46 protein-coding genes and 1 pseudogene are annotated in these 57,671 nt (G+C 61.5%); 30 read left to right on the plus strand and 17 right to left on the minus strand.

All coding sequences use genetic code 11. The features are described 5' to 3' along the window. The first annotated feature begins 10 nt into the window (after window positions 1-10). The 13 genes and pseudogenes from rtcR (at window position 11) to BPNPMPFG_RS23205 (ending at window position 14,944) form a co-directional block, all read left to right on the plus strand. Complete coding sequence (gene rtcR / locus BPNPMPFG_RS23145; protein WP_258590962.1) at window positions 11-1,609, plus strand: RNA repair transcriptional activator RtcR; 1,599 nt, start codon at window positions 11-13, stop codon at window positions 1,607-1,609. Between the two features lie 180 nt (window positions 1,610-1,789). After that, window positions 1,790-2,884 carry a transporter substrate-binding protein gene (locus tag BPNPMPFG_RS23150; protein WP_258590963.1) on the plus strand — a complete coding sequence of 365 codons (1,095 nt, stop codon included), beginning with the start codon at window positions 1,790-1,792 and terminating at the stop codon, window positions 2,882-2,884. Further along, on the plus strand, window positions 2,881-3,483 hold the full coding sequence (locus tag BPNPMPFG_RS23155) for an ANTAR domain-containing response regulator (protein ID WP_258590964.1): 603 nt from the start codon (window positions 2,881-2,883) through the stop codon (window positions 3,481-3,483). Before BPNPMPFG_RS23150 ends, BPNPMPFG_RS23155 begins: the two co-directional genes overlap by 4 nt. A 19-nt stretch (window positions 3,484-3,502) precedes the next feature. Next, complete coding sequence (locus BPNPMPFG_RS23160) at window positions 3,503-4,369, plus strand: ABC transporter permease (protein ID WP_258596878.1); 867 nt, start codon at window positions 3,503-3,505, stop codon at window positions 4,367-4,369. Then, a complete protein-coding gene (locus BPNPMPFG_RS23165; protein WP_258590965.1) occupies window positions 4,366-5,286 on the plus strand; it encodes an ABC transporter permease in 921 nt (306 codons plus the stop codon). The genes BPNPMPFG_RS23160 and BPNPMPFG_RS23165 overlap by 4 nt, the downstream gene beginning before the upstream one ends. Before the next feature lie 45 nt (window positions 5,287-5,331). Then, entirely contained in the window at window positions 5,332-6,975 is a 1,644-nt protein-coding gene (locus tag BPNPMPFG_RS23170; protein ID WP_258590966.1) for an ABC transporter substrate-binding protein, read from the plus strand. Further along, window positions 6,965-7,909 carry an acetamidase/formamidase family protein gene (locus BPNPMPFG_RS23175; protein WP_258590967.1) on the plus strand — a complete coding sequence of 315 codons (945 nt, stop codon included), beginning with the start codon at window positions 6,965-6,967 and terminating at the stop codon, window positions 7,907-7,909. The genes BPNPMPFG_RS23170 and BPNPMPFG_RS23175 overlap by 11 nt, the downstream gene beginning before the upstream one ends. Window positions 7,910-8,278: 369 nt before the next feature. Beyond that, the gene (locus BPNPMPFG_RS23180; RefSeq protein WP_258590968.1) at window positions 8,279-10,042 is read left to right on the plus strand and encodes an ABC transporter ATP-binding protein; all 1,764 of its coding nucleotides are present in this window, start codon (window positions 8,279-8,281) and stop codon (window positions 10,040-10,042) included. Window positions 10,043-10,365: 323 nt separating this feature from the next. Continuing rightward, a pseudogene (locus BPNPMPFG_RS23185) lies at window positions 10,366-11,575 on the plus strand (ABC transporter substrate-binding protein). Between the two features lie 12 nt (window positions 11,576-11,587). Beyond that, window positions 11,588-12,367 carry an ABC transporter ATP-binding protein gene (locus BPNPMPFG_RS23190; protein ID WP_258590969.1) on the plus strand — a complete coding sequence of 260 codons (780 nt, stop codon included), beginning with the start codon at window positions 11,588-11,590 and terminating at the stop codon, window positions 12,365-12,367. After that, entirely contained in the window at window positions 12,360-13,070 is a 711-nt protein-coding gene (locus BPNPMPFG_RS23195; protein WP_258590970.1) for an ABC transporter ATP-binding protein, read from the plus strand. The genes BPNPMPFG_RS23190 and BPNPMPFG_RS23195 overlap by 8 nt, the downstream gene beginning before the upstream one ends. A 7-nt stretch (window positions 13,071-13,077) precedes the next feature. Beyond that, the gene (locus BPNPMPFG_RS23200) at window positions 13,078-13,965 is read left to right on the plus strand and encodes a branched-chain amino acid ABC transporter permease (RefSeq protein WP_258590971.1); all 888 of its coding nucleotides are present in this window, start codon (window positions 13,078-13,080) and stop codon (window positions 13,963-13,965) included. A gap of 1 nt (window position 13,966) precedes the next feature. Beyond that, window positions 13,967-14,944: a branched-chain amino acid ABC transporter permease gene (locus BPNPMPFG_RS23205; RefSeq protein ID WP_258590972.1), complete on the plus strand. Its 978-nt coding sequence runs from the start codon at window positions 13,967-13,969 to the stop codon at window positions 14,942-14,944. A gap of 10 nt (window positions 14,945-14,954) precedes the next feature. Here BPNPMPFG_RS23205 and BPNPMPFG_RS23210 read toward each other — a convergent pair whose 3' ends face one another. The 7 genes from BPNPMPFG_RS23210 to BPNPMPFG_RS23240 all read right to left on the minus strand — a co-directional run bounded on the left by BPNPMPFG_RS23210 (window position 14,955) and on the right by BPNPMPFG_RS23240 (window position 23,315). Then, window positions 14,955-15,935 (minus strand): 2-dehydropantoate 2-reductase, encoded by a 981-nt coding sequence (locus tag BPNPMPFG_RS23210; protein WP_258590973.1) that lies wholly within the window; start codon window positions 15,933-15,935, stop codon window positions 14,955-14,957. A gap of 2 nt (window positions 15,936-15,937) precedes the next feature. Next, window positions 15,938-17,464 carry an acyl--CoA ligase gene (locus tag BPNPMPFG_RS23215; RefSeq protein WP_258590974.1) on the minus strand — a complete coding sequence of 509 codons (1,527 nt, stop codon included), beginning with the start codon at window positions 17,462-17,464 and terminating at the stop codon, window positions 15,938-15,940. A gap of 321 nt (window positions 17,465-17,785) precedes the next feature. Continuing rightward, window positions 17,786-19,372 (minus strand): gamma-glutamyltransferase, encoded by a 1,587-nt coding sequence (gene ggt, locus BPNPMPFG_RS23220; protein WP_258590975.1) that lies wholly within the window; start codon window positions 19,370-19,372, stop codon window positions 17,786-17,788. A gap of 30 nt (window positions 19,373-19,402) precedes the next feature. Then, window positions 19,403-20,203, minus strand: coding sequence for an ABC transporter permease (locus tag BPNPMPFG_RS23225; RefSeq protein WP_258590976.1), 801 nt, complete (start codon window positions 20,201-20,203; stop codon window positions 19,403-19,405). Further along, window positions 20,200-21,114: an ABC transporter permease gene (locus BPNPMPFG_RS23230; protein ID WP_258590977.1), complete on the minus strand. Its 915-nt coding sequence runs from the start codon at window positions 21,112-21,114 to the stop codon at window positions 20,200-20,202. Before BPNPMPFG_RS23230 ends, BPNPMPFG_RS23225 begins: the two co-directional genes overlap by 4 nt. Beyond that, window positions 21,111-22,196 (minus strand): ABC transporter ATP-binding protein, encoded by a 1,086-nt coding sequence (locus tag BPNPMPFG_RS23235; protein ID WP_258596880.1) that lies wholly within the window; start codon window positions 22,194-22,196, stop codon window positions 21,111-21,113. The genes BPNPMPFG_RS23230 and BPNPMPFG_RS23235 overlap by 4 nt, the downstream gene beginning before the upstream one ends. 78 nt (window positions 22,197-22,274) lie before the next feature. Continuing rightward, window positions 22,275-23,315: an ABC transporter substrate-binding protein gene (locus tag BPNPMPFG_RS23240; RefSeq protein WP_258590978.1), complete on the minus strand. Its 1,041-nt coding sequence runs from the start codon at window positions 23,313-23,315 to the stop codon at window positions 22,275-22,277. A 226-nt stretch (window positions 23,316-23,541) separates the two neighbouring features. On the opposite strand from BPNPMPFG_RS23240, the gene BPNPMPFG_RS23245 reads away from it, so the two are divergent. Further along, window positions 23,542-24,252, plus strand: coding sequence for a GntR family transcriptional regulator (locus BPNPMPFG_RS23245; RefSeq protein WP_258590979.1), 711 nt, complete (start codon window positions 23,542-23,544; stop codon window positions 24,250-24,252). A 74-nt stretch (window positions 24,253-24,326) separates the two neighbouring features. Here BPNPMPFG_RS23245 and BPNPMPFG_RS23250 read toward each other — a convergent pair whose 3' ends face one another. From BPNPMPFG_RS23250 to BPNPMPFG_RS23270, 5 genes are all read right to left on the minus strand, one after another. Continuing rightward, window positions 24,327-25,085 carry an SDR family oxidoreductase gene (locus BPNPMPFG_RS23250; protein WP_258590980.1) on the minus strand — a complete coding sequence of 253 codons (759 nt, stop codon included), beginning with the start codon at window positions 25,083-25,085 and terminating at the stop codon, window positions 24,327-24,329. 148 nt (window positions 25,086-25,233) lie between these two features. Then, window positions 25,234-26,268, minus strand: coding sequence for an AI-2E family transporter (locus BPNPMPFG_RS23255; protein WP_258590981.1), 1,035 nt, complete (start codon window positions 26,266-26,268; stop codon window positions 25,234-25,236). Between the two features lie 301 nt (window positions 26,269-26,569). Next, entirely contained in the window at window positions 26,570-26,899 is a 330-nt protein-coding gene (locus tag BPNPMPFG_RS23260; protein WP_319945950.1) for a YMGG-like glycine zipper-containing protein, read from the minus strand. 265 nt (window positions 26,900-27,164) lie between these two features. Continuing rightward, a complete protein-coding gene (gene arcA, locus BPNPMPFG_RS23265) occupies window positions 27,165-28,409 on the minus strand; it encodes an arginine deiminase (protein ID WP_258590983.1) in 1,245 nt (414 codons plus the stop codon). 18 nt (window positions 28,410-28,427) lie between these two features. Further along, window positions 28,428-29,861, minus strand: coding sequence for a basic amino acid/polyamine antiporter (locus BPNPMPFG_RS23270; RefSeq protein WP_258590984.1), 1,434 nt, complete (start codon window positions 29,859-29,861; stop codon window positions 28,428-28,430). Window positions 29,862-30,126: 265 nt separating this feature from the next. Between BPNPMPFG_RS23270 and BPNPMPFG_RS23275 the strand changes: the two genes are divergently transcribed. Then, window positions 30,127-31,557 carry a basic amino acid/polyamine antiporter gene (locus BPNPMPFG_RS23275; RefSeq protein WP_258590985.1) on the plus strand — a complete coding sequence of 477 codons (1,431 nt, stop codon included), beginning with the start codon at window positions 30,127-30,129 and terminating at the stop codon, window positions 31,555-31,557. Here BPNPMPFG_RS23275 and BPNPMPFG_RS23280 read toward each other — a convergent pair. Further along, complete coding sequence (locus tag BPNPMPFG_RS23280; protein WP_258590986.1) at window positions 31,554-32,609, minus strand: helix-turn-helix domain-containing protein; 1,056 nt, start codon at window positions 32,607-32,609, stop codon at window positions 31,554-31,556. The two genes, BPNPMPFG_RS23275 and BPNPMPFG_RS23280, sit on opposite strands and share 4 nt — an antisense overlap. A gap of 464 nt (window positions 32,610-33,073) precedes the next feature. Between BPNPMPFG_RS23280 and BPNPMPFG_RS23285 the strand changes: the two genes are divergently transcribed. The 10 genes from BPNPMPFG_RS23285 to BPNPMPFG_RS23330 all read left to right on the plus strand — a co-directional run bounded on the left by BPNPMPFG_RS23285 (window position 33,074) and on the right by BPNPMPFG_RS23330 (window position 45,852). Further along, a complete protein-coding gene (locus BPNPMPFG_RS23285; RefSeq protein ID WP_258590987.1) occupies window positions 33,074-34,267 on the plus strand; it encodes a M14 family metallopeptidase in 1,194 nt (397 codons plus the stop codon). Between the two features lie 79 nt (window positions 34,268-34,346). Next, a complete protein-coding gene (locus tag BPNPMPFG_RS23290) occupies window positions 34,347-35,789 on the plus strand; it encodes a metal-dependent hydrolase family protein (RefSeq protein WP_258590988.1) in 1,443 nt (480 codons plus the stop codon). A gap of 138 nt (window positions 35,790-35,927) precedes the next feature. Next, window positions 35,928-36,626, plus strand: coding sequence for an MgtC/SapB family protein (locus BPNPMPFG_RS23295; protein WP_258590989.1), 699 nt, complete (start codon window positions 35,928-35,930; stop codon window positions 36,624-36,626). Between the two features lie 20 nt (window positions 36,627-36,646). Beyond that, on the plus strand, window positions 36,647-37,228 hold the full coding sequence (locus BPNPMPFG_RS23300) for an HdeD family acid-resistance protein (RefSeq protein WP_258590990.1): 582 nt from the start codon (window positions 36,647-36,649) through the stop codon (window positions 37,226-37,228). A 22-nt stretch (window positions 37,229-37,250) separates the two neighbouring features. Beyond that, window positions 37,251-38,387: an efflux RND transporter periplasmic adaptor subunit gene (locus BPNPMPFG_RS23305; RefSeq protein ID WP_258590991.1), complete on the plus strand. Its 1,137-nt coding sequence runs from the start codon at window positions 37,251-37,253 to the stop codon at window positions 38,385-38,387. After that, window positions 38,384-41,542, plus strand: coding sequence for an efflux RND transporter permease subunit (locus BPNPMPFG_RS23310; RefSeq protein ID WP_258590992.1), 3,159 nt, complete (start codon window positions 38,384-38,386; stop codon window positions 41,540-41,542). The genes BPNPMPFG_RS23305 and BPNPMPFG_RS23310 overlap by 4 nt, the downstream gene beginning before the upstream one ends. 807 nt (window positions 41,543-42,349) lie before the next feature. Continuing rightward, a complete protein-coding gene (locus BPNPMPFG_RS23315; protein ID WP_258590993.1) occupies window positions 42,350-42,892 on the plus strand; it encodes an HdeD family acid-resistance protein in 543 nt (180 codons plus the stop codon). Window positions 42,893-43,028: 136 nt separating this feature from the next. Then, the gene (locus BPNPMPFG_RS23320) at window positions 43,029-44,708 is read left to right on the plus strand and encodes an alpha/beta hydrolase (protein ID WP_258590994.1); all 1,680 of its coding nucleotides are present in this window, start codon (window positions 43,029-43,031) and stop codon (window positions 44,706-44,708) included. 204 nt (window positions 44,709-44,912) lie between these two features. Then, window positions 44,913-45,434 (plus strand): DUF1269 domain-containing protein, encoded by a 522-nt coding sequence (locus BPNPMPFG_RS23325; protein ID WP_258590995.1) that lies wholly within the window; start codon window positions 44,913-44,915, stop codon window positions 45,432-45,434. 73 nt (window positions 45,435-45,507) lie between these two features. Then, on the plus strand, window positions 45,508-45,852 hold the full coding sequence (locus BPNPMPFG_RS23330; protein ID WP_258590996.1) for a hypothetical protein: 345 nt from the start codon (window positions 45,508-45,510) through the stop codon (window positions 45,850-45,852). A gap of 557 nt (window positions 45,853-46,409) precedes the next feature. On the opposite strand, the gene BPNPMPFG_RS23335 is transcribed toward BPNPMPFG_RS23330, so the two are convergent. Together BPNPMPFG_RS23335 and BPNPMPFG_RS23340 are read right to left on the minus strand one after the other, a co-directional pair. Further along, window positions 46,410-47,612: an alpha/beta hydrolase gene (locus BPNPMPFG_RS23335; RefSeq protein ID WP_258590997.1), complete on the minus strand. Its 1,203-nt coding sequence runs from the start codon at window positions 47,610-47,612 to the stop codon at window positions 46,410-46,412. A 183-nt stretch (window positions 47,613-47,795) separates the two neighbouring features. After that, on the minus strand, window positions 47,796-48,407 hold the full coding sequence (locus tag BPNPMPFG_RS23340; RefSeq protein WP_258590998.1) for an META domain-containing protein: 612 nt from the start codon (window positions 48,405-48,407) through the stop codon (window positions 47,796-47,798). A 791-nt stretch (window positions 48,408-49,198) separates the two neighbouring features. Here BPNPMPFG_RS23340 and BPNPMPFG_RS23345 point away from each other — a divergent pair. The 3 genes from BPNPMPFG_RS23345 (at window position 49,199) to BPNPMPFG_RS23355 (ending at window position 51,999) form a co-directional block, all read left to right on the plus strand. Further along, window positions 49,199-50,380 carry a helix-turn-helix domain-containing protein gene (locus BPNPMPFG_RS23345; protein ID WP_258590999.1) on the plus strand — a complete coding sequence of 394 codons (1,182 nt, stop codon included), beginning with the start codon at window positions 49,199-49,201 and terminating at the stop codon, window positions 50,378-50,380. Next, window positions 50,277-51,335, plus strand: coding sequence for a helix-turn-helix domain-containing protein (locus BPNPMPFG_RS23350; protein WP_258591000.1), 1,059 nt, complete (start codon window positions 50,277-50,279; stop codon window positions 51,333-51,335). Before BPNPMPFG_RS23345 ends, BPNPMPFG_RS23350 begins: the two co-directional genes overlap by 104 nt. Window positions 51,336-51,564: 229 nt before the next feature. Continuing rightward, the gene (locus BPNPMPFG_RS23355) at window positions 51,565-51,999 is read left to right on the plus strand and encodes a L,D-transpeptidase (RefSeq protein ID WP_258596786.1); all 435 of its coding nucleotides are present in this window, start codon (window positions 51,565-51,567) and stop codon (window positions 51,997-51,999) included. Between the two features lie 265 nt (window positions 52,000-52,264). Here BPNPMPFG_RS23355 and BPNPMPFG_RS23360 read toward each other — a convergent pair whose 3' ends face one another. Both BPNPMPFG_RS23360 and BPNPMPFG_RS43215 read right to left on the minus strand, forming a co-directional pair. Next, on the minus strand, window positions 52,265-52,708 hold the full coding sequence (locus tag BPNPMPFG_RS23360) for a hypothetical protein (protein WP_258591001.1): 444 nt from the start codon (window positions 52,706-52,708) through the stop codon (window positions 52,265-52,267). A gap of 35 nt (window positions 52,709-52,743) precedes the next feature. Then, the gene (locus BPNPMPFG_RS43215) at window positions 52,744-53,166 is read right to left on the minus strand and encodes a BA14K family protein (protein WP_413776800.1); all 423 of its coding nucleotides are present in this window, start codon (window positions 53,164-53,166) and stop codon (window positions 52,744-52,746) included. A 781-nt stretch (window positions 53,167-53,947) separates the two neighbouring features. On the opposite strand from BPNPMPFG_RS43215, the gene BPNPMPFG_RS23365 reads away from it, so the two are divergent. Together BPNPMPFG_RS23365 and BPNPMPFG_RS23370 are read left to right on the plus strand one after the other, a co-directional pair. Further along, window positions 53,948-55,423, plus strand: coding sequence for a Do family serine endopeptidase (locus BPNPMPFG_RS23365; RefSeq protein WP_258591002.1), 1,476 nt, complete (start codon window positions 53,948-53,950; stop codon window positions 55,421-55,423). A gap of 716 nt (window positions 55,424-56,139) precedes the next feature. Beyond that, window positions 56,140-57,165, plus strand: a complete 1,026-nt coding sequence (locus BPNPMPFG_RS23370) for a helix-turn-helix domain-containing protein (RefSeq protein WP_258591003.1) — start codon at window positions 56,140-56,142, stop codon at window positions 57,163-57,165. The last annotated feature ends 506 nt before the right edge of the window (window positions 57,166-57,671 follow it).

Below are 57,671 nucleotides of genomic sequence, written 5' to 3' on the forward strand. Positions count from 1 at the left end.
TAGGATAAGAATGAGAAGACGCGTTGCAATCGGCATCCTCGGAACGACGCTCGATGCCAGCGGGCGCGACGACCGCTGGAAAAAGTGGCGGCCGACGGTGGCGCTGTGCCAGCAGCCGGGATTGTTTATCGATCGTCTGGAACTCATCCACGACGAGCGATCGCAGCGACTGGCCAGACAGGTCATTGCCGACATAGAACAGGTTTCGCCCGCCACCGAGGTGAGGCCTCATCTTATCAGCATGCGGGATCCCTGGGATTTCAGTGAGGTCTACACCGGCCTGCGTGACTTCGCCCGCGGCTATGCGTTCGATCCCGAGAAGGAAGACTATCTCGTCAATATCACCACGGGCACCCATGTCGCGCAGATATGCTGGTTCCTGCTCACCGAGGCCCACTTTATTCCCGCGCGGCTGCTTCAGCTATCGCCGCGCAAGCCCCAGGGCAACGGCGAGGTTTTCGGCAGCCATTCGATCATCGACCTCGACCTGTCCCGCTACGATGCGATCGCCACGCGTTTTGCAGCCGAGCGCGACGAGGCGACATCGTTTCTGAAATCGGGCATCGCCACCCGCAATCCGGCCTTCAACCAGATGATCGACCAGATCGAAAAGGTGACGATCCGCTCGCGCGCGCCGGTGCTGCTGACCGGCCCGACTGGAGCGGGCAAGTCGCAGCTGGCCAGGCGCATCTACGAACTCAAGAAGGCGCAGCGGCAGGTCTCGGGCGCCTTCATCGAGGTCAATTGCGCGACGCTGCGCGGCGATCAGGCGATGTCGACACTGTTCGGTCACATCAAGGGTGCCTTTACCGGCGCCCAGAACGAGCGTGCCGGGCTGATGAAATCGGCCAACAAGGGTGTTCTGTTCCTCGATGAGATCGGCGAGCTCGGCCTCGACGAACAGGCCATGTGCCTGCGCGCCATCGAGGAAAAGCGCTTCCTGCCGGTCGGCGCCGACCAGGACGTGGTATCGGATTTCCAGCTTCTCGCCGGCACCAATCGCGATCTTTCGATCGGTGTGAAGGAGGGCAAGTTCCGCGAGGATCTTTTCGCGCGGCTGAACCTGTGGACCTTCCAGCTGCCGGCGCTGCGTGACCGCAAGGAGGACATCGAGCCGAATCTCGAATTCGAGTTGCGTCGGTTCAGTGAGCGCGAGGGACAGAACGCCACCTTCAACAAGGAGGCGCGCGAGCTCTATCTCAGGTTCGCCGTGGCGCCGGAGGCGATGTGGCGGGCCAATTTCCGCGATCTCTCGGCATCGGTCACTCGCATGGCGACACTGGCGCCGCTCGGCCGCATCAACGAGGAGACGGTGCGCGACGAAATCGATCGGCTGACGGCCCTGTGGCGTGCTGGTGATGCCGATGACCGCGACGCCATTGTGCAGGAGATACTCGGCCCTGACCGGCAAAGCCGGATCGACATGTTCGACCGGACTCAGCTTGCCACCGTGCTGGAGGTTTGCCGCGACAGCAATTCGATCAGCGCCGCCGGGCGAAAACTGTTCGCCGTCTCGCGGCTGCAAAAGACCAGCGGCAACGACGCCGACCGCCTGCGCAAATATCTCCAGCGGTTCGATTTGAGCTTCGAGGATATCGCTCGGAGATGATCGAGGTCGTGCACGCCGGATCCTGCACCAGGAGGCATCACGCACTTTCCCGCTTGACTGACCCGCCGTACCGAATACGCTAGGACAAAATACCGGCTCTGATCGCCGGACGGCAAGAATGCCTCGTATGCCTCGCCCCTCCGGCGCCGGCTGCGGGGCATTGTCATTTTGGGGATCTGTTTGAAACGGCGCATCGAGATCGGTATCCTGTATTCCCGCTCGGGGAGCTATCAGCTCATCTCCGATGCGTGCCGGATGGGCGCCATGCGCGCCATCGCCGACATCAACGCCGACCGCGGCCATGGCATAGAGCTGGTGCCGGTCGAGCGCGACCCGCAAAGCAATGCGGATCGCTACGCGACGCTCTGCGAGGATATCTTCAAGACCAGCAGCGCGCGCCATGTCGTCGGCTGTGTCACCTCCTGGAGCCGCAAGGAGACGATCCCCGTGCTGGAAAAGGCGGGCGGCATGCTTTGGTACGCCTGCCCCTATGAGGGGTTCGAGGCCAACGAGCACGTCGTCTACATGCACGCTTGCCCCAACCAGCATCTGGTGCCGCTGATGGCTCATGTCGTGCCGCGCTTCGGCGCCAACGGCTTCCTGCTCGGGTCGAACTATATCTGGGGCTGGGAGATGAACCGCGTGGCGCGCGACCTGATCGCGGATGCCGGCGGCAAGGTCCTGGGCGAGCGTTATCTGCGCATCGGCGAGACCGACGTGTCGCGCCTGATCGCCGAAATCCGGGCGACGCGGCCGAATTTCATCCTCAACAATTTGATCGGCACCTCGTCCTACGCCTTCCTGGCGGCCTATCGCGACCTGGCGGGTGAGGATGCGGCCTTCAGCTCTGACGCCTGCCCCGTCATCTCCTGCAACCTCACCGAGGGCGAGCTGCCCGCGATCGGCGAATCCGGCAAAGGGCATTTGTCGGTCGGGCCGTATTTCGCGCCGCGTCCCGCCGCCTTCGCCTCGTCCTTCGAGGCATCCGCCTATGCTTCCGTACAAGTGATGGCCGACGTGCTCTCGCGCGATCCCGACGCCGGTCCGGCGGAATTTTCCAAGGCCTTCGCCGAACGGCGCTTCACCACCCGGCTCGGGCCGATTGCCATCGATGCGCACACCCAGCACGCCACGCTGCCGGTGATCATCGGGCGCATCGCGGACGGCTTCTTCGAGGTCGTCAGCCGCGAGGACGAGGTGGCGCCGGACCCCTATCTGTCGCGCTACGACCCCGCCAGGACCTTCGGTCGCCCGCGCCTGAGGGTGGTGTCGTGACCAGACCCCCGCGCATCCCCAATCTCGGCGGCGCCAGGGCCTTCGTCCTGCATCGCCCACATCCGACGGTGCAGGCGATCACAAGGCAATTGTCGGCCATCGGCCTGATCACGGTGGATTGCTGGCCGGAATTGCCGCCCGAGGCGCTCGCCGCCGATTTCGTCTTCTTCGACGCCGATCTCGGCTTTGACGAGCAATTTCCCTGGAAGCCGGGCGAGGCGCCGATGCCGCTGGTGGCGCTGATCGGCTCCGAGGCGCCCGGCCGCATCGAATGGGCGCTGTCGCACAAGGCCGACGCCCAACTGCTGAAGCCGGTCGGCAATGCCGGCGTCTACAGCGCGCTGCTGATCGCAAGGCAGAGTTTCGAGGCCCGCAAGCATTTAGCCAGCGAAATTGCCTCGCTTCGCCAGCGCGTCGCCGAGCGGCAGACCATCGTGCGCGCGGTGGCCGCGCTCTCGAAAGGTACTGACGATGGCCGCGCTTATGCACAGCTGCGCTCGCTGGCGATGAGCTGGCAGATCAGTGTGGAAGATGCCGCGCGACGGATCGTGGCAATGACGGATGAGGAAGGCGACGATGACCAGTCCCATCGCGCCTGACCTCCCGGCAGCCGGGCGCATGCCGGCCAAGCCGCGCGCCGGCGTCTGGCGCCGGCTGGTCAAACGCCGCCTGGCAATGCTCGGCTTGGTGATCGTCGCCATCGTCGTCGCCGGCGCCATCCTGGCGCCATGGCTGACCGGCCATGATCCCAACGAGCAGATGTTCGACGGCCTGACCATCGAAGGCTCGCCCCTGCCGCCGAACGCCCAGTTCTGGCTCGGCACCGACCTGCTCGGCCGCGACCTGCTGACCCGCATCCTCTATGGCGCCCGCACCTCGCTGATCATCGGCGTCGTCGCCAATGGCGTGGCGCTTTTCATCGGCACGCTGGTCGGCGTAACAGCAGGCTATTTCCGCGGCTGGATCGGCAGCGCGTTGATGCGCTTCACCGACCTGATGATGGCGTTTCCGGCGCTGCTGCTTGCAATTTGCCTAGCGGCGGTGTTCCAGCCCAGCCTGTGGATCGTCGCCATGGTCATCGCGCTGGTCAACTGGGTGCAGACCGCCCGCGTCATCTACACCGAGACCAGCTCGCTCGCCGAGCGCGAGTTCATCGACGCCGAGCGCACCATCGGCGCCAGCGCGCCGCGCATCCTGTTTCGCCACATCCTGCCGCATCTCCTGCCGACCATCATCGTCTGGGGCACGCTCGGCATCTCGACCACGGTGCTGCTGGAGGCGACGCTCTCCTTCCTCGGCATCGGCGTGCAGCCGCCGACCGCCTCCTGGGGCAACATCATCTTCGAGAACCAGACCTACTTCCAGGCCGCGCCCTGGCTGGTGTTCTTCCCCGGCGCCGCGATCCTGGCGCTGGCGCTGGCCTTCAACCTGATCGGCGATGCGCTGCGCGACATCCTCGATCCGACGCAAAGGGGCCGGGCATGATCGCCTATCTCGGCCGCCGCCTGATCCAGTCGCTGCTCATCCTGCTCGGCGTCTCGCTGATCACCTTCGCGCTGCTCTATCTCTTGCCGGCCGATCCTGTGCGCCAGATCGCTGGCCGCAGCGCCACGCCGCAGACGGTCGAGAACATCCGCCAGCAACTCGGCCTCGACCAGCCCTTCGTCGTCCAGTATTGGCGTTATCTGACCAAGCTCGTCAGCGGCGATCTCGGCCGTTCCTACATCCAGCGCTCCGAGGTCACCGAGCTGATCGTCTCGCGGCTGCCGGCAAGCCTGCTGCTGATGGTCGGCGCCATCTTCTGCGAGCTGCTGCTCGGCCTCAGCATGGGCCTGATCGCCGCCGTCAAGCGCGGCACCGCCACCGACCAGACGCTGATGGTCGCCTCCTTCGTCGGCGTCTCGGCGCCGCAATTCGTCGTCGGCCTGCTGCTGCTATACGTCTTTGCCGTGCGGCTGAGCTGGTTTCCGATCGGCGGCTACGGCACCTGGCGCCATCTCGTCCTGCCGTCGCTGACCATGGGCATCCTCGGCGCCGGCTGGTACGCGCGCATGATGCGCTCGTCGATGATCGACGTGCTGCGCCAGGATTATGTCCGCACCGCCCGCGCCAAGGGCCTGGCGCGTGGCGCCATCCTTTTCCGCCATGCTTTGCCCAACGCCATCCTGCCGGTCATCGCCATGATCGGCATCGACATCGGCATCTTCATGGGCGGCATCGTCGTCGTCGAAAGCGTGTTCGGCTGGCCCGGCATCGGCCAGCTGGCCTGGCAAGCCATCCAGCGCGTCGACATTCCGATCATCATGGGTGTCACGCTGGTGTCGGCCTTCGCCATCGTGCTCGGCAACCTCGCCGCCGACATCATCGCGCCCTTCATCGACCCCCGTATTAAACTCAGATGAAAATCAGGACATGACCGAAAACAAACAGAGAAAGGGAACATAACAATGAAAAAGTTTCTGGTATCTACAGTCGCGGCATCGGCGCTTGCGCTGATGCTCGGCATGACAAATGTTCGCGCCGAGGACACCATCGATCCGAACGCCAAGCAGGGCGGCGCCATCACCATCACCTACAAGGACGACGTCGCCACGCTCGATCCGGCGATCGGCTATGACTGGCAGAACTGGTCGATGATCAAGAGCCTGTTCGACGGGCTGATGGATTACGAGCCGGGCACCACCAATCTGAAGCCCGACCTCGCCGAAAGCTACGACATCTCGCCCGACGGCAAGACCTTCACCTTCAAGCTGCGTCACGGCGTCAAATTCCACAATGGCCGCGAGATGACGGCCGACGATGTGAAGTACTCGCTCGACCGCGTCACCAACCCGAAGACGCAGAGCCCCGGCGCCGGCTTCTTCGGCTCGATCAAGGGCTATGACGATGTCGCCGCCGGCAAGGCCGAAAGCCTCTCCGGCATCACGGTGGTCGATCCCTACACCGTCAAGTTCGAACTGACCCGTCCCGACGCCACCTTCCTGCATGTCATGGCCATCAACTTCTCGCATGTCGTGCCGAAGGAAGAGGTCGAGAAATATGGCGCCGATTTCGGCAAGCATCCGGTCGGCACCGGCGCTTTCAAGCTCGCCGAATGGACGCTCGGCCAGCGCATCGTCTTCGAGCGCAACCCGGATTACTGGCACAAGGGCCTGCCGCACCTGGACAAGATCACTTTCGAGATCGGCCAGGAACCGATCGTGGCGCTGCTGCGCCTGCAGAAAGGCGAGATCGACGTGCCAGGCGACGGCATTCCGCCGGCCAAGTTCCAGGAAGTGATGGCCGATCCCGAGCAGAAGGCGCGCGTCGTCGAAGGCGGCCAGCTGCACACCGGCTATGTCACCATGAACACCACCATGGCGCCGTTCGACAATGTGAAGGTGCGCCAGGCCGTCAACATGGCGCTCAACAAGGCGCGCATCGTCCAGATCATCAACAACCGCGCGGTGCCGGCCAACCAGCCGCTGCCGCCGTCGATGCCGGGCTACGACAAGGAATACAAGGGTTATCCCTATGACGTCGCCAAGGCCAAGGCGCTGCTCGCCGAGGCCGGTCATCCCGACGGTTTCGACACGCAATTGTTCGCCATGAACACCGATCCTAACCCGCGCATCGCCCAGGCGATCCAGCAGGACCTGGCGGCCATCGGCATCAAGGCCAGCATCCAGTCGCTCGCCCAGGCCAACGTCATTGCCGCCGGCGGCGACAAGGCCGGCGCGCCGATGATCTGGTCCGGCGGCATGGCCTGGATCGCCGACTTCCCGGATCCGTCCAACTTCTACGGCCCGATCCTCGGTTGCGCCGGCGCGGTTCCGGGCGGCTGGAACTGGTCGTGGTATTGCAACAAGGATCTCGATGCCAAGGCGGCCGAGGCCGACTCCGTGGTCGACCCGGCCAAGGCAGTCGAGCGCGACAAGATGTGGAGCGCCATCTACGACAAGGTGATGGAAGACGCGCCCTGGGCGCCGGTCTTCAACGAGCAGCGTTTCACCATGAAATCGGCCCGCATGGGCGGCGCCGACAACCTCTATGTCGACCCCGTCCATATCCCGATCAACTATGACAATGTGTACGTAAAAGATGTGCAATAACTGCGACTACACCATCCACGGGCGCCATCACCATTTCGGCTGGGACAATTCGTTTGTCCCAGCCGAGCGGGTGGCGCCCGGCTCGACCATCGAGTTCCAGTGCCTCGATTCCTCCGGCGGCCAGTTGACGGCCGGCAGCACGGTTGCCGACATCGCCAAGTTGGAATTTGCCAGGATCAATCCGGTCACCGGGCCGATCTTCGTCGAGGGCGCCGAGCCGGGTGATGCACTGAAGGTGACGATCGAGATGTTCAAACCGTCCGGCTTCGGCTGGACGGCAAACATTCCGGGCTTTGGCCTGCTCGCCGACGACTTCAAGGAGCCGGCGCTCAACATCTGGAAGTACGACGCCGCCTCGCTCGAGCCGGCGCTGTTCGGCAAGAATGCGCGGGTGCCGCTGAAACCATTCGCCGGGACCATCGGCAACGCACCGGCGGAAAAGGGCCATCACTCGGTGGTGCCGCCAAGGCGGGTCGGCGGCAACCTCGACATCCGCGATCTCGCCGCCGGCACCACGCTCTATCTGCCGGTGGAAGTGGCGGGCGCGCTGTTTTCGGTCGGCGACACCCATGCCGCGCAAGGCGATGGCGAGGTCTGCGGCACGGCGATCGAAAGCCCGATGGACGTCGTGCTCAAGCTCGACCTGGTCAAGGACGCCAGGCTGAAGACGCCGCGCTTCACCACCTCTGGTCCGGTGACCCGCCATCTCGACGCCAAGGGCTATGAGGTGACGACCGGCGTTGGGCCGGACCTGATGGCCGGCGCCAGGGAGGCCGTCGCGCAGATGGTCGACCTGCTTGCCGGCCGCTACAAGATCGATCCGGTAGAGGCCTACATGCTGGCCTCGGTCTGCGGCGATCTGCGCATCAGCGAGATCGTCGACATGCCGAACTGGGTGGTGTCGTTCTACTTCCCGCGCTGCGTGTTTGAATGAACGCAGCGCTCCGTCACACCTCCCTCTGGTCTGCCGACCATCTCCCCCGCAAGGGCAGGGCCATCGCATATGGATTCTTGCGAAGAAGGACCCCCACCCTAACCCTCCCCACAAGGGGGAGGGAATGCTGCCGCGCGCCTTCATCCATCATCCTCGGCGTCGAACTTGGGCAGTTTGCCGAGATCAGCGCCTACGAGAGTCTCCCTCCCCCTTGTGGGGAGGGGTTAGGGGTGGGGGTATTCGTAAGGCGAAAGCCTCGGCTTCCCATATGCGATTGCTCTCCCCCCTTGAGTCCCCCTTGAGGGGGAGATGTCCGGCAGGACAGAGGGGGGTGTGCAGAAATAAATCCCTCGCAGGGTCAGGCCTGCGATGACCGGCGAAACAAAACCCGTCCTCGACATCGCCAATCTCTCCGTCAGCGTGCGCGGCGAGGACGGCGAGCGCGAGGTGGTGTCTGACCTGTCGCTTACGCTTCAACGTGGCGAGACGCTGTGCATCGCCGGCGAATCCGGTTCCGGCAAGTCGATGACCGCGCTGGCGATCATGCAGCTCCTGCCGCAGCCTGCCGCGCGTATATCGTCGGGAAAAATCCATCTTGGTGATACCGATCTGGCAGCGCTCGACGAGCGCCAGATGCGGCGCATTCGCGGCGACCGCATCGCCATGATCTTCCAGGAGCCGATGACCTCGCTCAACCCGGTGCTGACGATCGGCCGGCAGCTGACCGAGTCCATCGAGGCGCATACCAGCCTGTCACAGGCGCAAGCCCGCCAGCGCGCCATCGAGGCGTTGAAGGCGGTGCGCATTTCGGAGGCCGAAAGCCGGCTAAAGCAGTTTCCGCATGAGCTCTCCGGCGGCATGCGCCAGCGGGTGATGATCGCCATGGCGCTGGCGCTCGAGCCCGACGTGCTGATCGCCGACGAGCCGACGACGGCGCTCGACGTCACCGTGCAAGGCGAAGTGCTGGAGTTGCTGCGCGACCTGCAGCGCCAGCATGGCACCAGCGTCATCCTCATCACCCACGACATGGGCGTGGTCGCCGAAATGGCCGACCGCGTCATCATCATGCGGCATGGCCGTATGGTCGAGGAGGGAAAGACATCAGACATCTTCGCTAGGCCGCAAGCCGACTACACGCGCGAGCTGCTTGCCGCCGTGCCGCGCATCGGCACAGGTGTTGGCCGCCAGAAATCCAGGGATGCCGAGACGGCAACGCCGGCCAACGTCGCCATGGTCAGCGATCTGCATGTCCGCTTCGACCTGCGCGGCGGCGTCTTCGGCCGGGTCAACCGGCGCGTCCACGCCGTCGAGGGCGTCAGTTTCTCCATCGCGCCGAACGAAACGCTGGCGCTGGTCGGCGAGTCCGGTTGCGGCAAGTCGACCACCGCCAAGGCGCTGGCCGGACTGGTGCCTTACAGCGGCGACATCGTCATTGGCGGGCGCAACCTGTCGGGCCTAGGCCGCGACGAGCGCAAGGCGGTGCGCCGCGATGTGCAGATGATCTTCCAGGATCCCTTCGCCTCGCTCGATCCACGCATGCTCGTCGGCGATCTGGTCGCCGAGCCACTCGTCATCCACGGCATCGCTTCGAAGGAAGAACGCAGCCAGCGTGTGGCTGCATTGTTCGAGCGTGTCGGCCTGTCGGCCGACCAGATGGAACTCTATCCGCACGAATTCTCCGGCGGCCAGCGCCAGCGGGTCTGCATTGCACGGGCACTGGCGCTGCGGCCGAAGCTGATCATCGCCGATGAGAGCGTCTCGGCCCTCGACGTCTCGGTGCAAGCACGCGTGCTCGACCTGTTGAAGGAATTGCAGCGCGAATTCGGTGTCGCCTATCTCTTCATCTCGCACGACATGGCGGTGGTCGAAAACATCTCCGACCGGGTCGCGGTCATGTATCTCGGTCAGATCGTCGAAATGGGCACACGCGACCAGGTGTTTTCCAACCCGCGCCATCCCTACACCAGACGCCTGATCGAAGCCGTGCCGGTGCCAGATCCCACCAGGCGCAGGCCGCGCTTCGCCCGCCTCGACCAGGAGATTCCGAGCGCGACGCGCAGGATCGGCGAGGCGCCGCTGAAGCTGGCGCTAAGGGATGTCGGCAACGGCCATCTCGTCGCCGCCGAGGCCTGAGGCATTTGCTGCCGGCGCAGTGCACCCCGTAGCCGCACCGAGACTCCAAGCTGCTCAAGGATGACCTCGCGATACCCGCAGGTCGCGGTTCACATGTTCGTGTTTCATCTCGGCTCACGACCGGCATCATGCCGCCGGTCGGCCTTGCCGCCCATGTGGCGGCGGCAGATTCAGGAGCCGGCCCGGCGAACAAGGATTGGCAGGCCTCGAATGTGAAATGCGCAATGGCCCTTGCCGTTCATCCTCATCTTCCGCATGTTCGATTTGCCGATGATCGATCGTGGAGGGCCGGTCGGCTTCATCGTAATGGGAGGAAGTAGACCATGAAGGTATGCTATTTCGTTTCTGCCGCGCTTCTTGCCGCGGCCGCAATCCCCGCTTCGGCCGCCGAAATTTCCGACGGCAAGGTCAAGATCGGCATCCTCAATGACCAATCGGGCGTCTATGCCGATTTTGGCGGCAAGTGGTCGGTCGAGGCAGCCAAGATGGCGGTCGAGGATTTCGGCGGCAAGGTGCAGGGAGCGCCGATCGAGATCATCAGCGCCGATCATCAGAACAAGCCGGATATCGCCTCCAACATCGCGCGGCAGTGGTACGACACCGAACAGGTCGATGCCATCATGGAACTGACGACCTCTTCGGTGGCGCTCGCCGTCCAGGGGATTTCCAAGGAAAAGAAGAAAATCGATATCGTTACCGGTGCGGCGACCACGGAGCTGACCGGCAAGCAGTGCTCGCCCTACGGTTTCCACTGGGCCTACGACACCCATTCGCAGGCAGTGGGAACCGGCGGCTCTCTCGTGCAGCAGGGCGGCGACAGCTGGTTTTTCGTCACCGTCGACTACGCGTTCGGCTACTCGCTCAAGGAGCAGACCACCAAGTTCGTCGAGAGCCACGGCGGCAAGGTGTTGGGCGAAGTGCGCTATCCGCTCGGCTCGACCGATTATTCATCCTTCCTGCTGCAGGCGCAGTCGTCGGGCGCCAAGGTCATCGGGCTGGCCAATGCCGGCCTCGATACCTCCAACTCCATCAAGCAGGCGGCCGAATTCGGCATCGTGCAGGGCGGCCAGCGTCTTGCCGCACTTCTTTTCACGCTGGCCGAGGTGCATGGACTGGGCCTTCAGGCAGCGCAAGGTGTTGTGCTGACCGAGGGCTTCTACTGGGATCGCGATGACAAGAGCCGCGAATTCGCGCAGCGGTTTTATCAAGCGCACCAATCGCATGCCGAACATGATCCAGGCCGCGACCTATTCGGCGGTGACGCAGTACCTGAAGGCGATCGACAAGGCCGGCACCGACGAGACCGAGGCCGTCGCCAAGCAGCTGCATTCCATGCCGGTGAACGACGTTTTTACGGCCAACGGCAAAGTGCAGTCCGATGGCAACATGGTCCACGACATGTATCTTTACCAGGTCAAGTCGCCCAGCGAGAGCACCAAGGATTGGGACTACTACAAATACCTCGCCACCATTCCAGGCAACGAGGCATTCCTGAGCGAGAAGGAAAGCGGCTGTCCAACGGCCGGCCAGTGATCGGCGCGGCCCATGGCGCCGCCTGATCCGAACGGGACTGAGCCGCGGGTGGTGCTTTCCGCCCGCGGGTTGCGGCGTGACTTCGCCGGCTTCGTCGCCGTCAAAAACGTCGATCTCGATGTCCGCCATGGCAACATCCATGCCCTGATCGGACCCAACGGCGCCGGCAAGACCACCGTTTTCAATCTGCTCACCAAGTTCCTGGCGCCGACCAGCGGCAGGATCGAACTGCTTGGCCACGACATCACCCGCACGTCGCCGGCCAAGGTCGCGCGGATGGGTCTGGTGCGCTCGTTCCAGATATCGGCGATTTTTCCGCATCTCAGCGTGCTCGACAATGTGCGCGTCGCGCTGCAGCGGCCGAGTGGGCTCGGCGTTCAGTTCTGGCGCTCGCTCGCGGCGCTCGATCGATTGACGCCGCGCGCCGTGGAACTGCTGCGGTCGGTCGGTCTTGACGATGCCACGAACAGGCTCGCCGGCGATCTTTCCTATGGCAGGAAACGCGTGCTCGAGATCGCCACCACCCTGGCGCTCGATCCAAAGGTGTTGCTGCTGGACGAGCCGATGGCCGGCATGGGGCATGAGGATGTGGCCACCGTTTCTGACCTCATCCGCTTGGTGGCCAGGGATCGCGCCGTGCTGATGGTCGAGCACAATCTGACTGTCGTGGCCGATCTTTGCGACTGGATAACGGTCATGCAGCGCGGCGAGATCCTTGCGGCCGGCGACTACGCCACCGTCAGCCGCGATGAACGCGTGAGGATCGCCTATATGGGCACCGCCGATGACTAGTGCAGCACCCCTGCTCGCGGTCAGCGGCTTCAACGCCTGGTATGGCGAGAGCCATGCGCTGCACGGCGTCGATCTGCAGGTGTTTGCCGGCGAGACGGTCACGCTGCTCGGCCGCAACGGCGTCGGCAAGACGACGACGCTGCGCGCCATCATGGGGCTGATCCGCAAGCGAACCGGCCAGCTTGTTTTCGACGGCAAGGATCTGATGCGGCTGCCGCTGCACCGGACCGCGCATCAAGGCATCGGCTTCGTGCCGGAGGAACGCGGCATCTTCGCGACACTGACCGTCGACGAGAATTTGATCCTGCCGCCGGTTGTCGCCGAGGGCGGCATGAGCGTCGAGGAAATATTCGATCTGTTTCCCAATCTCAAGGAGCGACGCAACAGTCCCGGCACAAGGCTCTCGGGCGGCGAACAGCAGATGCTGGCGATCGCGCGCATGCTGAGAACCGGCGTCAAAATGCTGCTTCTCGACGAGCCGGCGGAAGGTCTGGCTCCCGTCATCGTGCAGCGTATCGGCGAATTGCTGGCGACGTTGAAAAAGCGCGGCATGACGATCCTGCTGGTCGAACAGAATTTCCGTTTCGCCAGCCGCGTCGCCGACCGTTTCTATCTGATGGAGCACGGCAAGGTCGTGGCAGGGTTTCCGGTCGGCGAACTGGCGGACCGCATGACGCTGCTCCACGACGTTCTGGGTGTATGATGGTGCCATGATGATGATCTTCGGCATCCCCCTTCAGGCTTTCCTCGGCCAGTTGCTGGTCGGGCTGATCAACGGCTCCTTCTACGCCATGCTGAGCCTGGGTCTGGCCGTTATATTCGGCCTGCTGCGCGTCATCAATTTCGCCCATGGTGCCCAGTATATGCTCGGCGCCTTCGTCGGCTATCTGCTTCTCACGCATTTCGGCATTGGTTACTGGCCCGCCTTGATCCTTTCGCCGCTGATCGTCGGTCTCTTCGGCATCGTGGTCGAGCGCCTGGCGCTGTCGAGGCTGTACGATCTCGATCCGCTCTACGGCCTGCTCTTCACCTTCGGCCTCGCGCTCGTGCTCGAGGGCGTGTTCCGTTATTATTACGGCGTGTCGGGAAATCCTTACGCGGTGCCGCCGCTGCTTTCCGGAGGCACCAATCTCGGCTTCATGTTTCTGCCCAACTACCGTGGCTGGGTGGTGGTCGCCTCGCTGATCGTCTGCTTCGGCACCTGGGCGCTGATCGAGAAGACCAGGCTTGGTTCCTATCTGCGCGCGGCAACCGAGAATCCCCGTCTCGTTCAGGCTTTCGGCGTCAACGTGCCATTGCTGCTGACCCTTACCTACGGCCTCGGCTCCGCCCTTGCCGGGCTTGCCGGAATTCTGGCCGCGCCGATCTATCAGGTGAGCCCGCTGATGGGATCGGATCTCATCATCGTCGTCTTCGCGGTCGTCGTGGTCGGCGGCATGGGATCGATCCTCGGCGCGATCGTCACCGGCTACATGCTCGGCCTTGCTGAAGGCCTGACCAAGGTCTTCTACCCCGAGGCTTCCAACCTCGTGGTCTTCGTCATCATGGCCATCGTGCTGCTGGTCCGGCCGGCCGGCCTGTTTGGAAGGGACGCCTGACATGGCCGAACTGACGACGCTTCGCGAGGCGCCCGCCAGAACCTCGGCACGGTTCGAATGGACGTTGGTCGGGCTTGGCATCCTGGCGCTGCTGGTGGCGCCTTTCCTGGTCTATCCGATCTTCCTGATGAAGATGCTGTGTTTCGCGCTGTTTGCCTGCGCGTTCAATCTTCTGCTCGGCTATACCGGGCTCCTGTCGTTCGGCCACGCCACCTTCTTCGGCGGCGCCGCCTACTTCACCGCGCATGCCGTCAAGGTCTGGGGCTGGCCGCCGGAAGCGGGTATCCTGCTCGGCATGGCAGGCGCGGCACTGCTCGGCCTTGTCATGGGCTTTTTCGCCATTCGCCGGCAAGGCATCTATTTCGCCATGATCACGCTGGCGCTGTCGCAGATGTTCTTCTTCTTCTGCGTGCAGGCCCCCTTCACCGAAGGCGAGGATGGCATTCAAGGTGTGCCGCGCGGCGTCCTGCTTGGCTTCCTCGACCTGAACGTCTCGATGAACATGTATTATTTCGTGCTGGCAGTGTTCCTGCTCGGCGTCTTCGCCATCTGGCGCATCGTCAATTCGCCCTTCGGCATGATCCTGCGCTCGATCCGGGAAAACGAGAATCGCGCCATTTCGCTGGGCTATTCCGTCGCCAACTATAAGCTGGGGGCCTTCGTCATGTCGGCGACACTCGCCGGGCTGGCCGGCGCGCTCAAGGCGATCGTTTTCCAGTTTGCCACGCTCACCGACGTCACCTGGCAGATGTCGGGCGAGGTGATCCTGATGACGCTTCTCGGCGGCATCGGCACCATGGTCGGACCGATCATCGGCGCCAGCCTGGTCGTCGGGCTGGAAAACACGCTTGCCACCTCCGGTTTTCCGGTGACCATCGCCACCGGCCTGATCTTCATGGTGTGCGTGCTGGTTTTCCGGCGTGGCATAGTCGGCGAATTTTACGCGCGGCTTCTCAAGCCGGCGGCGAAGGGCCGATAGAAGGTCCGGCTCAGGAATAGCACCCGCGCTCCACTGCCAGCCGCCGCACCAGCGCCAGCACGGCATCGATGGTGGGCGTCGGTTTGTCGGTTAGCCGGCCAAGTTCCTGGACTGCCGTCACCAGCGCGTCGATCTCCATCGGCCGGCCGCGCTCCAGATCCTGCAGCATCGAGGTCTTGTGCTCGCCGACATCGCCGGCGCCCTTGATGCGCCGGTCGACGGCTATGGGAAAACGCACGCCGAGGCTTTCGCCGATCGCCTGCGCCTCCAGCATCATGGTGCGGGCAAGCGTGCGGGTGCCCTCGTCGGCGACGATCGCCGCCAGCGTGCTGCCGGTCAGCGCCGAGATCGGGTTGAAGGAGAGATTGCCCCACAGCTTGACCCAGATCTCGCCGCGGATGTCGTCGCGGACCGGCACCTGCAGCCCGGCCTTGACCATCTCCTCGGCCAGCCGGGTCACCCGTTCGCTGCGCTCGCCCGAGGGTTCGCCAAGCGAAAAGCGTTTGCCCTCGACATGGCGGATGAGGCCGGGTGCGTCGACCTCGACCGCGGGATAGACGACCGAGCCGATGACGCGCTGCGGCCCGATCCGCTGCCAGATCGCGCCGCCGGGATCCACTGCGTTCAACCTGGCGCCTTCGAGCGGCCCGCCGACGCCGTGGAAATACCACCAGGGAACACCGTTCTGCATGGTGACGACGGCGGTGTCCGGCCCAAGCAGCGGCGCGACCTGGTCGAGCGCGGGGGTCAGGGAATGGGCTTTTAGCGCCAGCACGACATAGTCCTGGGCGCCAAGCTCCTCGGCCTTCGCGGTGGCCCGGACAGCGACCGAAATTTCCTGGCCGTCCTCGATCAGGCGCAGCCCGCTTGCCTTGATCGCTTCCAGATGCGCGCCGCGCGCGACGATCGACAGTTCGGTCCTGCCGGCCATGGCAAGCTTGGCGGCGAGATAGCCGCCGATCGCGCCGGCGCCAAAGATGGTGATCTTCATCGTCAAAGTCCGAGTTTGGCGGCAAGCCCGATGCGCTGCAGCTTGCCGGTGGCGCCCTTGGGGATCTCGTCCAGGATCAGGACCTTGCGCGGCACCTTGAAGTCGGCGAGCCGCGTCGCTGCATAGACGCGGATATCGGCCTCATTGGCGGTCATGCCCTCGCGCAGCACCACCGCCGCCGCCACCTCCTCGCCAAGCTTGTCATGCGGCATGGCGAAGGTGACGACCTGCGCCACCGCCGGGTGATCCATCAGCACGTCGTCGACCTCGAGCGGCGAGACTTTTTCACCGCCGCGATTGATGATCTCCTTGAGCCGGCCGGTGACACGCAAATAGAAATCCTCGTCCAGCACGCCCTGGTCGCCGGTGTGGAACCAGCCATGCGCGAAAGCCGTGGCGTTGGCGTCAGGGTTCTTCTCGTAGCCTGCCGTCACATTGGGTCCGCGAATGACGATCTCGCCGGTTTCGCCGGCTTTCAGCAGCCGACCGTCCGGCGCCATCACCGCCACCTCAGGTCCGGCGGCCGCACCGACGCTGCCCGGCTTGCGCTGGCCCGGCGGCAGCCGGTTCGATGCCATCTGGTGCGCCGCTTCGGTCATCCCGTAGGATTCGATCACCGGGCAGCCGAAAGTCGTCTCCAGCTCGGCCATCACTTGCGCCGGCAGCGACGCAGACGACGAGCGGATGAAGCGCAGACGCGCTGCCGCCAGCGCCTCGGCATTGCGCGCCGCCCGCGGCAGGATTGCCTGATGCATGGTCGGCACCGCCGTATACCAGCTCGGCCGCGCCTCGCTCAGCCACTGGAAGAAGCGCAGCGCGTTGAAGCCCGGCGTGCAGTAGATGCTGCCGCCCGATGCAAGCGAGGACAGCACTGCCGCGATCAGGCCGTGAATGTGGAACAGCGGCATGATGTTGAGGCAGCGGTCATCGGCCGTCAGGCCAAGCGTCGCGCCGATATGGGCAGCCGACGCCGCGATGTTGGCATGGCTTAGCGGCACCAGCTTGGGCCGCGACGTGGTGCCGGAGGTGTGCAGCAAAAGCGCGATGTCGCCGTCCTGCGCCATATCGGGCGCTGCCGGCGGACCGATTGCAGCGCCCTCGATGGTAAAGCTTCCGGCCGGCGCATCTGGCAATGCGACAAGCCTGAGCACGCCGATGCCGAGCCGCTCGGCTACGGTCACCGCCGGTCCGGTCTCGTCTTCCGCGACGAGGATCGCCTTGGCGCCGATATCGGTCAGGTAGAAATCGAGCTCGTCGGCCCGGTAGGCGGGATTGAGCGGCGCCGTCGAGGCGGTTGCGGCCACCGCGACGAAGGCGGTGGCCATCTCCGGCCCGTTCGGCAGCACGATTGCCACCCTGTCGCCCCGACCGATGCCGCGCGCATGCAGCGCGGCGGCCGTGGCGGCGATCAGGCTGCGCAATCCGCCATGCGTCAGCGTCGTCCTGTCGGGCGCCGAAATCGCCGGTGCATCGTCGGTGCCGGCGGCGAGACGGTGGGAAAGGTCGGCCTGGGTTTCAGTTTGGGTCATGGTCACCAGCTATGTTTCAAGTGTAGAAGTCCCAGCATACGATTTCGGCCCCAAGGTAGTCGCATCGGACCATTTGTCGACGTGGCACCGCCCCTCATCCGCCTGCCGGCACCTTCTCCCCGTATAGTGACGGGGAGAAGGGGTAACCGATCCGCCGGCGCTTTTCTTGCAGCGTTGATTATTGGCGAAGTCATTGATGAGAGCGTCTTTCTCCCCGTCACTATACGGGGAGAAATGCCCGGCAGGGCAATGAGGGGCGGCGCCAACGCCGGTAAGGTAATCGCCCGACTCTGGGCCGCGCCATGATTGTACCGACCCACTTCAATAACCTAGCGCCAAGCCATCCTTGCGTGGATCGGAGGCGCCGGTCAGGGTCCCCTTCTCCCAATCGATCAGCACCACTTGCCCGCCGCCCAGCGGGTGATGCGGCTCAGTAATGCGATGGCCGCGCCGGCGCAGGCCTTCGACTGCCTCGCTGGGCACATTGCGTTCGGCCTCCACAATATCATCATTGTAGAACACGCGTGGCGCATCCAGCGCCTGCTGCGGGTCCATGCCGAAATCGATCATGTTGGTCAGCAGATGGACATGTCCGAACGGCTGGTAGCCGCCGCCCATGACGCCGAACGGCATCACCACGCGGCCGTTCTTCGTCGCCATGCCGGGCATGATCGTGTGCATCGGCCGCTTGCCGGGTCCGATCGCGTTCGGGTGCGCCGGGTCGAGGCGGAAGCTCGAACCGCGATTCTGCAGCACGACGCCGGTCTTCGGGCCGACGACGCCGCTGCCGAACGAATAGTAGGTCGAGTTGATGAAGGAGACCGAATTGCGGTCGCGGTCGACGATGGAGATGTAGACCGTGTCGCTGCCGGGCAGGTCGATGCGCGGCAGATGCGTCATGGCGCGGTCGCGGTCGATCTCGGCGCGCAGCCGGTCGGCGTAGGCGCTGGACAGGAGCTGCTTCACCGGCACCGGAACGTGGTCCTGGTCGCCGACAAAGCGGTCGCGGTCGCGATAGGCCAGCCGTCCCGCCTCGATCTCCAGATGCAGGCGCTCGGCGCCATTGGGGTCGAGCCCGCCGAGCTTGAAACCGGACAGCACATTGAGCATCAGCAGCGCCGTCAGCCCCTGATTGTTCGGCGGCATCTGGTGAATGTCGTAACCGCCATAGGAGGTGCTGACCGGGGCCACATAGTCGCCCTTGGTGGCGGCGAAATCCTCGGCCGAATGAAGCCCGCCCAATTCATTGAGCCGGCTGACGATATCGTCGGCGACAGCGCCTTCGTAGAATCCGGCGCGGCCCTGCCTGGCGATTGTCCGCAAGGTAGCGGCCAGTTCCGGCTGGCGGTGGACATCGCCGGCCTTCGGCGCCTTGCCATCAGGCAGGAAGATACGCGCGGCATGCTCGTCGACCGAAAGGTCCGTCTCCGGCTCGGCCCAGTCGAAGGCGACACGGTCATGCACGACATAGCCGTTCTCGGCATAGTGGATGGCGGGCGCCAGCGCATCGGCAAGGCCCTTGCGGCCATGGTCCTCCAGCAACCGGCACCAGGCGTCGACGGCGCCCGGCACGGTGACCGCATGCGGCCCCTGCAGCGGGATGCGGTCGAAGCCTTTTTCGAGATACCAGTCGACATTTGCCGCCGCAGGCGCGCGGCCGGAGCCATTGAAGGCCAGCACCTCGGCCTGTCCCGCAGGGCAATAGAGCACGAAACAATCGCCGCCGATGCCGGTCGATTGCGGCTCGACCACCGCTTGCACGGCGGCGGCGCAGACGGCGGCATCCATGGCGTTGCCGCCGGAGCGCAGCATGTCGATCGCGGCAAGGGTCGAAAGCGGGTGCGACGTCGCGGCAACCGCCTCGGTGGCACGAACCGGCGAGCGGCCGGGGAACTGGAAATCACGCATTCTGTCTGGATATCCCATGGTCACTTGAAATCAATGCCGCCGCCCGAACATCTGCGCAACCGACAGGAGGACGACCGACAGCACGATCAGGCAGGTCGAGATGGCGGCGATCGTCGGGTCGATCTGGTCGCGCAGCGCATTGAACATGCGGCGCGTCAGCGTCGTCGTCTCGCCGCCCGATATGAACAGCGAAACCACCACTTCGTCGAAGGAGGTGATGAAGGCGAACAGCGCGCCCGAGACGATCGAGAAACGGATCTGCGGCATGGTCACCTGCCAGAACGCGGCGACGCGTCCGGCACCCAGGCTGCGCGCCACCCGTTCCTGGTTCATGTCGTAGGAGCGCAGCCCCGACAGCACGGTCAACACCACCAGCGGCAGCGCCTGCACGGTGTGCGCGATGACCAGGCCGGTCAGCGTGTTGTTGAGCCCGATCCGCGCATAGAGGAAGAAGGTGCCGATGCCGATCAGGATCACCGGGACGATCAGCGACGCCGTCAGCAGCGCGTTGATGGTGCCGTTTAAGCGCAGCGTGCCCCGGTTTATCGCATAGGCTGCAGCGGTGCCGAGCGGCGTCGCCACCAGTGTCGTCATGATCGCCACCTTGACCGACACGATCGTGGCGTCGCGCCACTCCAGCGACTGGAAATAGGTCTGATACCAGCGCAGCGACCATTGCCGTGGCGGGAATTGCAGCAGCGTCGAATCCGAAAACGACATGATGACGATGATGATCGAGGGCGCGATCAGGAACAACAGCACGAGGCCGCCGAGCGCGTAGAGCCACAGACGTTGCCGGTGCGAGATCGGCAGGCCGACATCCCAGCTCATCGCGAACTCCACACACCGGTGGCGCGCGCGCCGAGCAGCCATTGGAACAGGCCGAGAAGCGCCAGCGTGACCACCAGCAGCACCACGCCGAGGGCAGCACCCGCACCCCAGTTGGAGTAGAGGCTGGTGGTCTGTTCCATGCGCATCGCCCACATGATCACCTTGCCGCCGCCCATCAGTGCCGGGGTGACGAAGAACCCCAGGCACAGCACGAAGACGATGACCACGCCCGAGGCGAGGCCGGGAAGCGACAGCGGAAAGAAGATCTGCCGGAAGGTGGCGGCCGGGCCGGCGCCAAGGCTCATCCCGGCGCGCAGGCAGTCGGTGTCGATCGTCTTCATCGAGGCGTAGAGCGGCAGCACCAGGAACGGCAGCAAGATGTGCGTCATGCCGATGACGACGCCCGACAGATTGTTGGCGAGCGACAGCGGCTGGCTGATGACGCCGAGGTCGATCAGCCAGCTGTTGATCAGCCCCTTGCGCTGCAGGATCACCAGCCAGGCATAGGTGCGCACCAGAACCGATGTCCAGAACGGCAGGATGACGAAGATCAGGCAGATCGATGCCGCCCGGCGCGGCAGTTGGGACAGCATATAGGCCAGGGGATAGCCAAGCACGACGCAGGCGCCGGTGACGATGAAGGCGACCTTGAAGGTGGTGACGAAGGTCTTGATGTAGGAGGCCTGCTTGAAGAAGCGCGCATAGTTGGCGGCGCTGAAGGCGCCAGCCTCGTCGAACAGCGACAGCCAGAACAGCCAGCCGATCGGCACGATGATGATGGCGAAGACCAGCAACAGGCTTGGCGCCAGCAGTGCGAGCAGCCGCAACGATTCGCGCCGGGCATCAGTGCGCAGCGCCCGCGCATTGAGATCGGCGCCGGCAGGTTCGCGGAAGGCGGATTGAACGCTCATCCGTCTGCTGCCACCAGGATCGTGTCCTGCGCATCGAGGCCAAGGCGGATCGGCTGGCCGGGAGCCGGCATTTTCGCCAGCACATCGCTGCGGCAATAGTCGCGCAGAGTCACCTGGCGCCCATCGCGCAACGCCGCGTAGCAGACGAAGCTGTCACCCTGGTAGATGATGTCACCGACCGTCGCATCGAGCACATTGACGTCGCCTGGCGGTTCGGCATTTGTGAGCAGCCGCAGCTTTTCCGGCCGCACCACCATCAGGTGCTGGCCCGCTACCGGCGCCGGCGCCGCGGTGTGGATTCTCCGGTCCTCGTACCAGACCGAACCGTTGCGGCATTCGACCGGAATGAAATTCGATTCACCGATGAAGCCGGCTACAAACCGCGTCCGCGGCGTGGCGTAGAGGGTTTCGGGCCGGTCGAGCTGCTCGATGCGTCCGCCGTTCATCACCGCGATGCGGTCCGACATGGTGATGGCTTCGCGCTGGTCATGCGTGACATAGACCGTGGTCATGCCAAGCCTGCGATGCAGGCTGCGCAGTTCGATCTGCATATGCTCGCGCAGACCTTTGTCGAGCGCCGACAAGGGTTCGTCCATCAGCACGATGCGCGGCTCGAAGACGATGGCGCGCGCCAGCGCCACGCGCTGGCGCTGGCCGCCGGAAAGCTGGTCGACCCGGCGCTCGCCCAGGCCCTGCAATTTGACCAGATCCAGTGCCTTTTCGACGCGCTCGGCCGTCTCGGTGGCAGCTATGCCGCGCTGCTTCAGCGGAAAGGCGATGTTGTGGAAGACGTTCATATGCGGGAACAACGCATAGTTCTGGAACACCATGCCGATGTTGCGCTTGTGCGGCGGCGTGGTGATGATCTCGTCATCGCCGACCCTGATACTGCCGGCATTGGCCCGGACAAAGCCGGCCAGGATCATCAGCAGCGTCGTCTTGCCGGATCCGGATGGTCCGAGCAGCGTCAGGAATTCGCCGGCCTCGACATCGAGGTTCAGGTCACGCAGCACCGCTACGCTGCCAAATCGTTTCTCGATCCGGCGCATGCTGATCGGTAGCGCGGATGGCGCAATGGACAAGATCATCGTCTCCTGGGCAAGGGCGGCGCAAGCAGGGCGGTTGCGCCGCCCAGCCGTGGTTTGGGTTCCGTTCGCGGCCTATTGCTGGATCAGATTGTTGAACTTCTCCGTCGCCTCGACCAGAGTGTCGCGCCAGAACTCGGCATCCTGCAGCACCTGCTTCTTGACGTTTTCGGGCGCCGAATTGATGTCCTTGATCCTCTCCTGCGGGATCTTGCCGGTCTCGAAAGCCTTCTCGTTGACCGGCCCGTTGTCGACATAGAGCGGCAGATTGGCCTGCAATTGCGGGCTGACGAACATCGCCAGCGCCTTCATGGCGGCTTGCCTGTTCTTGGCGCCCTTGGGAATGACCATGCAGTCAGCGGTCAGAACACCCTGGTCGAACGAGAAGCTGACCGGCGCGCCTTCCTTCTTCAAGGTGCCGGCGCGGCCGTTCCAGATGCTCGCCATGTCGACTTCGCCGTCTTTCACCAACTGCATGGCCTGGGCGCCGGAGGTCCACCAGGCGTCGATATGGCCGCGGATCTTGTCGACGGATTTCAGCGCGCCGTCGATGTCGACCGGATAGACCTTGTCGATCGGAATGCCTTCGGCCAGCGCCGCGATGCTCAGCGTTTCAGTCGACTGGCTGCCGCTCAGCGCGCGCCGTCCCGGAAACTTCTCGACGTTCCAGAAGTCGGCCCAGGTCTTCGGCCCCTTGTCGCCAAAGACATCGGTTCGGTAGATGAGCACGACCGACGTGTAGGAAATGCCGACCCAGTCGTCATGGACGAGCTTGGGGTTGATGCCGCTCTTGTCGATGATGCCGTAGTCGAGTTTTTCGAACAGCCCTTCCTTCGAGCCGCGTGCGCATTCATCGGCGCCAAGTTCGGTGATGTCCCACTTCACGGCGTTGCCGGTCACCTGCAGCCGGACGTCGTCGAGGCCGTTGGTGGTGTCTTCCTTGATGGTGATGCCGAGCGCATCGGCGGTCGGCTTGAAGAACGCCTTGGTCTGCGCCTCCTGATAGGTGCCGCCCCATGAGGCGACGGTGATGGTATCGCCCGCCATGGCGGGGGCCGCGAGCGACGCCATCAGGGCGGCAACCGCAACAACGCTAACGCTTCTGGTCCTGTTCATTTTCGGCTCTCCAACCGGTGTTCCCATTGTTGTTGATTTGGCATGCTATTTTGTATACAATTTTGAGTGTAGCCTAGCGACCGATGTTGTCAACACCGGCCGGCGCGATCGAACTCATGCGTTTCGTGCCGGACAAGGTGGCGAAGGACGGCCCGCTGGGGCGTGGCAAATTGCGCCGACTGCGACTACAGCTATGCGTGTACCGGCTGGAAGACCGGAGAACTGGGTGGGAATCTTGGCCAAGGAAACCAAAAATACGCTGCGCGACTCGGTCTATTCCTCGCTCAAGGCGATGATCGTCACCGGCCAGATCCCGCCGGGCTCGCGCGTCACCGAGAACGACATCGCCGCGAAGCTGAATGTCAGCCGCACGCCGGTGCGCGAGGCCTTCAACCGCCTCGAGCGCGACGGCCTGGTCACCGGCAGGCCCCGCCAGGGCTATGTCGTCACCGAGTTCGACATCAACATGTTCCGCGAGGCCTTCGAGATCCGCGAACTGCTCGACGGCCACGCGACCGAACTGGCCGCGGTCGCGGCGACGGAACAGGACAAGGCTCGGCTGCGCGCCATGCTGGCCGAATGCGAGCGGCTGGCCGCCATTCCGGATCGCACCACCAGGGAAAAATTCCAGGAGCTCGAGGTCGGCATCGACCTGCACCGCGTGATTGCCGAAATCAGCGGCAATGTCATGCTGCACGGCATGCTGTGCGGCATCCTCGACAAGTGCCAGCACTATGTCTGGACGGAGCTGCTCTGGCTGGACGAATGGAAGATCGCCCGCGACGAGCATGCCGAAATCGTCGACGCCATCTGCGCCGGCGACGCCAGCCGCGCCGGCATTCTGGCGCGCGCCCATGTGCGGGGATCACGCGACAATGTGTTGCGCCTGCTGCAGGCCAAGTCGGACTATCAGACTTTCCTGGCCAAGGCGTCCTGAGCGGGGCGGAGCCCGGACGAGGCCCGCCTGCCTGATCGGATGACAAGCGCCGAATGACAAACGCCTTTGAGCCTTCAGCCCTTGCGTTCCTGAAGGCTGTTGCCGCCGTCGACCACCAGCAGGGTGCCATTGACATAGCTGGCGCCTTCCGATGCCAGGAACACGACCGCCGCGGCGACTTCCTCCGGCCGCCCGGCCCGCGCCGGCGGCGTGTGCAGGGCTGCCATCCGCTCCATCTCGCTCGACGAACCGGTTTCGATCCAGCCGGGGGCCACGGCATTGGCCGTGATGCCGTTTTTCGCCACTTCGAGCGCCAGCGCGCGCGTCAGGCCGACCATGCCGGCCTTCGCGGCGGAATAGGCGGCGGTGCCCTCGAAAGACACCAGCGGCCCGGTCACCGACGCCACATTGACGATGCGTCCGTAGCCCGCTTCGACCATCGCCGGCAGAAACGCCCGGGTCACCAGAAACGCGGTCTTCAGGCTGACGTCGATGCCTTGGTCCCAATCGGCCTCGGTCATCGAGAGGAACGCCTTGTCGACCGATGGCGATGCCAGCGAACCCATGCCGGCATTGTTGACCAGGATATCGACGGCGCCGACATCACCCCGCAGCCGCGCGACATCGGCAGCGATGGTGAGATCGGCGACCGCGGCAGCGGCATCGATGCCTTCGGCGCAAAGCTCTGCGGCGCGATCGAGCACGCGCGCACTGGCGCCGTTCAGGAAAACGGCATGGCCGGCATGACCGAGCTGCCGGGCAATGGCAAAGCCGATGCCGTCGGCGGCGCCGGCCCCGGTGATCAAAGCGCGTCTGATGCTGGCAGGGGACATGGTCAAATCAGCTCCGCTGGTTTCCGCGCGACCCGCGCAGTTGGACAGCACTGGTCGCAAATCAAAGAACTATAGTCCATGATGCCATATACCGCTCGATCGGACGGCTTGCCGAAAGCACATGGTTATCGAGCGCGTCTTTGCAGGCTTAAGTTTCATCCCTGTTTTGGCCCGGCGGGCCAAGCAGTTGAGCGATCCAGCGTGTCGATGGCGATTGCATGCAATAGGTGAGCACTGCGATCGTGATGGGAACGCCTATGAACGCACCGAACACACCCCACAGAAACGACCAGAAGAATACCGAGAACAGGACCACAAAAGGCGACACCGCCAATGCGTAGCCAGCCACCCGGGGCTCGATGTAGCTGCCGATCACGAACTGGATGACATTGAGTCCAGCAAAGATCGTTATGGCGGCCTGTGGTGAACCGAATTGCGCCAGGGCGTAGAGCGTGGGCAAAGATGTTGCAACGAACGGGCCCATGAACGGAATATAGTTCAGCGTGAAGGCGATAACGCCCCATTCGGCTGCAAATCTCAGGCCGAAGGCGGCTGAGAGCGCCCAAACCATCGAACCCGTTGCAAGGCTCATCAGCGTCCTGACCAGCATATAGCGGCGCAGCTTCGATGCCGTCTGAGCACTTCCATCGATCAGCACGCTCGCGGTGCCGGGGTTCAACGCCGCACGGGCGTTGTCAGCAATCGTCTTGGTATCGAGCAGGCCCAGCAAGACATAGACGACAACCACGATCCAGAACGAGATCATGGTGTTCAGCCGCATCGTTACGCCTTGCGCTATCCGCACGAGCCAGCCGACGTTGAAATGCTCGGCCCATGCGCCGGCCACCATGATGCCGTGGCCCTCCAACCACTCGGTAAGCTGGCTGTAAAGCAACTGGAAGCGGGCGCTGTCGGCGATGACCGATCGACCTATGCGGCTAAATCCCCAGGTCGCGACCGATGCAAACACGAAAAAGCCAAGGACGACGAGGCAGACGACAATTGCCAGAGCGAGTAGCTTTGGGAGAAATCGTTGCAAATTCCGTTGCAGAGGCCATACCAGCGCTATCAGGAACAGTGCACAGGCGACGGGCGCCAGGACCGCGGCCGCAGTATAGAGCGCTGACACCACGGCAATTATCGCCAAGATGCAGATGGGTGCGACAAGCGCTCGCTCTGTCATGATATGATTTTGGACCTCGCATGCAGCGATGGCATCGCAGGCACTTCTAGAACATCGCTGGAAACAGTCTGGCTTTCGGAGCAACGACACAAGACAGCGCTATCACCGCGCAATCATATGGTGACATTTGCTTCCGAAAGTCTGCAAACATAGCGTTATTGGATCAATTCCGGTTCCAACGGCACAGGAAAGTCTACGACAAGTCGACGGCCGAAATCGCGGCAGTCCTAATTGCCGCTGCGCGCGGAGGAGAAGAGGGAGCAGGATGCGACGACGCTCCGGCTCCAGTTCCGCCAAGCCCTCAGCAACGCACCGTCACAGGTCGTCCGTTGCGGTCACGCATCTTATGGCCCCACTGGTCGCGAGCCCAGCATTCGCGAGGTGACGTGGCGGCGCCGACGACGGCGCCCGTGCCTCCGCCGATTGCCGCGCCCACGAGCGCGCCACGACTACCGTTGGCAAGGCCGCCTATAACCGCACCCGTGCCTGCGCCGGCCAAGGCAGTGCCTGCGGTCCGCTGTTCAGTAGCCGAGCATCCTGCCGTTAGTACGGACAGCACGGCAACAAAAGCAATCTTGCGCATTTCTCTATTCTCCGAAAAATTAGATAGACACTGAATTTTGGCTATCATCTTGAATCATTTACTATTTCAACAGGAGGCGCAATTAGCGGAAAATCCAAAACCTGTGCGCTCCGTCTCTGATTTATCTCTGCCCCAGCTCAAGTCCGAGACGATGTGATCGTGGGCATATCGATCCGGTGAAGACCCCGCCGCACATATTCGTTGATAGGATGCCAGCCGCGGCATTTTGCGCACCGGGAGGTGCAAGGTGGGTGGGCAAGCCATGGTTCCCACCTCGACCGGCTCGACAACGTCCGCGCTTGATCCTTGACGGTCAATAATCGACTGCGTCGCGGATGATCGGGCAGGTCATGCAGTGACCGCCGCCGCGTCCACGCCCGAGCTCGGCGCCGGTGATGGTGATGACCTCGATGCCTTCCTTGCGCAGCAGCGTGTTGGTGTAGGTATTGCGGTCATAGGCGTACACCACGCCCGGCGAGGCACAGACAAGATTGGCGCCACTGTCCCACTGGGTGCGCTCACGCATGTAGTCGTTGCCGCCGGTTTCAACGACGCGCATCTTCTTGAGACCAAGCGCGTCACGCACCGTCTCAACGAAACTGCCCTTGTCCTTGTGGAGTTCGACGCCGCCCTTTCCGTCAGGGCGATAGGAGAATGCGTCGATGCTATTGACGATGTCTGGATACATCAGCACGCAGTCACGATCGGCAAAAGTGAACACCGTGTCGAGGTGCATCGCCGCGCGCAGCTTGGGCATTGCCGCGACGATCACACGTTCGGCAGCCCCTTTCTCAAACAGGGCGGCCGCCACCTGGCTGATCGCCTGGCGCGAGGTGCGCTCGCTCATACCGATAAGCACATTGCCCTTGCCAATCGGCATGACGTCCCCACCCTCGAATGTGGCAAGCCCCCAATCCTTGGTCGGGTCACCCCACCAGACATTGACCTTGCCGGCGAAGTCGGGATGGAATTTGTATATCGAGGTGGTGAGGATGGTCTCCTCGTGGCGCGCGGGCCAGTAAAGGGCGTTCAGCGTCACGCCGCCATAGATCCAGCAGGTGGTGTCACGGGTATAGAGGGTGTTCGGCAGCGGCGGCAGCAGATATTCATTGACGCCAGCCGCGTCGCGGATCAGCGCCAGTTGTTCGCCGCCGATGTTTTCCGGGAATTCGAAGGTCGACAGCCCGCCGATCAGCGTTTCGGCGAGGTCGCGATCGGAGAGGCCCTCGAGATAAGAGCGGACCTCGTCGATCAGGCCGAGGCCGACCTGGTTCGGGACGACCTGCTGGTCGAGGATCCACTTCTTGGCTTCCGGAATGGCGACCGTCTCGGCGAGCAGATTGTGCATCTCGACCACCTCGACGCCTCTGTCGCGCATCTTGGTCATGAAGTCGAAATGATCGCGCTTGGCATTGTCCACCCAGAGCACGTCGTCGAAGAGGAGAGCGTCACAATTGCTGGGCGTCAGTCGCTGGTGGGCCCGGCCGGGCGCGCACACCATGACCTTGCGCAACTGACCAACCTCGGAATGAACGCCGAATGGAGTATTGTTTGTCATGACCTTCCTGCTTTCTGTTCAAGGTGCGATGGTGCCCGTCAGCAGCCCGTAGGCTCCGATCAGGCCGGCGATGAGCGTGACGGCGAACACGAAGAGTTCTGTGAGCGTGAACAGCTGCAATTTCTGCTCACGCCGCGCCCAGACGTAGAGGATGGTTCCGGGCACGAAGAGGACGGCGACAAGCAGCACGTATTTGAGCCCGGCGGCGACGAACATGACGATCGTGTAGATCGCCGCGATCCAGCCGAAGACCTGGTCGCGGCCGCGCTGATCCGGCGTCTTTTCATAGCCAACGCCGCTGCGGGCGAGCAGGATGCCGTAGCCGGCCACGAGCAGGTAGGGCAGCAGCGCGGTGACGCTCGTCATGTCGAGCATGAAGTTGAACGCGTCCCGGGACCAGTAGGTGGAGATCACGAAGAGCGATACGACGATGTTGGTCAGCCAGAGTGCATTGGCGGGGACCCTGTTGCCATTCTGCGCTGCGAAGAGCTTTGGCATGTCCTGCGACTTCGCCGCCGCGAACAGCACCTCGGCGCAGATGAGGGACCAGGCGAGATAGGCGCCGAGCACCGAGATCAGAACGCCGATCGAGATGAAGACCGCACCCCAGTGACCGACGACCGCTTCGAGAACGCCGGCCATCGATGGCTGCTGGACACCGGCGATGGCCGATTGCGACAGCGCCGCATAGGGCAGCAGCGTGACCGCCACCATCAGGCCGGTGACGCCGACGAAGCCGAGGATCGTCGCCGTGCCGACGTCGGAACGCACCTTGGCAAAGCGGGAATAGACGCTCGCGCCCTCGATGCCAAGGAAGACGAAGACCGTGATCAGCATTGTGTCGCGCACCTGGGCGATCAGGGTCTTCGGCGGCATGTCCACGCCGCCGAAGAAATTCTCGCGGAACTGCCCGAAATGGAAGAAGAAGATCAGGAGCAGGATGAAGACCAGGATCGGCACGATCTTGGCGATCGTCACGACAGTGTTGATGAAGGTCGCCTGCTCGACGCCGCGAAGGATCATGAAGTGGAAAGCCCAGATGCCGATCAGCGACACGACGATGGCGATGGCGCTGCTGCCGTCCCCAAAGATCCCGGGAAAGAACCGCCCCAGCGTCGAGCCGATGAGCACCCAGTAGAAGACGTTGCCCAGGCAACTACCGAGCCAGTAGCCGAAAGCGGACAGGAACCCCATGTAGTTGCCGAAGCCGGCCTTGGCATAGGCGAAGACGCCTGAGTCGATGTCGGGCCTCTTCTCGGCCAACGCCTGGAACACCCGCGCCAGCATGTACATGCCGGTTCCCGCAATTACCCAGGCGATGATCGCGCCGAACGGGCCCGTCGCAGTCCCGAACCGGCCAGGCAGATTGAAAATGCCCGCGCCGACCATCGATCCCACAACCATGCTGGTCAGCGCAAACAGCGAAAGCTTCTGATTATCGTTTGAAGCCATAAACCTCTCTCCTGGTTGCGCGAACTGAAGTTCGCGATCAGACGCCTCGCCGACACGTCTCGATCCAGCAAGGTTATGTGCGATCAGAAGCAGTAAATCCGGACGGCGGCAACCGGTGAAACGAGCCGCGGCAAAGGTTTGGGACGTCAGGTATACTGGTGGGATTTTGTGCCAATCACATAGGCGTCAGACTCGAGCTAGGTTGCAGGCGTGACACCGGACCGTCCGGACCGCCGTCGGCCAAAGGAATTGTTGATCCATTTCGATGAACTCAGCCGTTCAGCAAAAATTCTCGATATGGACCCTGACAGCCATGGTCGTCGGTTCGATGGTCGGCGCGGGCATCTTCTCGTTGCCGCAGGCCTTCGGTCGCGAAACCGGCCCGTTCGGGGCCATGATCGCCTGGGCTATTGCCGGCGTCGGCATGCTGATGCTGGCCTTCGTCTTCCAGACCTTGTCGCTTCGCAAGCCAGATCTCGACGCGGGCGTATACGCCTATGCCAAGGCTGGCTTTGGCAACTATCTCGGCTTCCTCTCGGCCCTCGGTTACTGGTCCGCCGCCGTTCTCGGCAACGTTTCCTATTTCGTGCTGATAAAGTCGACGCTAGGGCTTTTCTTTCCTGTGTTCGGCGATGGCAATACTGTCACGGCGATCGTCATTTCCTCGATGCTTCTGTGGATCGTGCATTCGCTGATCCTGCGGGGCGTCAAGGAAGCGGCGGCGATCAATACCGTCGTTACCTACGCCAAGATCATTCCGATCTTTCTGTTTATCATCTTCGTCATCTACGGCTTCAGCGCCGATATCTTCACAGCCAATTTCTGGGGCGGGGAAGACGTCAGCGTTGGCGGCATAGCGAGCCAGATTCGCGGGACGATGCTGGTGACAGTATTCGTCTTTGTCGGAATCGAAGGCGCAAGCGTCTATTCGCGTTACGCACGCAACCGCGGCGATGTCGGGGTCGCGACGCTCCTTGGTTTTCTCGGCGTGCTCTGTCTGCTTGTGCTGGTGACCATCCTGTCCTACGGGATCATGCTTCGTCCCGAGCTGACAGCGCTGCGCAATCCATCCATGGCAGGCGTATTGGAGGCGGTGGTCGGGCCATGGGGTGCCAAGTTCGTCAGCTTCGGCCTGCTGATCTCCGTTGCCGGCGCCTATCTGTCCTGGGTGCTGCTGGCCGCTGAAATCCTTTTCACCGCATCTCATCACCAGACCATGCCGCGTTTTCTTGCGCATAAAAACAAGCATGGCGTGCCGTCGAATGCGCTCTGGCTGACCAATACGGTCGTGCAGGTCTTCCTGGTCCTGACGCTCTTTGCTCAACAGGCCTTCAGGCTCGCGCTCGAGCTGACCAGTTCCATGATCCTCATCCCCTATCTTCTCGTCGCCGCTTACGGGTTCAAGCTTGCATGGAGTGGTGAGAGCTACGAGAACGACCCGCCGGCGCGGCGTGTCGATTTCGCAAGGGCAGCGACAGCATTGGTCTATACGGCCGGTCTCATCTACGCCGCCAGCGCCAAGCACCTGCTGCTCTCGGCCGTCATCTACGGACCGGGCACGATCCTCTTTGTCATGGCCCGGAAGGAGCGGGGGCAGAGGGTGTTTACTCCCGCTGAGATGGGGATGTTCGTCGTCGCCGCACTTGGCGCTGTCGCGGCAATCTACGGCATCGTTGCCGGCCTCATCGCGGTCTAGGGCCCAAAGCTGTTTCGCAGCAGAAGACCGCTCAACGTGTGCACCCTGCTGTCTGGCTGACTGATCTGCTGCAAGGTCGCTGCCTGGGCGCCTCCCCAGCCTTCCACGCGTGCTTCCTTTGGCGTAATGCCGAATTCCTTCCTGAACATCCGGCTGTATGCCGATGGATCCATGAAGCCCCAATCCCCGGCAATGGTGGAGATCGGTCGCCCATCCAAGCTGTCAGAAAGTATATCGCGTGTCTTGAGCAGGCGTTGGTGGCGAATATAGTTAGAAATGCCTCCAACCGGTTCAAACATCCGGTAGAGGCGGGAGCGGGACACGCCGAGTTCGCGGCAAAGCTTGTCGGGTGTCAAGGACTGATCATTCAACCTTTGCGCAATGATCTTGGCAGCGCGCTCGACGATCACGGCGTCGATCACACGCTGCGCCTCGGTGACGCGGTCATGCGATGGTGACACGCACGCAGCCAGCAGATTGGTGGTCGCAGTGGCAATGTGCGATACGCCCACCGCCCTCAGATCGGAAAGGGAACGGTGCAGCAGAAGCATGTAGTCTGCCAGGAGACTTTTCGACTCCTCGCGTATCTCAATCCTGGACGATTGGATGAACGGCAGGTCGCGTGGCAAGAAAAGAGCAAGGAGGGCATCATTCTCCGTCACGCACTCATAGGGCTCTGCAAAAGATTGCAGGGTCGTTTTCACGACCTGCCAATTTCCAGTATACCTGCCCTTGGACAAGGGCAGGCTCAAATACCAATTGTCCACCGAAGGGTTTTTCAAATGCCGCCAGCGATAGCGGTAGCCATTGCCAGGCAAGTTGAGGAACATGACAGCCAACGGTCCCAAATCCCACACCGTTTCATGGGCTGGAAACGAATGGCTCCGTTCTTGCAGAAGTTCAGTGTCGGCAACACCTTGATACCAGCTTCGAAACAGGTCGAACTGCTCGGCAGGTGGTGCCGTGGAGGTGTCGATGTCGACGGCGCATTGCAGGGGCTTCTCGGCATCTGCTCTTCCGGATTGCCCGGCGGTATGAACTCTAGCATCCATAGCAACTATCCGTCTTTTGTCGGTGCAACGCGGACTACTGTGAGGATATTAGTTCGTGCTAACATAGACGATTCAAGCAGTGTTGGGGCGGATGTAATACCTGTCTACCGCCAGCATGAAATCATGTTAATCAATCGTTAACGTGCTGTCTGGCCCATTCGATGTATCCAGTGGAAATTCGCGGACTGGTCTGAACTGCGCCCGATGGAAGCCACGCAGGTGGTTGTGTCATATCCGGCGCTTTTCACATGGGTTGTGGTGGTCCTCCTTTCAGTATGCAAAGCATCCCAATCATAGACCACCAGTCCATTTTTCTTGTTTGAGGCTGTACTCCCCGAAACGTCCTGTGGACTAATGCCCGGACACCACGCGCTCAACGGGAATCGGCAGGGATGATCTGGCCGCCCTCGCAGGCGTCATCGCGAAGATCTCCAACATGATCCTCATCGGCAGGGACCACAGCCATGGCGAATGAAACCAGCGAGGGCCTCGGACGTCGCGACTTTATGATCGCGTCAGTCGCCACGATCGGCGCTGCCGCCGCGCTCATGGCCGGACCGGCGCAGGCACAAACTGGCTCGGCATCTGCAAGCGTGTCTCCCGCCGGGACGTCGGGAACCGTCTACACTGGCGATGTCATCGACGGAAAGAAGGTCATCAGTTCGCTTGACATCTCGGATCTGGGACCAGGCAAGCACAGCTTTTATTTCCAGGGCGTCCAAATGCCTACGGGCCAGCACTGGTACGTCTCGGTGATGGTCGCCAAGGGGGCAGCCCCGGGCAAACGGCTGGGGCTGATGAGCGGGGTGCATGGCGATGAAATGAGCCCCATTCACACCGTGCAATCCGTGATGCGTGAACTCGATCCGGCCGCGATGTCGGGATCCGTGATGGCGGTATTCGACATTTCGCGCCCCGCAATGGAGGGCATGGAACGGCGATGGCCGAATTCGGGGCGCGGGATCGACCTGATCGACATCAATCGGCTGTTCCCTGGCAATGAGGGTGCGCCCGACGCGCCGTCGCGCCACGCCGGCCTCTTGTTCAATCGGCTTCTGCGGTCAAACCTCGACTACGGGATCGATTTTCATACGGCCGCCACGGGCATGGACGCGACGGCGTTCCACCTTGCGCGCATGGATCTCCCCGAAGTGCGGGCGATGGCGGAACTCTATCCGGTCGACCAGATTTTCGACAACCTGGCCGAGCCGGGTCTTCTCGCCAATGCCCTCATCGATGCCGGCATCCCGGCCTTCACGCCCGAAATCGGCAAGCCGCGGATCTTCGATCACGGTATGATCGCCCTGTTCGTCGAAGGGACGATGAACGTCATCAAGCATCACGGAATAATTTCAGGTCCCATCGGCAGAACCAGTAAGGATTCGAACGTTTTCGTCGCGGACGGCATGTTCCCCGTCATCGCGACGCATGGCGGCTTCGTCGAGTTGCTGGTCGAGCTCAATGAAACCGTGCAGCCCGGACAGAAAGTTGCCGTCCAGAGGAACACCTTTGGTGAAACTGTCGCGGAATATTCCGTGACTCTCGGCGGCAAAGTCGGCGCCAGGCGGACCGATGCAACAGCCGAGCCGGGAACTCCGATCGTATTCCTCATCTTTGATAGCGCCAACCCTGTCGGCGGAGATGCGCTGGTCGAGTGATGGGTCCTGAACCAACAAGTACCGCGACACGAAGCGCCGTCCGGTAACGTGCAGTGTCGCTCAACCGAAAGCAAAAGACATGCTGCGGCTAGGCTCGAAGTACAGTCACCTCGTTCACAGTTCCGGTTGCGGCTGTTTCAATCCCGATCTTCAAAAGGCTTCCCGTCGCCTGGAAGCCTTTTCGCGGCGCAGTTTTCTTTCGGGTCTTGGGGCAGCAACCATTGCCGGCGTGCTGGCCAAGCCTTCGTTCGCGCAGACGGCCGCGCCCCCCACCAAGATCCTGTTTCGCGAGGTTCGGCTTTTCGACGGCAAATCGGGCACGGTGAAGGACAGCGCTCAAATCCTGGTGGAAAACAACAGGATTTCCAGCATCGATATGACGAATGCGCCTGCGCCGGGCGACGCAAGGGTAATCGGCTGCCGCAATGGCGTGCTTATGCCAGGCTTGATCGATGCGCACTGGCATACGATTTTCGCGGCGGTTCCGCTGAACATCCTGCTGAATGGCGATCCTGGCATCATCTTCGCGGCCTCCACCGCAGAGGCGGATCGCACCCTGATGCGCGGTTTCACCACCGTTCGCGATTTGGGAGGCCCCTCCTTCTCGTTCAAGCAAGCCATAGATGCCGGAATGATCCCTGGTCCGCGCATTTTCCCGGCCGGCGCGATGATCACGACTTCCGGGGGGCATGGCGATCTTCGGCTGCCAAGCGAGATTCCGCGCGACGGCGGCAAGCTCAGCAAAGGCGAATTGCTGGGCGGGTCGGCTGTCGTCGACGGTATCGATGAGCTGAAGATGCGCATACGCGAACAGCTTCTCCAGGGTGCGTCGCAGGTGAAGGTGGTGGGCAGTGGCGGCGTGTCGTCGCCGCGCAGCCCGCTCGACATGACGACCTTCAGCGCGGACGAGCTTCGGGCAGCCGTCGAAGTCGCGCAGGACTGGAACACCTACGTTACAGTACATGCCTACACCTCTCGTGCCGTGCAGCGTGCACTGGCTGCTGGCGTGGTCTCCGTCGAACACGGCCATCTGATGGACGAGGAAACGGCAAGGATGATCGCCGAGAAAGGCGCATGGCTCAGCATGCAGCCCTTCCTGACGATGGAGGATGCCGCATCGCAAAGCGGACCGGGCGTGGAGCGCATTCAGCAGCTCTTCGCCGGCACGCCAAGGATATACAATCTCGCGCGTAAGTACGGCATCAAGACTGCGTGGGGTTCAGACGTGCTGTTCTCGCCCGAACTCGGCCCACGTCAGAATGTCATGCTCACGCATTTGGCCAACTGGTACAAGAACGCCGAAGTCCTGCAGATAGCGACCTCGGTCAATGCCGAACTGCTTGGGCTTTCCAATCTTCGAAATCCATACCCTGGCAAGATCGGTGTCATCGAGGAGGGGGCGTTTGCAGACCTGCTCGTGGTGGACGGCAATCCAGTCGATGACATCAGGCTGCTCGAAGATCCGCAGAAGAACTTCACGGTGATCGTGAAGGACGGTCGACTGCACAAGAACATCCTGTGAGCATCGGCGGAATCTACATATGCTGCATTCACCCCGCGGCGGTCAGTCAATCCATCCTGACTTTATGGTCTTGAGGAACCGGCGATCGCCGAGGGGCTCGTCCTCGGCTAGCCGCGGTGTCTGGCATCGGCACCGCGGATGATGGCCAATTTGATAGCAGCCCACTCGATCACGCTGAAGCTGGCGCTATCCCTGCTGCTCGGACTTCTGATCGGCGTGGAGCGCCAATACAAGCAGCGCCATACCGGGCTCGTGACCCATGCCCTGGTCGCGTTGGGCGCGGCGTCCTATGCGTCCTTGCCCGGCGCGCTTGGACTGGAACTGGATCTGCGCATGGGATCTCAGGTGGTAACTGGCATCGGCTTTCTAGGTGCCGGCCTGATCATGAGGGACGGCACCAGCATAAGGGGGCTGAGCACGGCTGCTACCGTCTGGAGCACCGGGGCCGTGGGCGTGTTTGTCGGCTACGGCTTCCTGCTGCTCGCGGTAGAAACGACCTTGTTCGTGATCCTGTCGAATGTCCTCCTGCCTCGGCTCGCTCTTTATGTGGGGGGATATTCTTCCTTGCCTGCGGATAACGAGAAAATCTATTTTATAAAAATACAGTGCGATTTGCAGAAGGCAGATATTATTAGATCATCTATCGTTCAGGCAATAGAATTGAAAAATCTCCGACTCATGTCCATGGATAGCGATGTTGATGAAGGGAAAGATATTTCAGAGATACGCGTCTCTGTTCTTTCAGAAAAAGGAGAGGAACGATCTATTGATGCCTTAATTGGTTTCTTGGCCATGAAAGAAATTGTTCATTTCGTTGGCCGTGAGGCCGATATCTAGAACGCGCGTGGAGCGGAGAAATGACAGGAAAATCAGACCAATCGCCTGCGACGCCATCTGAAAGAGCCGAAATCGAGCAGAGCAAATGGCGCAGGTTTCTGCTTTTTGGGCTTCTCCTGCTTGCGGGTGGAGTGTTTTCCGTCTCTGTTCCAGCCGTTTCCAACTTCGCATCCAGCGTCGTGTTCGCCGTGGCTCTGATCGTGGTCGGCGTCATCAAGGTCATACAGTCCCTTTGGATCAAAAGCTGGGCCGGCTTCGTATGGCAGGAGCTGACCGGCTTCTTCGAGCTCATCGGCGGTATCATGATTTACTTCAATCCTGTAAAGGCGTCGGCTGCAATATCGCTATTCATAGCGTTTGTATTGTTTGTGCACGGAATTCTTCAGATCATAATCGCGATTGAGGTCAGGAAGTCGAGCCATTGGTATTGGTTCGTTGTTTCTGGAATCGTCGCTATACTTGCAAGCATTTCCATAATTCTGAAGTGGCCAATGGTCAGAGAGATGCCGACTGGCCTTGTGGCCGGGTTCTCCCTGATGATTGCTGGACTGGCGTATCTCGTCATTGCGCTGAGCGTGCGCAAGACGAAGATTTTGTCTTGAGAACAGGATGCGAGGATCCGCTATGGGAAGCAATTTCGATTTCCGCCCCGCGGTCGTGGCGGCCGCATTACTGGTCGGAGTGGCCGGCTTCACGGGAACGGCGCATGCGCAGACCGTGCAACCGGCGGCGGCAGTGCCGGTGGTGATGGAAAAAGTTCTGTCCGGCCCCGCAAGCCCGCCGCTGACGTATAACGCGCAGGTCGAGGCGATCGAGGCGGTCGACATACAAGCACGCGTCTCCGGCCTGCTGAAGGCGGTCAAGTTCTCGGAAGGCAAAGGCGTGAAGGAAGGCGACCTGCTTTTCGAAATCGAGCCGGATCAACTGTCGGCGGCGCTGATGTCCGCACAGGCGCAAGTGGCCAGGACGGAAGCCACGCGCAATGCCGCACAACAAAGCCTGTCACGCGCCAGGGACCTGTTCAACCGCAGGACCATTCCGCAGGCCACCTTGGACGATGCGCAGGCTGCATTCGACGTGGCCGCGGCGGACGTCCAAAGCGCCAATGCAGCCCGCAACACGGCCGAACTCAACCTTTCCTACGCCCAGATCAAGTCGCCCATTGACGGGACCATCGGCCGCTCCCTGGCGACGCCCGGAAATCTGGTGGGGCCTGGCTCTGGACCGTTGGCGCGCATCGTGCAACTCGACCCTGTCCGCGTCGCATTTTCGATCGCCGACAGCACCTTGGTCGACATCAGACAGAAACTCGCTGGCGGCCAGAGCATTGATCCGAACCAGTTCCACCTGAGCCTGTCGCTCGCCAACGGCACGCAATACACTTCGCCGGGGCGGGTGCAGTTCATCGACAATGAGGTCAACCTGCAGACCGGGACCGCGGCCGTCCGTGCGCTGTTTCCCAACCCCGACCACATATTGACGCCTGGCCAGTTCGTCCGGCTCACCGTCGTCGACGAAGCAGCCAAGGAATTGCCGATGGTGCCGATGGCGTCTGTTCTTCAGGACCGCCAGGGCAAGTTCGTCTTCGTGCTCAACAACAATACCGTGACCAGGCAGGTGATCACGACCGGCGCGCGCATCGACAATCGTTGGGCGGTAACGAGCGGATTAAAGGGCGGCGAAACAATCGTCGTCGAGGGGCTGCAACGCATTTCTGATGGTCAGCAGGTCACACCACGCGAAGCGGGGAGCGCGCAATGATCTCCGATCTCTTCATCCACCGCACCAGGCTCGCGATCGTTATCTCGATCATCATTTCGATCGCCGGCGCGATCGCGGTGTTTTCTCTGCCGATACAGCAATATCCGCAGATTACGCCTCCGACGGTTACCGTGTCGGCTTCCTATCCGGGAGCAAGCGCGGAAGTCATCGCCGACGTGGTCGGCGGTCCCCTCGAGACGGCCATCAACGGCGTGGATCACATGATGTACATGTCGTCCACCAGTTCCAACGCCGGCCAGTACACGCTGTCGGTGACCTTCGAAGTTGGAACCGATCCGGAGACGGCGCAGATCAACGTGCAGAACCGCGCCCAGTTGGCGATTTCGCGCCTGCCGGCGGCGGTCGCCCAGCAAGGGGTCTCCGTGCGTGCCCGCTCGCCGGATTTCGTCCTTGGCATCGCTTTCTATTCTCCGGACGACAGCCTCGATGCCCTGGCGATCACGAATTTCATCACCACGACGGTCGCCGACGCGATATCGCGCGTGCCGGGCGTTGGCGAAGCTTCCGTTGCCGGGGCCTCGGAATACTCGATGCGGGTGTGGCTCAATCCGCAGCGCATGGACGCGCTTGGGCTGACGCCCGACGATGTTTCGGCCGCCATCCAACGACAGAATATCCAGGCGACGCTCGGGCAGGCGGGTGCGCCGCCGCAGGCACAGGGCTCCGAGCTGCAATACACGCTGGTCGCGCAGGGGCGGCTGAGGAGCGCCGAGGACTTCGGCGACATCGTCGTGCGCACGGGCTCGTCGGGGGCCAAGGTCTACCTGCGCGACATAGCGCGGCTCGAGCTTGGGGCGCTAAGCTATGCTTCGAGCGCCAGCTTTGCCGGACATGCGTCGGCGATGATGCAGGTCAACCAGTCTCCCGGCGCCAACGCCATCCAGACCGCAACGGCGGTCCGCGCCGAACTGCAGCGCCTTTCGTCGCGCTTCCCCAAAGGCATGCAGTATCACATTGTCTACGATGCGACCCGCTTCGTGAATGCCAGCATCTCGCTGACGGCCAGAACCCTGCTTGAAGCATTCCTGATCGTTCTCGCCGTCACCTATGTGTTCCTGCAGGATTGGCGCGCCACATTCATCTCGGCGCTTGCCATCCCTGTTTCCATGCTGGGTGCCGTGGCAGTGCTGTTTGCCGCCGGCTATTCGCTGAACATGATTTCTCTTCTGGCACTGGTGCTGGCAATCGGCCTGGTGGTGGACGACGCCATCCTCGTCGTCGAAAACGTCAAGCATGTGCTGGAAGATACGCCTGACATTGGGGTCGCCGACGCCACGCGCAAGGCGATGCATCAGATCACCGGGCCGATCATTTCCACCACCCTGGTGCTGCTTGCCGTGGTGACGCCGACGGCGTTTCTCGGCGGCATAGGCGGTCAACTCTACCGGCAGTTCGCTGTGACCTTGTCTTCGTCGCTGGTGATTTCCTCTTTCGTCGGATTGACCCTGAGTCCCGCGCTGGCCGCACTGCTTCTGCGGCGCGATGTGGGCCATTTCAAGCGTGGCCCGCTGGCCTGGTTCACAGCATTCATGAACAAGACGCGCGGCGGCTATGGACGCCTCGTCGGGTTTCTGGTGCGGCATTGGTATGTGCCGTTGACGGGATTGCTTGCCTGTTTTGTCGCCGCCTATCTGATTTTCACCGGGCTGCCGTCGACTTTCCTGCCCGACGAGGACCAGGGGGCGCTGTTCGTCGACATCCAGTTGCCGAATGCCGCTTCACTCGAGCGCACGAAAGCCATCGTGGAGGATGTGCGCAAGATTCTCGCCGACACCGGCGGCGTGCAGGACGTCATCACGGTTGCGGGGTTCAGCATCCTTCAGTCGACGAGTTCGCCAAGCGGCGCCATGGCGGTCGCTGCGCTGAAGCCGTGGGACGAGCGCACGTCCAGGGAACTGCAGCTCGCCGGCATCCTGCAGGCGCTGCGGATGAAGTTTTCCCAAATCCCGGGCGCGAATGTCGCCGTCTTCGCTCCGCCGGCGATTGCCGGCATCGGCTCGGTCGGTGGCCTGGACTTTCGCCTGCAGGCGCTTGAAGGGCAGCCGCCGCAGGAGATCGCGCAGGTCGTCGGCGCCCTGCTTGGCGCCTTCAATCACCTGCCGGAGCTCGGTGGGGCCGCTACCACCTTCAGCGCGAATGTCCCGCAGGTCTATGTCGACGTCGACAGGGCGCGCGCCGAGGCGCTTGGGGTAAGCGTGTTGGACGTCTATTCCACCATCGGTGCGGCCTTCGGATCGCGCTATGTGAATGATTTCACGCTCAATGGTCGCGTGTTCCAGGTCAATCTGCAGGCCGATGCCGATTTCCGCGCCCATGCGGAGGACATTTTCAAGCTGCACGTGCGCAGCCGCAACGGCACCATGGTGCCATTGAGCAATCTGGCGTCGTTGACGACCATCCTGTCGCCGTTCGCCATTCAGCGTTACAATCTGTCGGTCGCCGCCCCCATAAACGCCATTACAGCGCCTGGAAGCAGCAGCGGCGGTGCTATGGATGCCATGGAGAAGACGGCGGTCCAGCTGTTGCCGAACGGCTATGGATTCGAGTGGTCGGGGCTGTCGTTTCAGGAGCGCCGCGGCAGTGGCCAGGAGGGGCTGGTCTTCGCGCTGGCGTTCCTGTTTGCCTATCTCTTCCTTGTCGCCCAGTATGAGAGCTGGTCGCTTCCGCTGGTCGTCATCCTTTCGCTCGGAGCCGCTCTCTTTGGCGCCGTAGCGGCATTGAGGGCCTTCGGGTTGCAGAACAGCCTCTACGTGCAGATCGCCATCGTGCTGCTGATCGGGCTGGCGGCGAAGAATGCCATCTTGATCGTGGAATTCGCCAAGGAGCGGCGTGGTGAAGGACTAAGCATAGTGCAGGCCGCGCGGACCGGAGCCGAGCAGCGCTTCAGGGCCGTCATGATGACAGCGGTCTCCTTCATTCTCGGAATCATTCCCCTTGTCGTGTCGACAGGCGCCGGCGCAGGTGCGCGGCGGGCTGTTGGCGTTACAATCTTTGGCGGCATGATCGCAGCCACGACGATCGGCTTGTTGATCGTTCCTGCGATCTACTTTCTCGTGCAGACAGCAACAGAACGCCTGTCACTGCGGGGGGCGGGAGATCATGCTCGACGAAATGTGATCGACCCGCGTCATTGAATGCATCCGCTCGAAGAGCTTCTAGAAGAAATAACTCCAACGGTTTGACTTAATCTACTTCAAAACGGTGTAAGATGTTCTCTGGTGTAATGCGTTGGCCTCGAGGGCTAAGTTATAGGTATGCCAGATCCGGGCTGGGATTTGAATTGACCTACTAAGCGCTAAGCCTGCTTGGGATCTGTCTGGGCTGAGGTTGCACAGGCCTGCCTAAATACACAAAATACGCGCTGGATTTCTCCGATCTCCGCTCCCGGCTCAACGCACGGAGCTCCGGACCAGCAGTTGTAACAAGCGACCCCCAGTCTCTTTTGCCGCCAAGCATGGACAAATAGTCCAGATCCTTGGCCTGGCGTCCCTAAAGCATCAAGGCACCGTGCCAGCTTATTGACATCAGAGCGGCCTATGAACTGATGGTTCTCACAATACTTTCGTGGTGAGAACGAACATGTTCAGAAATTCCTTGGCAGCTCTCGCAGTCGCGATCAGCCTTACGGTGCCGACCGCAGTTCCCTCATTTGCGGAGGTGGCGACGTTCAACATGCCGATCGGCTCCAGCCTCAACAGCGGCAGAGCGATCACATGCAGCCAAGGCCAGAGGCTGCTTCAAAACCGTGGCTTCCGAGATGTTCGCCGAATGACCTGCCGAGGACCATTTTTCAAATATCATGCACGCCGTGCCGGCAGCCGATTTGAAGTGACGCTTAATTCCCGAACGGCTCGCGTCGTGGATATCCGCCGTGTCCGTTGGTGAGTTGAATTGCGAAGGTGAGTTGCGTTGCATTCGAAAATGTCGGGAAGCCATCGACAATGACGGACCTGTCTACCGTTGAACAGCCAGCACGATCCGCTACTGCCAATTCGGCCATAGGAGTGGTGTTTATCCTTGCGGGTTTTTTCGTCTTAGCCGACGTGACCCTTGCCACAACCATAAGTACCCTTCTTCTCGGTGTGGTCGTCGTATGCGCAGGGTTCGTTGAGATCACCATGGCCATATGGGCGGGGGGATGGCGTGGCTTTCTGTGGCAGACGTTTCTCGGTATCCTGTATGTCATTTTCGGTTGTGTGCTGATTAGCATACCCGTTCTTGGATCTGTGATCCTTACGTGGATTTTGGGGATCGCCCTTGTGGTTTCAGGGGTTGGAAGAATATTCTTGGGAAACCGCTACTTGCGTAGTGGCAGGCGGCTGATGTTTGTTTCCGGCTTGTTCGGTCTAGCGGCAGGCCTCTTGATACTGGTTGGATGGCCCTCGACCGGAATTTGGGTGATAGGGGCCCTTTTGGGAATCGACCTCATAGCTCACGGACTGGGTTGGCTGGCCGCTGCGAGGCGGTCTGCGGTTTCGGCATGAAAGCGCGGTCTCTGGTGACGCGACAATGCGGCGGTGACTGTGATTGATTTCGGCGTTCCAAACTGTATCTTGAGATACAAAGTGATCTCTGCCGAACAACTCCCCTATTCGACAAAGTAAAACCGGCAATGCAGGCATGGTAGCATTCGTCGCAACGCGGCTATCTGCCGACCTCCTGGTGAGGTTCTTGCGCTCGCTTTCCGCCGGAGGTGTTGTCCTAGGCACCCTGTTCTTCGTGGCCTCGTTAACGCCCACGCTCGTTCCCCGAACCTATGTGACACAGGGCGCCCTCTCCGGCGCCTGTTTCGCAGCCGGATATGGGATTGGGGTCATCTGGCGCTGGCTATGGCGATATATGGAGTTGCCGGAGCCCCGGGGTCGCATCCAGAAATGGCTCAAGATCGCCTCGGCGCTGGTGTGCGCCGTCATCGCCATATCATTCTTATGGCGAACGACCGAGTGGCAGAACTCGATCCGCAGGCTGATGGAACTCGAACCCGTGACGAGCGCCCACCCGTTCGAAGTCTGCCTGATCGCGGTCATCACCTTTGTAGCACTCATTGTGTTGGCCCGCCTCTTCAAGGCTGTCTTGCGCTTCACGTCGAACGCCATCGGCCGCTTTGTGCCGCCGCGGATTTCGCAAGTGATCAGCTTTACCGTGAGCGTCCTGTTGTTCTGGATGATCGCGAACGGCCTTCTCATCCGCACAGCGCTGCATCTGCTCGACTCGTCCTTTGCGGCGTTCGACGCGCTCATCGAGCCCGATCGGGTACGCCCAACGTCCCCCCTCAAGACGGGCAGCGCGGCCTCATTGGTCGCGTGGGAGAAACTTGGGCGGGCGGGCCGCGAATTCGTCGCGACCGGACCCAGCGCGGCAGAGATCCGGGCCTTTACTCAAGGGCCTGCGCTCGAGCCGATCAGGGTCTATGTCGGGCTTGGGGCAGGCGATACTGTCGAACAGCGCGCCAAGCTGGCCCTCAATGAGCTGATACGCGTCGGTGGTTTTGGCCGCTCGGTGTTGATTGTCATCACACCGACGGGCACCGGCTGGGTCGATCCCTCGGCGATGGATGCGGTTGAATACCTGCACAATGGCGACGTGGCGAGCGTCGCCTTGCAGTACTCCTATCTATCGAGCCCGCTATCGCTGCTCGTGCAGCCGGGTTATGGCGCGGAGGCGTCGAGGGCGCTGTTCGCTGCCGTCTACGGTTATTGGACAACCCTGCCCAAGAACCACCGGCCGAAACTATACCTGCATGGGCTAAGTCTTGGCGCGATGAATTCCGAACGTTCGGCTGAACTCTTCGAGATACTCGGCGATCCGATCCAGGGTGCCTTGTGGAGCGGGCCGCCCTTCGAAAGCAGGATTTGGCGGCGGGCCACCGATGCGCGAAATCCTGGGTCGCCTGCGTGGCTGCCGCAGTTCGGGGACGGCTCGGTTGTCCGCTTCATGAACCAGCATGGCGGGACGGTCGCGCCGGGTACACGATGGGGGCCTATGCGTATCGTCTATCTGCAGTACGCAAGCGATGCCATCACCTTCTTCGACTATCGGGATATTTACCGGCGTCCCGACTGGATGAGCGCACCGCGCGGTCCCGACGTGTCACCGCAATTGCGGTGGTATCCGGTGGTGACGATGCTGCAACTGGCACTCGATATGGGCATGGCAACCTCCACGCCGATGGGTTACGGGCATGTCTATGCGCCCGAGCACTATGTTGATGCCTGGCTTGCCGTGACTGATCCCAAAGGTTGGACGCCCGACCGGATAGAACAGTTGAAACGATACCTCGCCCATCGCGGTGGAAGATAGCCGCACCCGGTGCAGCGGAGCGACCCGTGCCCGCGATTTAAACGCTCATCAGATACCGTACGAAAAGCCGCCAATAGGGAACAGGCTGAGCCCAATGCAAAAATGGGACTGACGGCACATTGCTTGGATTTACGGCTCAATCCTTCGGTGTCTCGGCTGTGTAAGAAATCTCAACTGCGTAGAGTCTCATCCTAGGGGGTTCATATGTCCGACTTGGTTGTCGTCGTATATCCGACCGAGGCCAAAGCTGAAGAAGTGCGCCAGCTCCTTCTGGCATTGCAGAAGGAATACATCATCAAACTGGGTGACGCGGTGATCGCGACCAAAACCGAAGCAGGCACGATCAAGCTGAACCAGCTGATGAATACGACTGCCACGGGCGCGATATCCGGTAGCTTCTGGGGAATGCTCATCGGTTTCCTCTTCCTGAATCCGCTGGTCGGTCTTGCCGTCGGCGCCGCATCTAGAGCCCTTGGCGGTGCGCTGACCGATGTTGGCATCAACGATGCATTCATGCGCGATCTGTCGACCAGCATCCAGCCCGGCAACGCGGCGCTTTTCGTCCTTGTCCAGGACATGACGGCTGATAAGGTGCTTAAGGAAATCCAAGGTTTCGGTGGCGTGGTGCTCAAAACATCCCTGGACGAAACCAAAGAGCAAGTCCTGCGCGACGCACTTCAGCGTGCGTCGGCGGCGGCCGGGCAGGAGTCTGGCTCAAACACGTGATGATCCGCTGCGTCGGAATTTTTCCAGGGCGCGGCCTCCGGCTTCCTTGCGTGTCGGGCCGCATCGATTTGACATGTCCGGTCCTGAAATAGCGATCCTGCTTCTATTCGAGGCGGTTTGCGGAGCCGCCGGAGCCGTGGCCGTGGCTCGGCTTTGGCGTCCGATCGGTTTTGAATGGAAATCCATCGCTGCCATCGGCGCGTTTGGGGGCTTGGTCCTGACACTTCTTGCCATGCTGTTTCCAGGCGTGGCGCGCTTAGTCGGCTATATGGGAAGTGCTTTTGATGCCTTGTCACATGGCTCCGGCGGGCTCACGCTCGAAGTGTTGATAGGTGTGGGTATTGCCGGACTTTTGGGCGGCATCATTTCAATCTGCATTGTTCGCCTTGCCCGGGGCACGAATCTTCCACACCGATAAGCCGGCGATACAAGAAGCTCCAAAGGGGATCGACGGCGTTGGCCGTCGTCGTATCAGCACCAACCGGCGCCGTCGGAGCAATGGCCGGGCAAGAAAATCCGGTCTGCGCTGGGATGTCTTGCGGATTGCCATGAGGACGCTTCCCAGCGAGCCTCGTGCCGAGCTGGCGCATGATCGATCCGGAGCCGTTCGGCGATTGGTGGAATCTCGCGGAAACGCCGAACCGCTCCATCTCTTTATTTTACGCAATTCCGAACGGAGAATCGCGGTGCACTTCTTCCGGAGTTGCTTTTAAGGCGTCTCGTTATTTCGACGGGCGATCTTCAGAATCAAGAGAATGACGCCGATAGCCAGAATAAGGCATCCACCCAATAAGGTTGAGGACGAGCCATACCGGTAGCCGGATGCAAGAATGAGAAATCCCACAACTATGAAACCGATAGCGGTCAATTTGTTGACCAACAGAGACCCTGAATTTGCAGCCATAGTCACCTCCATAGAAACAGTGAAAGAAATTGAACACTCGTCATTTGCGTTCCCGATCAGATCCTTCGAGCTTATCGCGACGCATTGCTACCATCCGAAACCGGCCGAGATTGTCCGGGGCCTAACCCCTCCAGAATTCTGACCGGCAGGTGGATCGCCAGAGCGGCATTTTCGAACACGGCCTGTCCCGCCTCGGCAACCTTGGTGTTGGCAGTTGCGTCTTCGTCAGTGATGAGGCGGCGCAGGAGACGATTCGAGCCCAGCAGTTGGATCAGGGTGCCCGAACTCGCGAACGCGCTGTGTCCGCCACCGTCGATGTCGGAGATGTCGATCACCTGAACATTTTTCTTCTGGAGAAGCGGAATATTGGAGCCGCTGCCGATCCTGGGGCCGCCGCCTGTCAGGCGCCTTGACACGCTCAATGCGCGGTCGCGGCGCGAGACGATGATAGTAAATGGCTGCGGGAGCGTCGGAATATCGTTGACCTGGCTGCTGAAGACATCCGGATCGATGTCTGGGGCAGCAAGCATGACGCCACGGATCTTCGGAAAGATGTAGCTCTTGCCGCTCAGTGCCAGAGTACGCAGCGCCTCCATCACGACATACGCGCCCATTGAGTGACCAGCGATGACGATCCCGCTCGCGTTGGAGCGCGCTGCGATTTCGATGGTTTCGGCAAGGCCGGCCCTGGCCTGCAAAGCGCTGTCTCGATCGAAAAGATAGCCACCGAAGGATGCGGCGGACGCCCACGAAAAATGGAGAGGCACGGAGGAAATATTGTAATCGTGAACGATCTGGGCGTTGCGAAACAAACCCTCCGCAAAGTTGTTGTTATAGCCATGAACAAAGATGAATATCTCCCGCTGTGATGGCGGGCGCTTTGCCAGTCGAGCGTTCAATTGGGACAGAAATGACTTGCCATCCGCAATATGGGTGAGATTGCGTGCCGAGAAATGTCGGGTAGGATCAGGTATGCCCGATGAGGTTTCGACGGAGCCGGGTCTATGCATTGCCGGCACGAGAACGTTCACCTGTGCAAAACTCAACGCCAAAGAGCGATCGCGAGAGTAAGGCGGTTCGGCTGTAGCGGACGCTGCGCGCGTAGTGGCTACCAGGAACGGGATCGTCGATAGATACCGCGCATCGGACTGAGTGGGAGAGGCGAGGCCAGTGACAGCCCTTGGACCTGCGCAACCCTGCAGAAGCGCCGCCAACAAGATGACCGGAACGAACCGTATTGCGGCTTTCTTCATGCGGCTGACGGCACCGACCATGTCGCTGTCCCGTGACCCCGTTCAGTTGCCGGCGCGGCCATGACAAACTGGAAACACATAATAGCTGTGCCACTAGTGAAAGACGGGGTACGGAGTTCTTGATGAAGTGGTCATTCCTTGTACCCTTTCGCTGCGCGACCAGCCCAGCCCGCCTGGTATTCGGGCTCTCCATGCCAAGAGAGTCTATTTCCCCAGGCTTACGAGCGTCTGACCGTCCTTACCGAGAAGCCGCAATTGCCCTGTTGATGCGACCTCGAAGCGACGAACTGCTTCGAGAGCGGCCAGAAGATTGCGCTCCTGGTCCATGAGCGGTTGATCGCACATCATCATTGATGCGCCCGTCTCTGAAATCGTCAGACCTTCCCCGGTCGCGGTGAATTTGCCAAAGAATCGGTTGCACGAGCCATTCCCGTGGACGCTTCCGCCCTGATCGAAAGCAAGAGTGGGCTGGGACCCTGCAACAAGGGCCTTTCCGGCTATCATTTCGACAGGCCGATCCCCGTGAAGCAGGTCTGCAGGTTCGCCGGCGCACCCTGCCAACTTGCGGTCACCCATCATCACGGTCGCGGTATTCGGATATGGCATTCCCGTCATCGTATCGGCGCACACTGCGTCCGTAATCGTTAGCGTGAAGTGTCGGCCATCAACAGTCGCTGTGTATACATCGGTGCCGTCCTTTGTCGTGGGCTGCGGCACCGGTTCAATCGTGAAAGTCTCTCCCTCCAGTGCATGAAAGGTAATTGCCTTGTCGGACACCTTGATCTGCCAATTCGGCTCGTTGCCGCGCGCCGTCAAGGTAGCAGCCTGAGCACTGTCTGCCGCTGCAAGACAGAGTGCCAAAAATGGCGCGGCGATCCTAAACGGGGAGCACGGTTTTCTGGACAGAATTGCTACCCTCCATGATCGCCAGCCGACCATATTTTTATGATCGGGACCCGCCGACTGGCGGTCAAATCACCAGCGGTTATTCCAACCGAATGTCCTATGTCCGGATAAGAGTCCACGCTACCGACTGGAGAACAAAGCCGGGAACTCAAAAAATGGATGGAATGCCTAGAGTTGGGATAGCCAGCGTACTGGCCGGATTTCCAGAGGGAAGAACTTGCCTCCGATGTCTGCTCGCTCTCGGCGCCACCGTAGCCTCATGAAAGCGGCTCTGCCCACTCTAAACGGAACGGGCGTGCAGGAAGCAAAGGACAGTATCACTGCGCAAGGCATAGCGGATATCTGCGCAGATCTCTTCGCATCACGCTGCTGTGCGATCGCGCACGCCACCCGTAAGCCACTCATCAACCCGGACGAGCCGCGCGAAGCGCCGTGCCTGTATCGTGAGCCACGAGAGATCGACATTTTGCTCGATTGGGCTCATTCCGGAGCGCAAGAAATAAACGCCTGATCCACGTTTGGGATTCACAGCATATTCCAAAAAAACGAAGTGCTGGCTTAGAGTTACTTCGATTTGATCTCATCCGCGGCGGCAGGTTGACGATCCAATTTTATTGTTGGTTTTCCTTGGTGGGAAATCGGCCTGTCGCGCTGTGACCTGCCTAGATCATGGCAGCTCTCATGCGGGACAGGAGTTTGTCATGGACGCAAGAGTAAGTGCAGCCGGCATTCCCAGCGATCCCTATGCTGATGAGCCTCTGAGATGCGCGATCGACCAGAACACCTCGTCGGTGCCTCCCGCCGAACAGTTCGATTTCTTCCGGACCTGGTACGCCGGGGTTGCCGAAATGCAGCTTCTTCGTGCCGAACAGTCCCTGTTCCCGGCTCGTCATCAGGTATGGCAGTTGGGAGATCTGGCACTCGGCACAATCAAGTTTCCCGGTTTCGGCTACGACATTCGATGGGAGCATCGGAAGCGGCCGCTGCTGGATCATTGGGTGCTGTCCGTGCCGTTTTCACGATCCCGTGGCGGCAAAATGGAAGCAGGAAAGCCTCGCCTGAGATGCCTGGCACTGCCCGATGTCGCGGTGACCCATGATGACCTGTTCATCAGGCTCTTTCTGCCGCGCACGTGGCCGGCGACCCGCTCGTCAAAAATCGAAGCAAGCGACGCGACGTTGACCTTCCTGGCCCACTACGCGATCCTGCTCTACCGCTCTCTCCCCGATCTGAGGGAAGGAGATCTGCCGCACATCGTCACGGCGACCGCCAATCTCTTCGCCGCGGCACTGATGCCCTCAAAGGATCATCTCGCAGCCGCGCAAGGACCCGTGGACGCCGTTACCACCGCGCGTATCGCCAAAACCATTGTGGAAAGATTGACCGACCCCGATTTGACGCCCGCCAAGCTCTGCCGTGCGGCCGGCATCTCACGGTCGCGTCTCTATCGGATTTTCGAGCCGGCGGGCGGAGTGGCCAATTATGTGCGCCGCAAGCGACTGCTCAAGACACGCGATGCCCTGGCCAACAGTTCGGACAGGCGAACGATCTCCAGCATTGCCGAGGCATGGGGCTTCGCCGATCCTTCCACCTATAGCCGGATGTTCAAATTGGAGTTCGGCGTGTCTCCCAAGGAGGCGCGCGAACTCGGATGGCAAGGCGTCAAGCACTCCACCTGGCTGAGCATCGATCAGCCGATCGATGGTGTCGGCACCTGGGCACCCTTCTCATCAACAATTCCCTGGGGTTGTCACTTTCTTCCAAGCGATGAGTTGCCTCATGCAGGACAAGGCACGAGTTATCAGCGCAAGCGCCAAGATTGGAACCACAGAGCCTCTGAGATGCGTCGTCGACATCGACACCTCGTCGGCGCCGCCCGCTGAACAGTTCGACCTTTATCGAAGCTGGCACTCCAGCATTGCCGACATCGAATTGCTTCGAGACAAGTTCGGTTCGTTCGCCGCGCGCGAGCGGGTGTGGCAGCTGGGCGGCCTCGTGCTGGCCTGCATCGAATATCCCGGAACCGGCTATCATCGCCGCTGGAGCAGCAAGAAGAATCCGGTCTTCGATCATTGGCTTCTGTGCGTGCCGCAGACAATCCCTTCAGACGGCGGGCAGCCCCGGATAGGACCGTTGCGCTGGCAGTGCCTGGCGATGCCGCATCAGGGTCAGGGCGAGGATGATGGCGTGATTTGCCTGTTCCTTCCGCGAGACTTCGCGTTCTCGCAGCCCTTCACGCTGGACATCCGCCAGGAGATGGCGGCGTTCGTCGCGGATTACATCCTGCTGCTTTATCATTCGCTTCCAAACCGCACGGAGAACGATGTTCCGTATATTGCGGCAGCGACCACCAGCCTGCTCGCCGCGTGCATCTCCCCATCCCGGGATCACTTTTTCGAGGCCCAGGAACCGATCGATGCCGTCATCATGGCCCGCGCGAACAGGCTCATTGCCGCCAGGCTTGCCGATCGCGACCTGACGCCGGAAAGGCTCTGCCAGGAACTCAGCATCTCACGCTCCCGCCTTTATCGGATTTTCGAACCGGCTGGAGGCGTGTCACACTACATCCGGCGCCAAAGGTTGCTGAAGACAAGGGATGTTCTGGGGGACAGCACGGACGGACGCCCGATCTCCAGCATCGCGGAGGAATGGGGCTTTGTAGACCCTTCCACATACAGCCGAACATTCAGGAGAGAGTTTGGAATCTCCCCCAAAGAGGCACGCGAAGCCGGCTGGCTGGGCATCAAGCATCCGCCTTTGGCGGAGCGGCCCGGCGACAACACACCTTCGTTGAGCAGCCTTCTGGCCAGCAACTATCTGCTTGGCCGCCAACTGTAGAGCAAGTAGTTGGTGAATTCGGCTGACGTGACCTGATCGAGGATAGGAGATTCATTTGGTAAATTCTTTAAACAGACGATCCGTGATTGTTGGAGGGGTATCATTTCTGGCGCTATTTGGTCGCGCGGAAGCCTCCCAGAAGAGTTGGTATATCGGGAGGATCCCAGACAAGCCGTTTGACGTTCCTCTCGTCGACAAGGCACATATTCCCCAGCAGTTCCGTCGGCAAATGGTGCCTTATTTGGGCAAGGAACCTTCCGGAACAATCCTTATCAATAAGCAAGAGCGCTTCCTGTATTATGTCGAAGATGCCGGCAGGGCGATCCGCTTTGGGATTGCAGTCGGTCGGGACGGACAGAGGTGGAGTGGAGAGGCGATAGTCGGACGAAGAGCCAAATGGCCAACCTGGACTCCTACCGCCAACATGCGACGCCGTAATCCGAGCTTACCGCAGCGCGTCCCCGGAGGCCCAAACAATCCTCTCGGAGCACGGGCGCTGTATCTGTATCGCAATGGCCAGGATACGCTTTACCGCATTCATGGGACCAATGAGCCGTGGACTATTGGCAAAGCCGCATCGTCCGGTTGCATCCGGATGTTGAACGAGCACATTTTTGAACTCTACGGGACAGTACGCAACGGCGCCCGCGTTATCGTTCTCTAGCGCTTACCCGAGTGGCGACTTGGAATGCACAAGGAGCTTACGCGTACCCGGAATTCCGAAGACTACGCCCACGTCGCCGCCATGCCTCGGCCGGTGTTCGTGGTTCGATTGCATTTGGCCGCAGCAAAAAGATCCCTTGGCACAAAGCCGGCGGTTAAAACGTTGCAACAGAACAGAGCCAATGACGCCGCCAGCCGGCGATGCAGTGCGCGATCGAACTGAATAGTCTTTGCATATCAATTTTCCTTACAGGGAGATGAGATGCTCAACCGCCGGCGCATGCGGACGGCACAGCTCGGCCAACGCCCCACGACAGGCGTCCCTGTATGATGGTGAGCGTCCATTGGCCGTTCGAATAGATCGTTCCCTCTGGGCCCATTGAGGGCAGATCAACCTCGGCCGCGTCGTTGACGGATACCGAAGCGCGATCACCGAGGAGACGCACTGCCAGACGCGTGCCGTCCTGGCATGTGTAGTTGCTGACGGGATAGGGATTGCCCGCCCCAATCGACGCGCCGGACGCGGAATGCTTGAAGCTTGCAATCATCAGGGCGCTAGTTGCCGCGATTGATAGGTTTCTCAGCACAATAGTCCTCCCAAACTGGCGCATCAGCGTAGGCTGGCTCGCGCCAATGGCCTCGCTGGCCTTTGCCTGGGTCGGTTTTTGCTCCCGTACCAGCTTGCACTCAGCCCGTTGCAACAAATCCAATCGGGTTCGCCGGAACCAGCGAACCCGGAGCACGCTCAGAAGGGCGAGATGCACTGCCGGCGCGGGCCATTGTGAGGCTGCCAGCTATTGTCCGAGACTCGATACGAGCGGTAGCGCTGCGAGCACCAGTTCACATGGTTATTCCAGGCGCTGTGATTGTGCTGGCGGGCAGCCGAGACCGCCATCCCGCCGAGCAGCATTCCGCCAATCACGCCTGCCGCGACGGCGCCACTATTGTTCCTCGAATGACGGTAATGACGGTGGGGACGGGAGGGCCGATGATGGGGAGGCCTGTGGTGCGGTGGCCGTGCTCCGTGTCCCGGTCTATGGCGGGGAGGCCTCCTTAGATCGACGTTCGTGACCGTATCGGAAACTGACGGCCTCAGCGCTCCGACCGGCATTGCCCATGTAGGTGCTGCCATGCTTGCGATGAGCGCGGCGATGATGATGCGCTTCATATGCCACTCCGTTAACTGTGTCCGCCGCCGTCCAACCTGTCGCCGCGGATGAGGTCAAATCGAAGTAACTTTAAGCCAGCACTTCGTCTCTTTGGAATATGCCGTGAATCCCAAACGTGGATAGGGCGTTTATTTCTTGCACTGCGTCTCCGTTAATTGTGTCCGCCGCCGTAGTCTAGCATAGGGAATGTATGGCAGCGATCTATCACAAGACCTTGAAACCGTATCGCGCTTCCTCGATGCCCCGCGACAGGCCGCCCGCCCCCTCTCGTTGAGACGAAAATCACCCGTTAGACAGCGCCCTCATCCCACGAAAAATCACAGTCTAGAGCGGCTTTCTGGCGTACTCGGGGAATGGCGGCAAAGGCGAGCCTGATGCTTTGCGCGCCGCCTTCAAATGCGCCGCCAAACAATCAGCGTACAGAGAACTTGTGACAAAATTTGACCTGAAATCGCCGTCGCACGATCCTCGAATCAATGTAGCGTAAACACCGAATAAATCGGATGGTATATGCAACTCTTTTGGTTTAGATTCTCGGGACATCGAACGACCTTCGTTTTCGATATCTCGTAATTCAGTGCTACGCTTTTCTTCAAGTTACAATTTTGCAACCTTTCTTAGAAGGAAGACGATAGCGTCTTTATTGATATTTTATCTTAATTTTTTTTGGAAAATGACAAAACTTTCATGCAATGGAAATGGCGCCGTAATGTGGGCCCCTCTAGTCCTCCTGTCCAGGACGCTCATCTGGAGCGCATCCTTCCAAGAGGACCCCAACTCATGAATATCGCCCACAATTCATATTCCAGCACACGTCGGCGCCTGACAGCGGCCGTGGCGTCACTGGCAGTCGTCGGCGCTGTCGGTGTCACTGCAGTTTTCTCGGGAACGGTTCCCGTTCTGGCGGATGCCGTGCATGTCCAGGCGCCGCAGTCGACAGGCTTTGCCGATATCGTCGAACGCGTCTCGCCCGCGGTCGTCAGCGTCAAAGTCAAGTCGACGATCCAGCCTGCGGCCGATGAAGGCTCCGACGACCAGGATGGCTTCGACAACCTCCCCGACAACCCGCAACAACGCAGCTTCAAAAATGGCGATCGCAAGCCGCGCCCGGTCGCGCAAGGTTCGGGCTTCTTCATCTCCGAGGACGGCTACCTCGTCACCAACAATCACGTCGTCTCGGAAGGCTCGTCCTTCACGGTTGTCACCAGCGACGGCAAGGAGCTCGACGCCAAGCTGGTCGGCACCGACCCACGCACCGACCTTGCGGTGCTGAAGGTCGACGGCGGCGACAAGTTCACCTATGTCGACTTCGCCGACGATTCCAAGGTTCGCATCGGTGACTGGGTGGTGGCCGTCGGCAATCCGTTTGGCCTTGGCGGCACCGTTACTTCCGGCATTGTCTCGGCTCGCGGCCGAGACATCGGCGCTGGCCCATATGACGATTTCATCCAGATCGATGCTCCGGTCAATCACGGCAATTCGGGCGGCCCAACCTTCAACCTCAACGGTGAGGTGATCGGCGTCAATACAGCCATCTTCTCACCATCGGGTGGCAGTGTCGGCATTGGCTTCGACATTCCGGCGTCAACCGCCAAGCAAGTCGTTGAGGACCTTATGAAGGACGGTTCCATCAAGCGCGGCTGGCTCGGCGTTGAAATCCAGCCGGTTACCGCCGACATCGCCGACTCGCTCGGCCTGAAATCGGACAAGGGCACGCTGGTTTCGAACGCCCAGGACGCTGGTCCCGGCAGGAAGGCCGGCATCGTCGCCGGTGACGTCATTATGCAGGTCAACGGCAAGGACGTCGACTCGCCGAAGGAACTCGCCCGCACGATCGGCGCCTATGCGCCAGGCAAATCGGTCGACGTCACCGTCTGGCGCGGCGGCAAGAGCCAGACGATCAAGGTCGATCTGGGTACGCTGCCCTCCGGCGACAAGCAGGGCTCAAGCGATGACGGTAAGCAGGCCGCGCCCGCCAAGACCGACGCATTGGCCGATCTCGGGCTGACCGTCACCAAGTCGGACAAAGGCAAAGGACTGGTCGTCACCGATGTCGATCCCAGCAGCGACGCGGCGGACCGTGGCATCCAGCCCGGCGACGTCATCACCACGATCAACGCGGCCAAGGTGAGCACCGCCGGCGACGTCACCAAGGCCATGTCGGATGCCGCCAAGGCAGGACGCAAGGCTGTGCTTATGCAGATCACCCGTGACGACGCCAACCGCTTCGTCGCTCTACCGGTCAGCAAGGGCTGATAGCGTCCCCCCGAGACCACGCATGGCTTTCGGGGGGCTGCTTCAAAACGCTGAGGCATCGCTGGCGTACTCACGGGGTGTGCGGCGCTTTCAGCTAACGACCCTCCTCGCAGCGAGGTCTGCCGCCAAGCCGTTGCGGGGAACAAGGAGCCGAACACATCAGTCAGTCGTGGTGTTCGCTCCTGGCGGCAGCGGGCTCCCCTACGCCCGCTGCCGTTTCGGCGCCGATGTCGGCCCGTCCGTCCAGAACATCTGTCCAACGCGTGGCGTATCTGTCTCAAAACGCACTCGACAACCAATGCACCCGGGCTGTCGCGCGTCTCATGACTCCCAGATCATCACGGACCACTGTCAGAAGACTGATGGGCAGCACCTTGGCCGAGGTCACGTAGAGCTTCACAAAGTGAGCCACGTATCGCGAATGATCTGGCTGGCGGGGACGCTGGTCCCGGCCCGGACCGTTGCAACGCGGCCGTCCGATCAATCCGGCTGGTTGCGCCCCGCCATCAGTCACGTGATTTGGCGTTATATGTCGCAACCTTGATTTGACCTCACCTGCGACGAACGGTTGATGATTTGTTTGCTATCGCGGGAAATCGACCTGTTGCGCGAAGTAGGCCCGGCCGGCAAATGACGAGACAAACTGAAGGCCGAATTGGGCAAAAGCGATTGCGTCCGGTATCTCCCAGTTCGGACGATAGTTGTGGAGACCATGGATGTTGGAGGCACCGAACTGGTACGCGCGTAAATACAACTCCGTCGTGGCCCGCACCCGCGAGTCCGATCCCGATGCCGAATTCCATATCCAGCAGATCGGAGCACAGCGCCATGCATCGCGCCTGGCGACCATCGACTATGGCGACGCCTTCGTCCTCGACTTGCAGGACAAAGGTGGCATCGCGATGTCGGGGGCGATCAATGACAACGCGCTGACGGCGGTGTTCCTTTGGGGTGAAGGCACCACCTTCAACGGGCAACGGAGTGAAGTACCGCGATTGCGGGTCATCGGCCCGGGAACGGAATTCAACCTGGAGATGCCCGGTAGCTATCGCCTCATGCGGATCGGCCTGCGTGGGTCCGCGCTCGATTCTTTGCGTACGACATCCGCTTCCCAACTCGACCGGCTGAACTGGCTGATGCCTGGGGTGCACGAACAGCGCTTCGCCCCGGCAACCGAACTGGAGCTTCAACGGAAGCTGCTGCGGACCGTCGGGTACGCGGAGGCTGCCGCACGGCGTAACTACGACCTTAGTGCCGGCCTGGCGGTTGCGGCGAGCGAGGCGGGCGCCGCGCTCGCGCAGGTGCTCTCCCGCACGGAGGGGCCGCCCGCCCGCAGCCTCGGTTCCGGCGATCGACGCGATATCGTTGATGCCACTCTCGCCATCCTCGAGACGAAACCGCACGGTCCGGTTTCGGTCAGCGCCGTCTGCGGGATACTGGGCGTCGGCGAGCGAACGTTGGAGCGCGCGTTTCAGGAACGCCTGGGGGTCAATCCTCGCGCCTATGAGCGGGAGCGGCGGTTACGAGCGGCGCACGGCCTCATCCTGACGGAGGGCGATCGCCTCTCGATCACCGATATCGCCATGAGCTTCAGCTTCTGGCACCTGGGCCGCTTCGCCGGGGCCTATTCGGCGCTCTTCGGATGCTCGCCCAGCGAGACGCGGCGGCGCATTTGGGGGCACGGGCCGCAAGATTTGATGGATGTCGTCGAACCTGCTGGCGTGGGGAGGATTCGCACGTAACGCGGCCTGTCCCCGCTGCATTGATCGGGCATTCCAAGGGTTGATGTTTGGGGGCTGCGAGAAGGCGAGGACGATGGCGGATCGCCAGCGATCCCGCCGACGTTGAAGCGGCGGGTGGGAGGATCTGCCTGGCAGCGATCGAATCTTGAATTTCGGTCGCGCGCCTCGCGATAATCGTCACAGGCATGGGGACAGGTGGTCCCGTGACCATGCCGACACCGTCTGCGCCATGATCCGCAGGAAGAAGGCGACGAAACGCATCACGGCTTCAACGCTATCCGACAGCCACTCCGTCGTGTCGGAAAGTGGATAGAGATTGGTTCGCCCTCAGGAGATTCTGGTGATGCGGCGTCGTTGCCGCCGCAGGACCGCCGCTAATCCGCGGATGTCGGGAGCCGGTGTTCGGCCGAAATGCAGGAGAGCAGAATGGTGTTCGATCAGCCTCTATAAGCGCAGCCGCCATGCCGCTCCCGCCCACGTGCTCGGAGCGCCGGCATCATCCTGAC

This window comes from Mesorhizobium sp. AR07 (assembly GCF_024746815.1).
GTDB lineage: Bacteria > Pseudomonadota > Alphaproteobacteria > Rhizobiales > Rhizobiaceae > Mesorhizobium.

What these genes read in the sequence shown, in the direction of transcription:
- BPNPMPFG_RS23335 (WP_258590997.1), bottom strand. Translation starts at nt 47,612, where the DNA reads ATGGTCGGTGCCGTCAGCCGCATGAAGAAAGCCGCAATACGGTTCGTT.
- arcA (WP_258590983.1), bottom strand. Translation starts at nt 28,409, where the DNA reads ATGACAAACAATACTCCATTCGGCGTTCATTCCGAGGTTGGTCAGTTG.
- BPNPMPFG_RS23205 (WP_258590972.1), top strand. Translation starts at nt 13,967, where the DNA reads ATGGCCGAACTGACGACGCTTCGCGAGGCGCCCGCCAGAACCTCGGCA.
- BPNPMPFG_RS23285 (WP_258590987.1), top strand. Translation starts at nt 33,074, where the DNA reads ATGGCGAATGAAACCAGCGAGGGCCTCGGACGTCGCGACTTTATGATC.
- BPNPMPFG_RS23325 (WP_258590995.1), top strand. Translation starts at nt 44,913, where the DNA reads ATGTCCGACTTGGTTGTCGTCGTATATCCGACCGAGGCCAAAGCTGAA.
- BPNPMPFG_RS23175 (WP_258590967.1), top strand. Translation starts at nt 6,965, where the DNA reads ATGTGCAATAACTGCGACTACACCATCCACGGGCGCCATCACCATTTC.
- BPNPMPFG_RS23200 (WP_258590971.1), top strand. Translation starts at nt 13,078, where the DNA reads ATGATGATGATCTTCGGCATCCCCCTTCAGGCTTTCCTCGGCCAGTTG.
- BPNPMPFG_RS23345 (WP_258590999.1), top strand. Translation starts at nt 49,199, where the DNA reads ATGGACGCAAGAGTAAGTGCAGCCGGCATTCCCAGCGATCCCTATGCT.
- BPNPMPFG_RS23230 (WP_258590977.1), bottom strand. Translation starts at nt 21,114, where the DNA reads ATGAGCGTTCAATCCGCCTTCCGCGAACCTGCCGGCGCCGATCTCAAT.
- BPNPMPFG_RS23290 (WP_258590988.1), top strand. Translation starts at nt 34,347, where the DNA reads ATGCTGCGGCTAGGCTCGAAGTACAGTCACCTCGTTCACAGTTCCGGT.
- BPNPMPFG_RS23240 (WP_258590978.1), bottom strand. Translation starts at nt 23,315, where the DNA reads ATGAACAGGACCAGAAGCGTTAGCGTTGTTGCGGTTGCCGCCCTGATG.
- BPNPMPFG_RS23215 (WP_258590974.1), bottom strand. Translation starts at nt 17,464, where the DNA reads ATGACCCAAACTGAAACCCAGGCCGACCTTTCCCACCGTCTCGCCGCC.
- BPNPMPFG_RS23255 (WP_258590981.1), bottom strand. Translation starts at nt 26,268, where the DNA reads ATGACAGAGCGAGCGCTTGTCGCACCCATCTGCATCTTGGCGATAATT.
- BPNPMPFG_RS23305 (WP_258590991.1), top strand. Translation starts at nt 37,251, where the DNA reads ATGGGAAGCAATTTCGATTTCCGCCCCGCGGTCGTGGCGGCCGCATTA.
- BPNPMPFG_RS23330 (WP_258590996.1), top strand. Translation starts at nt 45,508, where the DNA reads ATGTCCGGTCCTGAAATAGCGATCCTGCTTCTATTCGAGGCGGTTTGC.
- BPNPMPFG_RS23315 (WP_258590993.1), top strand. Translation starts at nt 42,350, where the DNA reads ATGACGGACCTGTCTACCGTTGAACAGCCAGCACGATCCGCTACTGCC.
- rtcR (WP_258590962.1), top strand. Translation starts at nt 11, where the DNA reads ATGAGAAGACGCGTTGCAATCGGCATCCTCGGAACGACGCTCGATGCC.
- BPNPMPFG_RS43215 (WP_413776800.1), bottom strand. Translation starts at nt 53,166, where the DNA reads ATGAAGCGCATCATCATCGCCGCGCTCATCGCAAGCATGGCAGCACCT.
- BPNPMPFG_RS23270 (WP_258590984.1), bottom strand. Translation starts at nt 29,861, where the DNA reads ATGGCTTCAAACGATAATCAGAAGCTTTCGCTGTTTGCGCTGACCAGC.
- BPNPMPFG_RS23310 (WP_258590992.1), top strand. Translation starts at nt 38,384, where the DNA reads ATGATCTCCGATCTCTTCATCCACCGCACCAGGCTCGCGATCGTTATC.
- BPNPMPFG_RS23190 (WP_258590969.1), top strand. Translation starts at nt 11,588, where the DNA reads ATGGCGCCGCCTGATCCGAACGGGACTGAGCCGCGGGTGGTGCTTTCC.
- BPNPMPFG_RS23355 (WP_258596786.1), top strand. Translation starts at nt 51,565, where the DNA reads ATGGTGCCTTATTTGGGCAAGGAACCTTCCGGAACAATCCTTATCAAT.
- BPNPMPFG_RS23165 (WP_258590965.1), top strand. Translation starts at nt 4,366, where the DNA reads ATGATCGCCTATCTCGGCCGCCGCCTGATCCAGTCGCTGCTCATCCTG.
- BPNPMPFG_RS23210 (WP_258590973.1), bottom strand. Translation starts at nt 15,935, where the DNA reads ATGAAGATCACCATCTTTGGCGCCGGCGCGATCGGCGGCTATCTCGCC.
- BPNPMPFG_RS23280 (WP_258590986.1), bottom strand. Translation starts at nt 32,609, where the DNA reads ATGGATGCTAGAGTTCATACCGCCGGGCAATCCGGAAGAGCAGATGCC.
- BPNPMPFG_RS23250 (WP_258590980.1), bottom strand. Translation starts at nt 25,085, where the DNA reads ATGTCCCCTGCCAGCATCAGACGCGCTTTGATCACCGGGGCCGGCGCC.
- BPNPMPFG_RS23350 (WP_258591000.1), top strand. Translation starts at nt 50,277, where the DNA reads ATGCAGGACAAGGCACGAGTTATCAGCGCAAGCGCCAAGATTGGAACC.
- BPNPMPFG_RS23170 (WP_258590966.1), top strand. Translation starts at nt 5,332, where the DNA reads ATGAAAAAGTTTCTGGTATCTACAGTCGCGGCATCGGCGCTTGCGCTG.
- BPNPMPFG_RS23320 (WP_258590994.1), top strand. Translation starts at nt 43,029, where the DNA reads ATGGTAGCATTCGTCGCAACGCGGCTATCTGCCGACCTCCTGGTGAGG.
- BPNPMPFG_RS23225 (WP_258590976.1), bottom strand. Translation starts at nt 20,203, where the DNA reads ATGAGCTGGGATGTCGGCCTGCCGATCTCGCACCGGCAACGTCTGTGG.
- BPNPMPFG_RS23300 (WP_258590990.1), top strand. Translation starts at nt 36,647, where the DNA reads ATGACAGGAAAATCAGACCAATCGCCTGCGACGCCATCTGAAAGAGCC.
- BPNPMPFG_RS23180 (WP_258590968.1), top strand. Translation starts at nt 8,279, where the DNA reads ATGACCGGCGAAACAAAACCCGTCCTCGACATCGCCAATCTCTCCGTC.
- BPNPMPFG_RS23295 (WP_258590989.1), top strand. Translation starts at nt 35,928, where the DNA reads ATGATGGCCAATTTGATAGCAGCCCACTCGATCACGCTGAAGCTGGCG.
- BPNPMPFG_RS23275 (WP_258590985.1), top strand. Translation starts at nt 30,127, where the DNA reads ATGAACTCAGCCGTTCAGCAAAAATTCTCGATATGGACCCTGACAGCC.
- BPNPMPFG_RS23260 (WP_319945950.1), bottom strand. Translation starts at nt 26,899, where the DNA reads ATGATAGCCAAAATTCAGTGTCTATCTAATTTTTCGGAGAATAGAGAA.
- BPNPMPFG_RS23160 (WP_258596878.1), top strand. Translation starts at nt 3,503, where the DNA reads ATGCCGGCCAAGCCGCGCGCCGGCGTCTGGCGCCGGCTGGTCAAACGC.
- BPNPMPFG_RS23365 (WP_258591002.1), top strand. Translation starts at nt 53,948, where the DNA reads ATGAATATCGCCCACAATTCATATTCCAGCACACGTCGGCGCCTGACA.
- BPNPMPFG_RS23195 (WP_258590970.1), top strand. Translation starts at nt 12,360, where the DNA reads ATGACTAGTGCAGCACCCCTGCTCGCGGTCAGCGGCTTCAACGCCTGG.
- BPNPMPFG_RS23370 (WP_258591003.1), top strand. Translation starts at nt 56,140, where the DNA reads ATGTTGGAGGCACCGAACTGGTACGCGCGTAAATACAACTCCGTCGTG.
- ggt (WP_258590975.1), bottom strand. Translation starts at nt 19,372, where the DNA reads ATGCGTGATTTCCAGTTCCCCGGCCGCTCGCCGGTTCGTGCCACCGAG.